This is a genomic window from Fervidobacterium changbaicum (assembly GCF_004117075.1).
Classification (GTDB): Bacteria; Thermotogota; Thermotogae; order Thermotogales; family Fervidobacteriaceae; genus Fervidobacterium; species Fervidobacterium islandicum.
In genome coordinates, this window is the sequence record NZ_CP026721.1 from 1153430 (window position 1) to 1211100 (window position 57671).

Annotated in this window: 59 protein-coding genes (2 of these 59 running past the window's edge); 21 read left to right on the forward strand and 38 right to left on the reverse strand. The window is 40.0% G+C overall.

What is annotated here, in order from left to right; genetic code table 11:
• The 9 genes in view from yqeH to CBS1_RS05470 are tightly spaced (at most 58 nt apart) and all read left to right on the forward strand, a layout consistent with a single transcriptional unit that may run on beyond the window.
• Positions 1-392 carry the 3' portion of a ribosome biogenesis GTPase YqeH gene (yqeH, locus tag CBS1_RS05430; RefSeq protein WP_090223191.1) on the forward strand. Its footprint begins 733 nt before the window's first position, so only the last 392 of its 1125 coding nucleotides appear in the window; its start codon lies beyond the left edge, outside the window; its stop codon occupies positions 390-392.
• A 31-nt stretch (positions 393-423) separates the two neighbouring features.
• Positions 424-1014, forward strand: a complete 591-nt coding sequence (locus tag CBS1_RS05435; RefSeq protein ID WP_033192149.1) for a phosphate propanoyltransferase — start codon at positions 424-426, stop codon at positions 1012-1014.
• 32 nt (positions 1015-1046) lie between these two features.
• Positions 1047-1235: a ubiquitin family protein gene (locus CBS1_RS05440; protein WP_033192150.1), complete on the forward strand. Its 189-nt coding sequence runs from the start codon at positions 1047-1049 to the stop codon at positions 1233-1235.
• Between the two features lie 58 nt (positions 1236-1293).
• Positions 1294-2442 carry an HD-GYP domain-containing protein gene (locus CBS1_RS10640; RefSeq protein ID WP_241685481.1) on the forward strand — a complete coding sequence of 383 codons (1149 nt, stop codon included), beginning with the start codon at positions 1294-1296 and terminating at the stop codon, positions 2440-2442.
• Positions 2443-2472: 30 nt separating this feature from the next.
• The gene (dnaN, locus tag CBS1_RS05450; RefSeq protein WP_033192151.1) at positions 2473-3576 is read left to right on the forward strand and encodes a DNA polymerase III subunit beta; all 1104 of its coding nucleotides are present in this window, start codon (positions 2473-2475) and stop codon (positions 3574-3576) included.
• 32 nt (positions 3577-3608) lie between these two features.
• Entirely contained in the window at positions 3609-4004 is a 396-nt protein-coding gene (locus tag CBS1_RS05455; protein ID WP_033192152.1) for a type II secretion system protein, read from the forward strand.
• Positions 4005-4030: 26 nt separating this feature from the next.
• Positions 4031-4873 (forward strand): ABC transporter ATP-binding protein, encoded by an 843-nt coding sequence (locus CBS1_RS05460; RefSeq protein WP_033192153.1) that lies wholly within the window; start codon positions 4031-4033, stop codon positions 4871-4873.
• 36 nt (positions 4874-4909) lie between these two features.
• Positions 4910-5452, forward strand: a complete 543-nt coding sequence (locus tag CBS1_RS05465) for a GNAT family N-acetyltransferase (RefSeq protein WP_033192154.1) — start codon at positions 4910-4912, stop codon at positions 5450-5452.
• Between the two features lie 38 nt (positions 5453-5490).
• Positions 5491-6171, forward strand: a complete 681-nt coding sequence (locus CBS1_RS05470) for a zinc metallopeptidase (protein ID WP_033192155.1) — start codon at positions 5491-5493, stop codon at positions 6169-6171.
• A 282-nt stretch (positions 6172-6453) separates the two neighbouring features.
• Here the strand turns inward: CBS1_RS05470 and CBS1_RS10465 are convergent, their stop codons facing one another.
• A complete protein-coding gene (locus tag CBS1_RS10465; RefSeq protein WP_033191365.1) occupies positions 6454-7383 on the reverse strand; it encodes a DDE-type integrase/transposase/recombinase in 930 nt (309 codons plus the stop codon).
• 128 nt (positions 7384-7511) lie between these two features.
• On the opposite strand from CBS1_RS10465, the gene CBS1_RS05475 reads away from it, so the two are divergent.
• The 3 genes from CBS1_RS05475 to CBS1_RS05485 all read left to right on the forward strand — a co-directional run bounded on the left by CBS1_RS05475 (position 7512) and on the right by CBS1_RS05485 (position 10708).
• Entirely contained in the window at positions 7512-8777 is a 1266-nt protein-coding gene (locus CBS1_RS05475) for an extracellular solute-binding protein (protein WP_033192156.1), read from the forward strand.
• A gap of 112 nt (positions 8778-8889) precedes the next feature.
• Positions 8890-9804 carry a carbohydrate ABC transporter permease gene (locus CBS1_RS05480; protein WP_033192157.1) on the forward strand — a complete coding sequence of 305 codons (915 nt, stop codon included), beginning with the start codon at positions 8890-8892 and terminating at the stop codon, positions 9802-9804.
• A 34-nt stretch (positions 9805-9838) separates the two neighbouring features.
• Positions 9839-10708, forward strand: a complete 870-nt coding sequence (locus tag CBS1_RS05485) for a carbohydrate ABC transporter permease (protein ID WP_090222026.1) — start codon at positions 9839-9841, stop codon at positions 10706-10708.
• Between the two features lie 23 nt (positions 10709-10731).
• On the opposite strand, the gene CBS1_RS05490 is transcribed toward CBS1_RS05485, so the two are convergent.
• From CBS1_RS05490 to CBS1_RS05500, 3 genes are read right to left on the reverse strand one after another with little or no spacing between them, the layout of a single operon-like run.
• Positions 10732-11547 (reverse strand): Rossmann-like and DUF2520 domain-containing protein, encoded by an 816-nt coding sequence (locus CBS1_RS05490; protein WP_052107212.1) that lies wholly within the window; start codon positions 11545-11547, stop codon positions 10732-10734.
• Between the two features lie 2 nt (positions 11548-11549).
• Positions 11550-12518 carry a methylmalonyl Co-A mutase-associated GTPase MeaB gene (gene meaB, locus CBS1_RS05495; protein WP_052107213.1) on the reverse strand — a complete coding sequence of 323 codons (969 nt, stop codon included), beginning with the start codon at positions 12516-12518 and terminating at the stop codon, positions 11550-11552.
• A 3-nt stretch (positions 12519-12521) separates the two neighbouring features.
• Positions 12522-12923, reverse strand: a complete 402-nt coding sequence (locus CBS1_RS05500) for a cobalamin B12-binding domain-containing protein (protein WP_033192158.1) — start codon at positions 12921-12923, stop codon at positions 12522-12524.
• 455 nt (positions 12924-13378) lie between these two features.
• Here CBS1_RS05500 and CBS1_RS05505 point away from each other — a divergent pair, with 455 nt between their 5' ends.
• The 5 genes from CBS1_RS05505 to CBS1_RS05525 all read left to right on the forward strand — a co-directional run bounded on the left by CBS1_RS05505 (position 13379) and on the right by CBS1_RS05525 (position 19245).
• Positions 13379-14137 (forward strand): hypothetical protein, encoded by a 759-nt coding sequence (locus CBS1_RS05505; RefSeq protein ID WP_090222027.1) that lies wholly within the window; start codon positions 13379-13381, stop codon positions 14135-14137.
• A gap of 29 nt (positions 14138-14166) precedes the next feature.
• Positions 14167-14952, forward strand: coding sequence for an AfsR/SARP family transcriptional regulator (locus CBS1_RS05510; RefSeq protein ID WP_090222029.1), 786 nt, complete (start codon positions 14167-14169; stop codon positions 14950-14952).
• A 36-nt stretch (positions 14953-14988) separates the two neighbouring features.
• Positions 14989-16362 carry a hypothetical protein gene (locus CBS1_RS05515; RefSeq protein ID WP_090222031.1) on the forward strand — a complete coding sequence of 458 codons (1374 nt, stop codon included), beginning with the start codon at positions 14989-14991 and terminating at the stop codon, positions 16360-16362.
• 256 nt (positions 16363-16618) lie between these two features.
• Positions 16619-17767 (forward strand): hypothetical protein, encoded by a 1149-nt coding sequence (locus CBS1_RS05520; protein WP_090222033.1) that lies wholly within the window; start codon positions 16619-16621, stop codon positions 17765-17767.
• The gene (locus CBS1_RS05525; RefSeq protein WP_090222034.1) at positions 17764-19245 is read left to right on the forward strand and encodes an STN domain-containing protein; all 1482 of its coding nucleotides are present in this window, start codon (positions 17764-17766) and stop codon (positions 19243-19245) included. Before CBS1_RS05520 ends, CBS1_RS05525 begins: the two co-directional genes overlap by 4 nt.
• A gap of 503 nt (positions 19246-19748) precedes the next feature.
• On the opposite strand, the gene CBS1_RS05530 is transcribed toward CBS1_RS05525, so the two are convergent.
• From CBS1_RS05530 to CBS1_RS05610, 17 genes are all read right to left on the reverse strand, one after another.
• Entirely contained in the window at positions 19749-20186 is a 438-nt protein-coding gene (locus tag CBS1_RS05530; protein WP_090222038.1) for a hypothetical protein, read from the reverse strand.
• 98 nt (positions 20187-20284) lie between these two features.
• A complete protein-coding gene (locus CBS1_RS05535) occupies positions 20285-20737 on the reverse strand; it encodes a hypothetical protein (protein WP_090222039.1) in 453 nt (150 codons plus the stop codon).
• Positions 20738-20908: 171 nt separating this feature from the next.
• Positions 20909-21364 (reverse strand): biotin/lipoyl-containing protein, encoded by a 456-nt coding sequence (locus CBS1_RS05540; RefSeq protein ID WP_090222041.1) that lies wholly within the window; start codon positions 21362-21364, stop codon positions 20909-20911.
• Positions 21358-21882, reverse strand: coding sequence for an OadG family protein (locus CBS1_RS05545; protein WP_090222042.1), 525 nt, complete (start codon positions 21880-21882; stop codon positions 21358-21360). The genes CBS1_RS05540 and CBS1_RS05545 overlap by 7 nt, the downstream gene beginning before the upstream one ends.
• A 53-nt stretch (positions 21883-21935) precedes the next feature.
• Positions 21936-23474 carry an acyl-CoA carboxylase subunit beta gene (locus tag CBS1_RS05550; RefSeq protein WP_407918642.1) on the reverse strand — a complete coding sequence of 513 codons (1539 nt, stop codon included), beginning with the start codon at positions 23472-23474 and terminating at the stop codon, positions 21936-21938.
• 47 nt (positions 23475-23521) lie between these two features.
• Positions 23522-23929 carry a methylmalonyl-CoA epimerase gene (gene mce / locus CBS1_RS05555; RefSeq protein ID WP_090222045.1) on the reverse strand — a complete coding sequence of 136 codons (408 nt, stop codon included), beginning with the start codon at positions 23927-23929 and terminating at the stop codon, positions 23522-23524.
• A 92-nt stretch (positions 23930-24021) separates the two neighbouring features.
• Complete coding sequence (locus tag CBS1_RS05560) at positions 24022-24345, reverse strand: Crp/Fnr family transcriptional regulator (protein ID WP_090222046.1); 324 nt, start codon at positions 24343-24345, stop codon at positions 24022-24024.
• Complete coding sequence (locus CBS1_RS05565) at positions 24332-25063, reverse strand: cyclic nucleotide-binding domain-containing protein (RefSeq protein WP_033192172.1); 732 nt, start codon at positions 25061-25063, stop codon at positions 24332-24334. Before CBS1_RS05565 ends, CBS1_RS05560 begins: the two co-directional genes overlap by 14 nt.
• A 51-nt stretch (positions 25064-25114) precedes the next feature.
• Complete coding sequence (gene secA, locus CBS1_RS05570) at positions 25115-27727, reverse strand: preprotein translocase subunit SecA (RefSeq protein ID WP_033192173.1); 2613 nt, start codon at positions 27725-27727, stop codon at positions 25115-25117.
• 123 nt (positions 27728-27850) lie between these two features.
• Positions 27851-29020, reverse strand: coding sequence for a 2-oxoacid:acceptor oxidoreductase subunit alpha (locus CBS1_RS05575; protein ID WP_033192174.1), 1170 nt, complete (start codon positions 29018-29020; stop codon positions 27851-27853).
• Complete coding sequence (locus CBS1_RS05580) at positions 29013-29246, reverse strand: 4Fe-4S dicluster domain-containing protein (protein ID WP_033192175.1); 234 nt, start codon at positions 29244-29246, stop codon at positions 29013-29015. Before CBS1_RS05580 ends, CBS1_RS05575 begins: the two co-directional genes overlap by 8 nt.
• Positions 29247-29283: 37 nt before the next feature.
• Positions 29284-30435 (reverse strand): sodium ion-translocating decarboxylase subunit beta, encoded by a 1152-nt coding sequence (locus tag CBS1_RS05585; protein ID WP_033192176.1) that lies wholly within the window; start codon positions 30433-30435, stop codon positions 29284-29286.
• A gap of 128 nt (positions 30436-30563) precedes the next feature.
• On the reverse strand, positions 30564-31727 hold the full coding sequence (gene iadA, locus CBS1_RS05590) for a beta-aspartyl-peptidase (RefSeq protein ID WP_033192177.1): 1164 nt from the start codon (positions 31725-31727) through the stop codon (positions 30564-30566).
• Between the two features lie 41 nt (positions 31728-31768).
• Positions 31769-32983, reverse strand: coding sequence for a cyclic nucleotide-binding domain-containing protein (locus CBS1_RS05595; RefSeq protein ID WP_090222047.1), 1215 nt, complete (start codon positions 32981-32983; stop codon positions 31769-31771).
• A gap of 66 nt (positions 32984-33049) precedes the next feature.
• Positions 33050-34237 carry a glycine C-acetyltransferase gene (locus CBS1_RS05600; RefSeq protein WP_033192179.1) on the reverse strand — a complete coding sequence of 396 codons (1188 nt, stop codon included), beginning with the start codon at positions 34235-34237 and terminating at the stop codon, positions 33050-33052.
• 30 nt (positions 34238-34267) lie between these two features.
• Complete coding sequence (gene tdh / locus CBS1_RS05605; RefSeq protein WP_033192713.1) at positions 34268-35305, reverse strand: L-threonine 3-dehydrogenase; 1038 nt, start codon at positions 35303-35305, stop codon at positions 34268-34270.
• Positions 35306-35565: 260 nt separating this feature from the next.
• Positions 35566-36255: a Crp/Fnr family transcriptional regulator gene (locus CBS1_RS05610; protein WP_033192180.1), complete on the reverse strand. Its 690-nt coding sequence runs from the start codon at positions 36253-36255 to the stop codon at positions 35566-35568.
• A gap of 183 nt (positions 36256-36438) precedes the next feature.
• On the opposite strand from CBS1_RS05610, the gene hcp reads away from it, so the two are divergent.
• On the forward strand, positions 36439-37734 hold the full coding sequence (gene hcp, locus CBS1_RS05615; RefSeq protein WP_033192714.1) for a hydroxylamine reductase: 1296 nt from the start codon (positions 36439-36441) through the stop codon (positions 37732-37734).
• A gap of 131 nt (positions 37735-37865) precedes the next feature.
• Here hcp and CBS1_RS05620 read toward each other — a convergent pair whose 3' ends face one another.
• Positions 37866-39923, reverse strand: coding sequence for a metallophosphoesterase (locus CBS1_RS05620; RefSeq protein WP_033192181.1), 2058 nt, complete (start codon positions 39921-39923; stop codon positions 37866-37868).
• An 84-nt stretch (positions 39924-40007) separates the two neighbouring features.
• Positions 40008-40187 carry an HTH domain-containing protein gene (locus CBS1_RS05625; RefSeq protein ID WP_033192182.1) on the reverse strand — a complete coding sequence of 60 codons (180 nt, stop codon included), beginning with the start codon at positions 40185-40187 and terminating at the stop codon, positions 40008-40010.
• A gap of 104 nt (positions 40188-40291) precedes the next feature.
• Between CBS1_RS05625 and CBS1_RS05630 the strand changes: the two genes are divergently transcribed.
• Together CBS1_RS05630 and CBS1_RS05635 are read left to right on the forward strand one after the other, a co-directional pair.
• Positions 40292-41254 (forward strand): YbgA family protein, encoded by a 963-nt coding sequence (locus CBS1_RS05630; protein WP_090222049.1) that lies wholly within the window; start codon positions 40292-40294, stop codon positions 41252-41254.
• Entirely contained in the window at positions 41254-42147 is an 894-nt protein-coding gene (locus CBS1_RS05635) for an alpha/beta hydrolase (RefSeq protein WP_090222050.1), read from the forward strand. Before CBS1_RS05630 ends, CBS1_RS05635 begins: the two co-directional genes overlap by 1 nt.
• A gap of 5 nt (positions 42148-42152) precedes the next feature.
• Here CBS1_RS05635 and CBS1_RS05640 read toward each other — a convergent pair whose 3' ends face one another.
• From CBS1_RS05640 to CBS1_RS05710, 15 genes are all read right to left on the reverse strand, one after another.
• Positions 42153-43406, reverse strand: coding sequence for a D-alanyl-D-alanine carboxypeptidase/D-alanyl-D-alanine-endopeptidase (locus tag CBS1_RS05640; protein WP_033192184.1), 1254 nt, complete (start codon positions 43404-43406; stop codon positions 42153-42155).
• Entirely contained in the window at positions 43375-44088 is a 714-nt protein-coding gene (locus CBS1_RS05645) for a biotin--[acetyl-CoA-carboxylase] ligase (RefSeq protein WP_033192185.1), read from the reverse strand. Before CBS1_RS05645 ends, CBS1_RS05640 begins: the two co-directional genes overlap by 32 nt.
• Positions 44089-44137: 49 nt before the next feature.
• Positions 44138-45562 (reverse strand): murein biosynthesis integral membrane protein MurJ, encoded by a 1425-nt coding sequence (gene murJ / locus CBS1_RS05650; RefSeq protein WP_236938693.1) that lies wholly within the window; start codon positions 45560-45562, stop codon positions 44138-44140.
• Positions 45563-45609: 47 nt separating this feature from the next.
• The gene (gene rny / locus CBS1_RS05655) at positions 45610-47163 is read right to left on the reverse strand and encodes a ribonuclease Y (protein ID WP_164969246.1); all 1554 of its coding nucleotides are present in this window, start codon (positions 47161-47163) and stop codon (positions 45610-45612) included.
• Positions 47163-47681 (reverse strand): regulatory protein RecX, encoded by a 519-nt coding sequence (locus CBS1_RS05660; protein ID WP_052107215.1) that lies wholly within the window; start codon positions 47679-47681, stop codon positions 47163-47165. Before CBS1_RS05660 ends, rny begins: the two co-directional genes overlap by 1 nt.
• Positions 47659-48729 (reverse strand): recombinase RecA, encoded by a 1071-nt coding sequence (gene recA / locus CBS1_RS05665; protein ID WP_033192188.1) that lies wholly within the window; start codon positions 48727-48729, stop codon positions 47659-47661. Before recA ends, CBS1_RS05660 begins: the two co-directional genes overlap by 23 nt.
• Positions 48719-49291 carry an RNA 2',3'-cyclic phosphodiesterase gene (thpR, locus tag CBS1_RS05670; protein WP_033192189.1) on the reverse strand — a complete coding sequence of 191 codons (573 nt, stop codon included), beginning with the start codon at positions 49289-49291 and terminating at the stop codon, positions 48719-48721. Before thpR ends, recA begins: the two co-directional genes overlap by 11 nt.
• Before the next feature lie 53 nt (positions 49292-49344).
• Positions 49345-49929 (reverse strand): CDP-diacylglycerol--glycerol-3-phosphate 3-phosphatidyltransferase, encoded by a 585-nt coding sequence (gene pgsA, locus CBS1_RS05675; protein ID WP_176759476.1) that lies wholly within the window; start codon positions 49927-49929, stop codon positions 49345-49347.
• Entirely contained in the window at positions 49926-51221 is a 1296-nt protein-coding gene (rimO, locus tag CBS1_RS05680) for a 30S ribosomal protein S12 methylthiotransferase RimO (protein ID WP_033192190.1), read from the reverse strand. The genes pgsA and rimO overlap by 4 nt, the downstream gene beginning before the upstream one ends.
• Positions 51218-51814, reverse strand: a complete 597-nt coding sequence (locus CBS1_RS05685) for a DUF4416 family protein (protein WP_033192191.1) — start codon at positions 51812-51814, stop codon at positions 51218-51220. Before CBS1_RS05685 ends, rimO begins: the two co-directional genes overlap by 4 nt.
• Positions 51802-52089 (reverse strand): hypothetical protein, encoded by a 288-nt coding sequence (locus tag CBS1_RS05690; RefSeq protein WP_090222052.1) that lies wholly within the window; start codon positions 52087-52089, stop codon positions 51802-51804. The genes CBS1_RS05685 and CBS1_RS05690 overlap by 13 nt, the downstream gene beginning before the upstream one ends.
• Positions 52090-53076: 987 nt before the next feature.
• Positions 53077-53688 carry a Na+/H+ antiporter NhaC family protein gene (locus CBS1_RS05695; protein ID WP_241685482.1) on the reverse strand — a complete coding sequence of 204 codons (612 nt, stop codon included), beginning with the start codon at positions 53686-53688 and terminating at the stop codon, positions 53077-53079.
• An 83-nt stretch (positions 53689-53771) separates the two neighbouring features.
• Positions 53772-54521 carry a Mut7-C RNAse domain-containing protein gene (locus CBS1_RS05700; protein WP_090222055.1) on the reverse strand — a complete coding sequence of 250 codons (750 nt, stop codon included), beginning with the start codon at positions 54519-54521 and terminating at the stop codon, positions 53772-53774.
• A gap of 41 nt (positions 54522-54562) precedes the next feature.
• Positions 54563-55783 (reverse strand): adenylosuccinate synthase, encoded by a 1221-nt coding sequence (locus CBS1_RS05705; RefSeq protein WP_090222057.1) that lies wholly within the window; start codon positions 55781-55783, stop codon positions 54563-54565.
• A 50-nt stretch (positions 55784-55833) separates the two neighbouring features.
• Entirely contained in the window at positions 55834-56109 is a 276-nt protein-coding gene (locus tag CBS1_RS05710) for an acylphosphatase (protein WP_033192195.1), read from the reverse strand.
• Between the two features lie 371 nt (positions 56110-56480).
• On the opposite strand from CBS1_RS05710, the gene CBS1_RS05715 reads away from it, so the two are divergent.
• A protein-coding gene (locus CBS1_RS05715; RefSeq protein ID WP_033192196.1) for an aspartate kinase crosses the window boundary here: on the forward strand, positions 56481-57671 show its 5' portion. The gene runs 198 nt beyond the window's last position; the window shows 1191 of its 1389 coding nt (coding positions 1-1191); its start codon is at positions 56481-56483; its stop codon lies beyond the right edge, outside the window.

Below are 57671 nucleotides of genomic sequence, written 5' to 3' on the forward strand. Positions count from 1 at the left end.
CGATTTTCGTTGGGGGATTGTGTCAATTAAAGGCAGTTATGAGCGGTAATCAACAAGAAACCAAGTTGAGACCCATATTCCAAATCTTCGCTCCTGAAAACGTTACGTTCCACAAGACGAAAAATCAGAACTTTTTGAGCAACTATTCAAAGCATTTTGGAAAGCTACTTCTCCCACCATGTGGTGAAATGGATGTTGAGGAAATTACTTTCAAAGAAGAAAAACTCGTGGTTGACGTAAATCAGGAACTTTCTATCTCTGGCCTTTGCTGGATAAATGTAAAGAGGGGACCGGTCGAGTTTACAGTAAGATTGCCGGAAAGTGTGAGGATTTACGTAAGAGAAGCTTTAATGAAGCCGCAAAGAAAATTTAATCAAAATTCCCAAAACTAAACCACGAGATTTCAGAGAGGAGGAGTATTATATGAAGAAGAAGGAGATACCTATCATCGCAGGAGTTAGTAACAGACACGTTCACCTTTCAAGAGAGGATGTGGATATACTCTTTGGAAAAGACTATCAGCTCACACCAATAAAGGACTTGGGACAACCGGGACAGTTTGCGTGTAAAGAAACGGTTATCATCGTTGGTCCAAAAGGTGCTATCGAAAATGTTAGAGTTCTTGGTCCTGAGAGAAAAGAAACTCAAGTGGAGATCTCTCTAACAGATGCTTTTAAACTCGGTGTTATGCCTCCGGTAAGGGACAGTGGAGACCTTGAGGGGACACCCGGTATTGTTATCGTCGGTCCAAAAGGTTCGGTTATAAAGGAAAAGGGGGTAATAATTGCTAAAAGGCATATTCACATGCATACATCAGATGCCGAAAAGTTCGGTGTGAAGGATAAGGATATCGTTAAGGTTGTTGTTGAAAAGGGAGACAGAAGGTTGATTTTTGACGATGTGCTCATCAGAGTTAGTGAAAAGTTCGCTCTCGAATTCCATGTTGATACAGATGAAGCAAACGCAGCATTGTTAAAGACAGGAGATGTCGTCTACATTGTAGAAGAACTATAATTAGAAGAAAAAACAAATTGCGAGGGGAAACCGTGAAGGTTTATTACGAATTCAAGATTTATGAATTTGATGAATCGATGCGTGGTTATGATTTATTAAAGAAGTTAGGACTGAATCCAGAAGAACATTTGATAATCGTAGATGGCGAGCTGTACACCGAAGATAGGGTTATAAAGAAGGACAAAGAAGTAAAAATTGTTAAAGTGACAAGTAGTGGTTAAGAAAATTAAAGCCTATCAGTTTCTTATATTCTAAGATTCCTGCTCGGGAGGTTGCAACGTGGAAATCTCAAACATTATAACCTTAGCTTTAGGAGTGTCGGTTGTAGCAAACGGTTTTCTGGTATCAAAACTGATGAAAAAATCCAAAGAAAATAAATATTTTTCATCGCAGCTACAGAAATTCAAGGACCTTTCATCAAAGCTAAGAGACATCGTTGTTCAGAGGGAAGAAACCTTTTACAAGAATCTGCATGAAGTCGCAGTTGGATTTTTGGAAAGGGTTAACAAGAGTTATTTTATAGTCTTCGATGGTGAATACGGAAGCACAGTATCTACATTCGGAGACTCCTCAATTAACGTAGCAAAACGTGTGAAAAAGACAGAACTTCCATTTGCAACCGAGCGAGTTTATACCATTGAAAAGGACAAACTTAGCACTCTTTTTCCAAATTTGGTCAAAGACGGTTCCGAGAAGAAAATGTTGTTGGTTTCCGATATCTTCATCGGAGGGGAGCTCAAAGCAAAGTTACTTTTCGAACGCGATGAACCATTTGCAAAAGAAGAGATGGAAACTATAAAGAGTTTAGGGCCTTTCTTTACATCTTTTATAGCAACACACAGTTATGTGTCCAACCAGGGAAAGTTTCAAAAGGACATGATTCTTACAATCATACGCATCTTAGAATACCACGATCCTTACACGAAAGGGCATTCAAAAAACGTTGCAACCTTGGCTTCGCTTATAGCTGAGAAAATGGGATTATCTGATGAAATGATTCGAAAGACCTACTGGGCAGCCCTCGTACATGATATAGGAAAGATTGTTATTCCTTCAACGATACTGAACAAAGAAGGTAAACTGACGATTGAAGAATTCGAGGTTATAAAAAAGCATCCGGTTTACGGGCATGATTTTTTATCCACCTCTTCTGATTTAAGAGAACTTGCTAAGTACGTGTATCACCATCACGAACGGTGGGATGGAAAGGGATATCCTTCCGGACTATCTGGAGAGGATATCCCCTTAATATCAAGGATCATCACGGTAGTGGATGCTTGGGATGCGATGAGAAGTGATAGGCCATACAGAAAGGGTTTACCAAAAGAGGTCGCTATGAAAGAATTGGTAGAACATTCCGGTATTCAGTTTGACCCAAATATTGTTAAAGTGTTTCTTAGCCTGATCGAAGAGCAAGGAATTGGCTAAAAGATGACAAAGGAAAGGGGGAATTGCTTGATGCTTAAATTTGTTGTGAGTAAGTCAGAAGTCCAAGAAAAGATATCTGTTGCATCATCTTCGATCGGTTCGCGAACAGTTGATCCAATTCTTCAGTGCTTGCTTTTTAAACCCGTTAACGGTCATATCAATATTCACGCAACTGATTTGCAAACCTCAGTAATATCGACCGTGAAGGTTGGAGAGTACGAAGGCAGTGAATCATTCGCTGTTGATGCCGATTTAATAGATGATATAGTAAGGAACTTACCGGAAGATGAAGTCATCTTTGAATACGCAAATGGTAAGTTATTGATAAAGAGTGGAAAAGCAAGATACAATTTGACAACCGTATCAGATGTCGAAAGATTTCCGATAATAGAAACAGATGAAGGTGGAATAAAATTCAGTATAGATACATCGATTCTTGAAGAGATGCTTGACAGGGTGAGCTTTTGTGCTTCAAGCGAAAGCGCTATGAGGGCACTGAATGGTGTATACTGGGAGGTTCATGGTGGTTTTTTGAGACTTGTTGCAAGTGATGGTTACAGACTTGCACTTGCAGAACAAAAACTGGACATAGACAACGAATTCGACTTCATTATCGCCCTCAAAAGCGTAAAAGAACTTGAAAAGTTGCTTTCAAGTACAACGGAACCAACGATAAATATTACATTCGACCATTCAATCGTTTCCTTCAACGCAGGCGATGTCACGATGATAGTAAGAACCGTTGAGGAAACATTCCCAGACTACAAACGTGTCTTGCCGAAAGCATTCAAAACCAGAGTTGTACTGAACTCGGACGACTTCTCCGAAGCGCTCAAACGTGTTATGGTGATCGCTAAAAGAGGAACTGAAAAGGTCCAGTTGAAAATATCAGATGACGTAATGGAACTTTCAAGCCAGAGCCCAGATTACGGTGATGCAGTTGAAAACATCCCCGTAACGAAAGATGGAGAAGATCTGATAGTGAACTTCAATCCAAAGTTCTTAAGTGAAGCTATAAAACACATCGACGAAAAAGAAGTTGAGTTTAATTTCGTCGATAATTTGAGTCCACTTCAGATTAACCCGAGGAATGTGGAAGGATACATGTACATAGTTCTTCCTGTAAGAGCGTAAGTACATAGAAATTTAAGAAAGAAGGAGGTAACGTGAGGCGAGGTTTTACCCTTATTGAGTTACTGATAGTCATGTCCATCATTGCAGCTCTGATGGCTGTAGCAACACCTGTTGGAGTGAACGCTGTAGCGCAGGCAAAGGCGACGAATGTAGCTGGAAATTTTCGAACACTTCAGCAGGCCGTTATACAGATGATAACGCTTGAACCTACCCCACCCAAAAGTGGTGATATACTTGAATATCTCTACACAAAAGGTTACATATCGACGAAACCCATAGGTTTCGAAGTTGGGTATGAAACTAATGAAAAAGCTTATATTATAAGGTACACGCAAAGTGATGTTGATGTAGTTAAAGTAAAGAACATCTTCAGTGCTGTTGAAATCAACTCATCGGGTGGACTTGTTTTGCGCATTCCAGCACCATAAATCCTTGTGAATTTGAGGTTGAATGTATGATCAAACTTGAAAATATAACACACAAGTTTAGAGAAAAAACTGTTTTGAAAGAGATAAATGGTTCCATCGATGATGGAGAGGTTGTTGCAGTTATAGGAGAGAATGGCAGTGGAAAAAGTACACTGCTTAATATTCTTGCTACTTTCATCAAACCAACAAGTGGCAAGGTGTTTTACAATAGTACGGACGTTTTTGAAAAGCAAGAAAATACAAAAAGATTCCGAGAACTCGTATCCTATATTTCAGAGAAAAGCACCTTTATTCCGGAACTCGACCTGAGTGAGAATCTTTTATATTTTAAAACGGTCTTCAAATCGTCTAAAGACATTCTTGAAATCGCGAAGCGAGTAAGCATCGACGATCTATTGGGGAAAAAACCTGACAAGCTTTCAAAGGGCCAAAGACAGCGGTTGGCGTTGGCAGTTAGTATGCTTAAAGATGCTAAGATCATACTGCTTGATGAACCAGCCGAAGGCTTGGATGTTGAAACAAAGCAGGTGGTGAAAGATTTAGTCAAAGAATTCAAAGAGAAAGGTTGCACAGTTTTTTACGTTACGCACGATGAGGATGAAGTTGAAGAGGTGTGCGATAAAATTATCGCCTTGAAAGACGGGAAAGTTAAGTTTTTTGGAAGCGTTGACGAACTCTGGAGGACCTATGAAAAATTTTATTCGGTAACCTTCGAAATTCCAGAGAGTCCCGGAAAGAAAGTGACTCGAATTATGAACATCGATGAACTGAAAACTGCTCAGGAAAGTTTTCGGATATTGCATATAAGAAATCTTGGATTAAGGGAGATTATAAACATCAGCGAAGGTCTAAATGGAAGGATTGGTTGATATTGCAATGACAAATTTTTGAGAGGGTGAAATGATATGAGAATGGAAGGGAAATTGGCCACACTCAGACCTATGGAAGTATCCGATGCACAGAAGTTTGTACAACTTATCAACGATGAAAAAACGAAAGAGTACTTAAGTCTTGTCTTCCCGATGAATCAATTTTTGGAAGAAGAATGGATTAAAAAGAACGCAATTTCCCATAATCAGGCGAACTTTTCAATAGAGGCAGGTGACAACCTTATAGGCTCAGCGGGTTTAATGGGGATTGATTGGGTTGCACGCAGTGCAGAGTACGGTATTGCTATTTTCGACCCGAATTATTGGAATAAGGGTATCGGAACGGAAGTCACACAGATGATGCTTAGGTACGCTTTTGAATATCTTAATCTAAACAGAGTCTGGCTGAGGGTTTTCGAAAATAATCAAAGAGCGATAAGGGTGTATGAAAAGTGTGGTTTTATTCAAGAAGGTCGAATGAGACAGGCCAGATATTTGAAAGGTCAATACTTCGACGTTATTATTATGAGTATTCTTGCTGACGAATACTGGAGAATTAAATCTGATTATCAATTATAACAAGCACAGTGTATAAAGTGTTGTTAGGAGGTGAAACCATGTATTGGTACTACGACCCAACGTTTTTGCTTTTGATACCCGCTTTACTTTTATCGTTGTGGGCTTCGATAACGGTTCAAACTCGATTTGCGCGTTATTCACAGCTAAAATCAAGGATCGGCATGACGGGAGCACAGCTTGCAAGATTCATTCTTGATTCGGCAGGTTTGTACAATGTAAGAATCGAATCCGTTCCAGGAACACTAACTGACCATTACGATCCCAGAACAAAGGTTGTGAGGCTTTCAAGTTCAACGTACTCTAGTGATTCAATCGCTGCTCTTGGCGTTGTAGCACACGAAATAGGACACGCTATTCAGGATGCAAAAAGATACGTACCATTGGTTGTGCGGAATACTATCGCTCCTGTTGCCCAGTTTTCTTCAAACCTCGCATGGGTGTTCTTCATAATCGGACTCATCACTGGAGCCTTTGGGCTGGCTCAATTTGGAATATTACTCTTCTCTATAGCTGTGCTATTCACAATAATCACGCTACCTGTTGAATTCGATGCAAGCAGGAGGGCACTACAGATTCTGGAGAAGAATCTCTTAATGCCAACCGACGAATTGAAAGGTGTCAAAGCTGTGCTCTCTGCAGCTGCGATGACTTACGTTGCTGCGATGCTCACAGCTGTCTTGCAACTTATTAGGATGATTTTGATAGCAAGAAGAGACTGAAAGATTATCAAAAAACTATTAACTCGCGCTAGTGTGAATGAGAATAATCATATCTCACGATTAAAGGGGACAGAACCATCTGTCCCCTTTGTTTTTTAACCACGTTTAGATTTGCTCAAAAGATAGTCCATACTATTCAATTTGGTCTTTATACAATTCCATAAAGTGCGTGTTCATAGGCTTTTCTATTCGATTTTTCTTTAAGATGAATTCCTTGCAGTTCTAAAAAACAATGTCTCTTTTCGGAAAGAAAAGTAGTATAATTAAATTATCTGGATCCTGTTAACTTGTAGTGATGGAAGACAATAGAACACAGATAACACGCGCAATATCATTGTTGTTCAGTTTCAAGAGATTTCTCACTACACAAAAGCTGTTCACGTACATTGGAAGATTGTCAATATTCTTAAATCCACGCTTGGCTCGTACAAAGTCTTGGAATAACGAAAACTTCGATTCACATTGATTGTTTTGCCCAAGTCTCACAACAATATGATTGATATTCTTGTATAGTATCTTCACTGCACCATATGCACCAAGTCCATCTGTAATTAGTTCGATTGTTCTTTCGTTGTTACCAAAGAACTTCTCTAACAATATCTTCACTTGACCCATATCGCGATATTTGGATACATGCCAAGCAACAATAAGATTCGAATCGTGCTCAACTAAGAACCAAACGTAGTACTTTTTGGATTTAAACAAAACGACAGTTTCATCACCATGGACTTTGAAAGCATCTACAGGAACGAGGATGGAAAAGAAACAAGACAACTTAAGGATCCACTTGTAGATAGCGACATGAGAGACTTTGATATTAAGTGAGTCTCTGATGGAACGCAAGGACACAGCTTTGAAATAAAGGACGAAGGCTTTAAGGACAATAAAGATAGGGAAACGGAAGAACTTGAAAGAGTCGAAAGGAAGAGGGACAAATTGAGGTAAGTTAGTTGGGATTTCGTCTCTGGTATGGCAAGAACGGCAACGGAACTTAACGAAGGCTTTTTTGATTTTGTGGATTTGCATAGTTTTTCCACAGACAGGGCATTTAGGATAAGGGAAAGAGAAGAGCTTGTGTTTTTTTGAATGAACAAGTCTGAAAGTGCGCTTACAGTCTTTGCAAAAGTATTGTTGGTTACCGTACTTATCATGACCGTTTTTGTAGATGTTGGTAGAGCCGCATTTGGGGCAAGAGACTACAGAATTTTGCATAGTGGAGTACCTCCTTTTTGTGAGAATTGATGGTGGGGGGTGTTCCACTAATAAGAAGATAATACGGTTTTTGGAAATTTTCAATACTTTTAGTTAACAGCATCATTATCTGACAAGGGGGTGATGGTATGTTTAGGAAAGTGCTGTTCGTACTTCTCTTGGTTTCGGTAATCATATCTTTCGGTGCCAAGATACAGATAACCATTTGGACGCATGAAGATCCTAACCGCACAAGGATAGAGGAAAAGTACATCAAAGAATTCATGAAAATGTATCCCAACGTCGAGGTAAAAAGAGTCACTTACCCATCAGATAAGATTCGAGACATCGTACTTACCGCTTTCGCTGCAGGAAAAGGTCCAACAATTTTTAACTTGGAGATCCAGTACGCTTATCCGTATATTACCAACAGAAGAGTTGTACCCGTGGACTTAAACGCAATAGGTTTGAAAAGCTACGATGAGCTGAAGAAATTGTACGTAAAGGGTACACTCGATGCAGTGACTTACGGAAATATGATTTACGGTCTACCTTTGGAGATAACAAACTGGGCACTTTTCATAAACAAGAAATATTTCAGAGAGGTCGGACTTGACCCTGAGAAAGATTATCCGAGAACTTGGGAAGATCTTATGAGAATAAGCGAAAAGCTTACTATCCGAGAAGGAAACATAATTAAAAGGCGAGGCTTCGACTTTAGGTATCCTTATTACCTAACTTTTTTCCTCCCGATGGTAGAACAGCTGGGAGGTGCTCTATTTGACAAGAAAGGAAACCCAGTGGTCATCAACGACCAAGCATGGATCAAAGTCTTAAACTTTATGAAAGAATGGGGACCAAATGGGAAGAACTTAGGTTCTCCAACATATCCTGCAGCACGAAAAGAATTCAACAAGGACAACAACACCATAGCGATGTGTGAATCTGGACTGTACCAGATTCTTAGAATCAAAGAAGAAAATCCTAAATTTTACAACAGCAACGAGTGGATGGTAGTGAATTGGCCGATCTGGAAAGATGCGGTGAAAGATGTAAGATGCAATTACTATGGGCACTACTATATGGTAAACATGCAAGCTTCTCGCCCAGAACGTGAAATGGCTTGGAAACTGATATGGTACATGCTCAGCCACCCAGAAGAATATCTCACAGAGGTTGGGTTGATTCAACCAAGGCTCTCCTTAATGCAATCAGAAGTATTCAAAAAATTCCCGTACGCTAATGTGTTTCTTGAAGACCTGGAAAAATCGCATATGATACCGCTACATGAAAAAGATCCACAAATCGAACAGTTACTTAAAGAAATGGTCGAGTCCGTGATGTTGAGTAACGTTTCACCCGAAACCGCGTTGAATACTTTCAAGAAAAAACTAGCACAACTTATGGAAGAATGAGGTTTGTTCGTTAAAAAATTGTGCGGGGGCGTAGCCCCCGCTTTTGGTGAGATAACTTGAGCTATCTGATTAAAAACATAAGAACAGCTGTTAGCCCAAGGGGGAGTTTGCATTGAAAGGAAATAAGAAGAGAAAGCTATCATTGGAGAAGAAGATTGGATTGTGGGGCATTATTTTTGTGATGCCTTCTATAGTACTGTTTTCCGTATTCAGTTTTTACCCCATTGCTTACGCCTTTGTCGTCAGCCTCTACAAGAAGGAACTTCTATCGCTTGAAGCACCTAAGTTTATCGGGCTAAGGAACTACATACGACTTTTACAATCGGAAAGTTTCTGGAATTCAGTTGTTGCAACACTGAAATTTTCAGTCGGGACGTTCATCCCGATGGTTGTTTTTAGTTTATTGCTCGCAACTTTTATTCTTGGAAGGAAAAGATTTCAAAAGCTTTTCCAAATGATGTACTATTCTCCAGCGATCATGCAGTCTGCCGTTGCTGCACTTGTATGGCTCATAATATTTGACCCAAGAAGTATAGCAAATCAATTTATGAATTTTATCCTTAGAACAAGGGGCGTGGATTATAAGTGGCTAGTAAATGAGAATATGCTGATTCTGTCGACAATAATTGTTTACTTTTGGAAGTACATTGGTTACTTTACAGTGCTATTTCTTGCAGGTTTGGCAAGCATACCCAAAGAAATTAACGAAGCAGCAAGAATCGATGGAGCCAGCAGATTCCAGAATTTTATTTATATCACTTTGCCACTTTTGAAACCTACAACAACCCTTGTATCCATAACCGCAATGATCCAGTGCCTTAGAACGTTTAGTACACAATATCTATTTGTGCAGGCTGGTGCGAGCATAAAACCTATAGAAGTTATAACACTTAACATTTACAATACTGCGATCAGGGATAGAAACATAGGTCGAGCAAGTGCTATGAGCGTTCTTTTGTTTCTTGTAATAATGATTCTAACAGTTATTCAACTGAAAATATCGAGATCTGAAGAAACTTACTACTGACCGTAGGAAATTAGCAAGAACTGGAGGTAATAGAATGCGCCGTGTTGATACTAAGAATACTTTCTCAAAGCTTCTATCTTTGGTTATCGATGTAGCAATCTGGTTTTTCTTAATTGGTTTTGCTGTATTCGTCCTAATACCTGTGGTCTTTATGTTTACCGCATCACTTATGCCTGCGAGAGATATAATGAGTATTCCATATCCGTGGATCCCGCGCACTCTACACATCCAGAACTTCTGGCAAGCAATAAAAGGGAACGACGGTAAGTTCCTCTTTCCGCGCAGCATATTAAACAGCCTTATTGTAGCTTCCCTCACAACTTTGGGAACAGTTCTTCTGTCGGCTTTGACAGCATTCGGATTGGCAAAGTACAAGTTCAGAGCAAGGAATGTAATTTTCTTGATCATATTGAGCACTATGATGATACCATTCGAAGCAATAATGATTCCGTTATATCTGCTCATTGTGAACATAGGCTGGCAGGACACGTATACTGGTTTAATTATTCCTTTAATTGCAAGTGCCTTTGGTATATTCATCATGAGGCAATTTTTTATAACATTTCCAGACGAGCTAATAGACTCAGCCAGGATAGACGGCGCAAATGAATTCATGATTTTCTGGAAAATCGCATTGCCAAATAGTAAACCAGCCATCGCCGCACTTTCTGTTCTAACTTTCAGAGCTCAATGGGATAACTTAATCTGGCCTTTATTGGTTGTTCAAAGCCCTGAGAAGAAAACAATCCCATTATATATCTCTCAATTTGCCTCGGAAAAGTATACGAACGAGGGTGCATTAATGGCAGCAGCGGTAATTGCCAGCATACCGATGATAATTATTTTCCTTTCTTTCACAAAGTACTTCATAACCGGAGCCGAGCTATTTACGGGCAGGAAATAGAATAGTATGGATAGAACGGGGCTTCATTGTTCATTAATTTCTCTTAGTATTTCAACCATAATCTCGTAAAGTGTTTTGTACTCGGGAAACTTTGCGTTGAATATTTTCCGCTCGCTTTCGACAACTTCCCAATCACCACGTTTTATAGGTCCTGTAAGTGCGTCTTTTAGTTGCTTAGACCCTATGTTTTGACTAACGCTTTCAAGTAATTTCGAAATGACTTTTCTTGATAATTCTTCTGAGAAACCGATATCCATGTAAAGTCTTTGCGATAGGTAAGCTAATGCAACGGGGAAATTACTCGCAATAACCGCTGCCAGATGATATTCTGCCTTTTTCTCTTTAGGTATTACGACGTATTTAGCACCAATGAGCTCCACCAAGCATTTCGCTATCTGTAGCCCTTTCTCAGCTCCTTCAATGCCGAAAACTACATCGTTGAATTTTTGCCATTCATTTGCGACAGCACAATTCGGATGCATAGAAGCAGGGGACCAATCCTGTGGCAGTATATCTGAAGGTAGGAAACCGCTGAAATGTATTGCTATTACATCGCTTCCGACTTTCCCCTGAAGCATTTTTGGAATATCTGCCAGGACTGAATCACCCACACCTATCAGCAACACTCCATTAAGCAGAAAGTCGTCATCGTACGTTTTGGCTTCGGCACTTATCTCTTTGGCCAAACTTTCGGCTTTTCTTTTATCCCGCGATATAACGTATCCGAATTTAACTTTCCCTGAGAGGTTTCTTGTTAGTGAAGATGAAACCCGCCCAACTCCTATCACATTTACGACGATATTGGATAGAGCCGAAATACCTTCCCCAACAAGATGCATTCTCAGGACTTCCCTTCATTTTGCGTTCGATTTAGACAAAATTGTTCAACAACATCTTTAACGAGTTCGGAAACCTGCGTTGAATCTGCTAAATCACGTTTCGATAAAATTTCCGCAATACTTTTGTTTATAATCACCTCCGCATGCTTTTTAATCCGTCTCTTAGCCCTTTCTTTTATCTCACCTGTTTCGTTTAGCTTCACTTTGTGATTCTCTATCTCTTTGTAGAGCTCTTCGATACCTTTTCCGGAAGTAGCAACAGTTAACACTATTGGTTTTGAGGATTCTGAAAACTGAAGAACCATTTCGAGGTTGACTTTGAGTATGTGCGCACCTTCCAGGTCGGATTTGTTGATTACGAAGATGTCTGCTATTTCCATAATTCCCGCTTTCATGAGCTGGATTTCATCTCCAGCAGCTGGTGATAGCACCAAAACAACAGTGTCAGCAACGTAGGCTATGTCCACTTCACTCTGCCCAGCCCCTACGGTCTCAATGATAACGTAGTCGAAACCGTAAAGTTTGTAGAGTGTGATCACTCCAAAGACCGAATCGTTTAATCCCCCGACATTCCCTCTACTACCCATGCTTCTGATGAAAACGTTGTCGTCTGTGAAGTGCCTTTTCATCCTTATGCGATCACCAAGTAAAGCGCCCCCTGTGAAGGGACTCGAAGGATCAACAGCTATTATTCCTACTTTCTTACCATTTGCTCTTAGTTTTACAACATAGGCATCGGTCAGCGTACTTTTTCCTGCACCAGGGCTACCAGTGAAACCTACGATATGAGAGCTGTTTTCTGCAAGTACGTCTTTGTACCTTTCTTCAACATTAAAAACAAGCTCTGGATTGTTTTCAATAAGTGTAATAGCCCTTGCAAGAGCCAGCTGGTCTTTTACAATTATTTTGTCACAGAGTGACAAAAGTTTTTGAATTTCGTTTTCTAAAGAACTTGCCGCTTTGTTTACCATCTATCAAGCTACCCCTTGCCCAACAACCTCTTGAACTTTCTTTACGATTTCCGATATAGGAGTCCCGGGCCCGAAAACAGCTGCAATGCCCATTTTTAATAGTTGTTCTGCATCATCGGGAGGGATGATTCCACCGACAAAGACAGGAACGTGGAAGTTGTACTGGTCCATCAACTCAAGCACTTTTTTGCATATACTCAAATGCGCACCGGATAAGATGGACAGGCCAATTACGTCCACGTCTTCTTGCATTGCTGCTTTGACTATTTCTTCGGGTGTTTGCCTCAGGCCAGTGTAAATCACTTCCATTCCAGCGTCCCTCAGACCTCTTGCAACAACCTTCGCACCTCTGTCGTGCCCATCAAGACCAGGTTTTGCTATCAAAACTCGAATTTTCTTTTCCATATCCCGACTCCCCCTTTCTTTCAAAGTTCACGTTTTTCCAAATATCTCTTGTTTCTATTTTAGCACGAAATAAGACCTTTTCAAACGTTGATATAATCGGCACAAGATGTTTTTGAAATGAAGGTGTACGAAAACTTTGCTTAGCTCCATTTTCTTCAAGATTTAACAGTGCTGCGATCGGATAATTTAAGGAGCAAACCTTCGGCGTTCTATGGTTATTTAACAGTCCTAATGCCAACACGAGTGAATTCATTACTGTATAACTGTAATGTTATGGAAAATTAATCAATGTAATGTTTGAACTTAAGAGAGCGGAAGTATAATAATAGCAACAAGTTTGAACATTGTTTGAGTTCTTCAGTAAAACTAATAATTTCATTCATAATTTTCTCTTTAATTCCACTTCATGCAACTATTTCATCAATACATCGTGTTTTTCAGGGGAGTGGTTGGATTTGATTCATTTTTTGGGAGATTTTTTTGTCGATGAAGTTCCAAATTGTAAACTTTCTAAGAGTGAACTCGTCACACTCGTTTATCTTATAACTAAGAAGAGTGCCTATTTGACAGAGATTGTTAACATCCTTGGAACAGCAAATTTGTATGATGAGTCCTATGCACGCAAGATATTAAAGAAACTTCCAGAAAAACTGGGTAATCAAGTTCGAATACTTAGTAGTGGGAGGTCAAAGGTTAAGATTGAACTTTCGACCGATGCTGACTTTGAAATCATTGAAAACACTATCGAAGCAATCCATGATGGAAGGTTAGATTACCAAAAAGGTGTTATGGAAATTGTTGAACTTTACAAAGGAGACCTTCTACCATTCTTAGACAACCCTTGGATTGTTTCGTATAGGAATCTGCTAAAATCTCTTGTTTTTCCAGTACTTTCAAAATCTTACGCTGATCCGGATACGCCAAGTCATATAAAGATTAGACTTTTAAAGATTCTCCCAGAACTTTACTCATCAACCATTAATATTGAGCTTTTCAAACTGATTTCAGAAAAATTCGAAGTCTCCTTGGCCAGTACCGTTTTTGATCTTTCAGATGGTTTGACGGCTGTGAAGTTGAGAATTAAAGAACCGGAGACCCTTCGACAAATACTGGATAATGTCAAGAAAGCTTCCTTACTTGGTGACACCGAACTTCTTCTTCTCGTCGATTCAGAGGTGGCTAAAGAATTTCTTTCAATACAAAGAACTAAATAACCAAAAAGACTATCGTACGAGGTGAGAACGTGATCTACATTAAATTTTTTGGTGATTGGAAGGTCTATAAGGATGGTAACGAGTTCAACAGTTTTAAATCGAAAAAAGCTCTGAAGTTGCTCTTTTATCTTCTGCTCTCATCAAGAAGTAAAGTTTCCATCGAAGAATTAATTAGAACTTTTTGGTCTGGATACTCCTCTGAGTACGCACGGAAAAACTTAAATACACAGCTGTACTACATAAGAAGAGATTTAGGCATTCCGTATAAATACTTGAGAAACGAAAGAGACTTTGTGTTTATTGATCACTCCTATTTTCAAAGCGATTACAGTGATTTTATTAAAGCTATTGAAAATGCTGATACCAGGAAGGCTTCGGAAGTTTACTCGGGAATATTGCTTGATGGTCTTGAAGATGATTGGATAAGAAAACATAGAATCAAATGTCAAAAACTTTACGAAGAGCTGCTGAAGATGAGTTCAGAGTCTCGAACCGAGGGCTATAAAGGTGTTTCTGAACTTATAGCAAAAGCCAAGGTCTTGATCGAGCATCAAAAGATCACACGTGAGAAATACTTTATCCCTGTTGAACTTCCAAAAATGGAATGTTGTAAAGAAATAAGGGTAAGAAAAGGGGACATAATTTTCGATTTGAGTGACAAACTTTTGATAATACTTGAGCGAGGAGTAAAGAGTTTTGATGATACAGTACGCGGTTTTGCCAAGAGGTTGGGAATAGACCTAAGTGAGATCAATATTTTAACTGAGGAGGACGTTCTAAACATTCTTAGTTCTTTCAATTCCAAAACTGCTTAGAATAAGTTCAAAGTACTAGTAAAAGGGGAGAAGTTGATGATGAGAAAACTTATCTTAGTCTTTTCATTTTACGTTGTGCTACTAATTACAAGTGGATTCTCTCTGGAAATATCTCCCAGTTTGATATACCAAATAGACACTGCAAAATATCAATTCACATACGAGTTTTATGTGAAAAATGATATTCCTATCGATTCGCGAATAACCATTGAAATAATAGACTTTATAACAGACGGCAGAAGTTATTCATTCGACGACCCTGATTACAAGTACAGTCTTAAAAAGTACGTTCGTGTTGCGGATGCGTCTCTAAATTTGTCGGTTAATGAACAGAAACCTATTAAGGTAGTGTTCGACGTTCCTCAGAATTTTCCAGGCGCGGTCGGAATTTTCGCTTTGAAGATAACGCAAGAAAGTTCTTCTAGTGGAAAGGTCCAGCTAAGATTAAATTACATAGTACCGTTTTTTGTTAGGTTTACTAACGTGCCTGTTTACCAGTCTGTGGCAATTAAAAATATATCTGTCAAAGATCTCCTGAATGAACCAGATGAAAAATATGGTGACTACGGTTCACTGATAACTCTCGAAATTGAAAATACCGGAAATATTGCGTTTATCCCGAAAGGGAACATGCAGATTTCCTCTAAGGTCTTAAGAACGATCATCACAGAGGTTCCTATTGATTCCTTTGACCTTGTTGTTTTCCCAGAAAGAAGAACTTTCTATTCTGTATACATACCATACAGTTTACCTTCTGGGAGTATTGATGTGTTGCTAACGGGCAAGTCTTACGGACAAGAGTTTAGCATTAGCGCTTCGAAAGAGCTAAACACGAGCAATTCATTGTTAATTATCCAGAGCCAACCAATGATTATCCTTTTTACGGAAGGCACAAAAAATACTACACAGAATCTCGTTCTAAAAAATCTTTCTCCTCATAAAGAGACATTGCAATCAAGTCTCTCAGAAAACATATTCTCGTTCCTACCAAAAAAAGTCACACTTTATCCGTATAGAGATGTTAGTATCAATATCAAAAGTAACATTAAGGATTTCAACTTCACTGGTGACAAGATATATTTAGTAGAATTCTCTGCAGAGTCTGGACGAAATATCTATAATGTTTCCCCAAGTTATGTTGTATTACGCGGAAAAGTTATAAATCCGTCACTAAATGCTACAGTTAGCTCTTCGCAAGCAAGTTCCGTATTAATCGTCCAAAACACTGGAGATTGTATTTTAGAATTCAATGTGGTTTATAACAACCAAATGCTCAACGAAAAACCTTTGGTAATATTCCCTAGCCAAGTCATAAATTTAGACTTTGGAAGAGTTATAAGAACAAGCATATTAAAAATAGAATATTCCGCATATGGTGAGCAGAAAAAATACATCTACGATGGTTTTTAATTTATTTTGATCGAGATTGTTAATTTGTAGCGGTATAACATATAAGCTTACTTAACATTGTTATTGTTATGCTTCAAAAGGTTTCACGCTACACAAATGTATTTTGGTAAGTTCTCCATGTTTTCGTTAACACTTAGACCGTTGAAATCCTTTGAACATCAAAAAATTTGGTGGGGATGTTTTGAACTTTAGAAAATGATATGATTTTTGGATATTTTTATTTCAAAAGTATTCTTGATTCTTTGGGGGGTAAAAAATGTACAAGAGATTGTTTGTTTTTCTGAGTTTTGTTGTTCTTCTAACCATTGTTCAAGCAATTGAAGTTTCGTTCTTTAATACTAATATAAAGGACGCACTAAACATGCTCTCTGTAGAAACGGGAGTTGTTATTATATATGAACCTTCCGTTAGCGGAGCTGTCAGTATACAGACCGAAGATGAATCGATCGAGAAAATTTTGGATCTCTTGCTCATGCCATACAGCTATTATTGGACTAAAGTGGACGATGTGTATTTCATAGGCAGTACAAATCCAAATTCAAGTGGTTTTACAAACGTTGCAAGAGTTTATCAAATTCCTCTTAAGTATAACCCTGCAGAGATGATAATGGGTGCACTTCCAAGGATTTTCCAAGATTATATGCTAAAGCCGATTAATCAAAACAGCCTACTTGTCTACGCACCTCCCCCGATAGCCTCAAAAATTGCTTCTTTTGTTTCCCAAATAGATTTACCAATTAAGACAGAGGAAATTTACGTAAAAATATTGGACATTAGCGAGAGGTTTTTAAATACGCACTTAATCGATATTGGAATACAACCTTACGTTTCTGGTGTTGCTTATGTGCCTAACATTTTTCAGATCCCTCTTTTTGGCACAAACCTCTATCTGCTTTTGAATCTCTCAAACTCTGAAGGTGGCAACTCTGAGGTAGAAGTGCTTTACGAGGGTAAAGTTAAGGCAGCGAATGGAGTTCAAAGTAAACTAACCGCTCAGCGCAATTATACTACAATGCGATACGTCGATGGAAAACTGACCAGTGTAATAAGTCAAGCAATTGTTGAAATGAATATAACCCCAAAATTTTTGTATAATAGATGCGTGTTGGATTTATCACTCAAAATAGAGGGTTTTCCGTTTACAAATGAACTGAATTTCGAAACTCGTGGTACCTCTTTGCAGACAACTTTGAATTTAGAATATTCTAAACCCTATCTTGTTGGTTCGTTCAGTTACGAAAGAACTGTCCAAAAAGAAGGTGGAATTAGTTTTCTAAAAGATCTACCCATAGTCGGATGGCTTTTCAAGAAATATTACAACGAATCTGAAAAGCGTTATATTATCTTCTTGGTATCCGTTGGTACGAACATGGAAAAAGATGTACTGGTCGGTGATTCAAGATGAAGAGAATTGCACTCTTAGCTTTTATTCTTCTAACGTGTTTCGGTGCACGCATTTTATCGATCACTCTCGACTTTTCAAATGCAGCACTCTCAGATGTTCTTAATTACCTATCTAATGAGTCGAATGTGAATTTTGTGTACTCATCAGAATTTGGTAGCAGGTCTGTTTCAGTATCCCTACAAAATGTAGATCTCGAAACTGCATTGAGAATGGTTCTGTTACCCTTGAATCTCGATTTTGAAAAAATCACCAAAGACACTTATGTGATACTCAACCTTTCGAAATACGGTTCTATGCCAAGATACGCAGCTACATATGATCCGCGCTACGTATCTCCAGAAACGTTATCAAAAATTCTTGATAAGATGAAGATAGAAAACTACGTGCTGGGTGGTAGATTAACGTATTACGTATTTAGCCATAATCAGCTTATGCAGGTAAGAAACGTTTTATCAAAACTTGATACTGAACATGATGAAAATTCACAATCAGTATTGCTCAAAATAACCTATCTTTCTACTTCTGAACTTAGAACGCTTAAGGAATTGTCAATTGAAGACCTTGGAAAGATACTGTTCACCGAAAGATATACAACCTTCTCCACCACCACACACTATGTCTTGTTTAATTACACCTTAAAACAATCGAATTCCACACCGTATTCTCTTAATGATCCTACCGTAACTACTGAGGAAACGACTTTAGGAAGATATGAACTAAATGAAGGGGATTTTAGAATAAGTCTAATTGTCTTAGGAAAAGGTAATAATGTGATTATTAATGCGTCGAATGAGTTTTCGCAAGTTGAGGTCCCAGTTTTAGAAAACGTACGGGAGGAAAACCTTTCAGGTGCCGTCCTAAAGTCCGGGAATTTCTTAGTTTTCATAGAAGCCCACAGAATTGACAGTTCCATGTGGACTGGTAAGAATGGTCTGACAACTGAAATTGAGAAAGTTAAGAAAGCAACGGATGGTAAGTCATTATTAAATTCTTTTGAAGTGTTTCTCAATGAATCCAGAGCAAAAATATCACTATCAAACGATAATAAGAGATTTTCTTTAGAGTTGGCAAACAGCACGGAAACGGGAATGAACGGTTGGAATGTTGAATCCTCAAGCATGTTTGTTAATATCCTCAGCGGAACTTACATTGGTATATCTTACAATTTTCCTAAGAACTCGTTCCGTCTTTTGTTAGAAGATGAGATTAAGATTTTTGATCAACTGTCTGTAACCCCACAAATTTCGTACGATTTTACGAATGGCTCTTTCTCAATAAAGGTGTGGGCAGATTTTACTTTATCGTTTTCACAAACGAGGCTGCTACTAAGTACAAGAATCTCAAGAGAGTCTACCGCTAACACGGTTAACTTAGGTTTCACAGCAGCTCTGGGTTTTGGAATAAACACGGGAGAATATTGGGTTGGTCTTTATGTAGAGGATGGAAAGGTAGGGTTCTATGGTTCAGTCAAGTGGTAAGTGTCCTTTAAAACGGGTAAAAAGTGAATTCTAAGGTCACGGGGAACTCTTCGGTCTGGAGGTTTCCCCAATCTATATCGAAAGCAACCGAGAGATTTCCTTCCAACTTCTTCGAGGGGACTGAGATAGTTTGACCAATGTTGATTGGTTCGGAACCAATTTTTAACTGCCTTGGTGCAACAACGGTTTGAATTGAATTTTCAGGAACGTACACGTTGACAGAAATTTTGAATCGCTTATTAGATTGTATACTTATGAATCCAACGACACCTTCGGAACTTTCCGGATCCAATGGAATGGGTTGAGATTCGTTGTATTCCCATTGAACTTTTACAGTTTGCTTGACTGTGAATGTGAGAACCTGACTCCAAGTTAATCCTCCTGGTTCAAGCAGTGCGTAAAAAATACCGGAACCGAAGGTGTTAACTGCATATACGATAAGTAAAAAAAGATAGATAATTTTCTGTTTCTCCGTGGTTGATCACTCCTCAGATCTTAATAGCTCAAAACGGCAAGAACACAAACGTCAACAGCAACGTAAAGTCATCAGGCAACTCAGTAAATGTAAAGTATATAACCAAATCTCCGTATAACCAACGATTTGGAACGGAGGTTGGATACGCAGGATTTAGGGATATCCAGTCGTTTTTTATCCTGATTCGGCTTACACTAATACCTGTTGCATCAAAAATCTGCGCAACTGCGTAAACTTTGAATTTGATGTCTGAATATATGTATATCCTTCCTATTGTTGCAAGTTTGTTTACGTCATCAAAAATAAACCTCTGGTTTTCATCGTAGAACCACTGAATGTTTATAACAGCCCCAAACGTTGATAGAGCAAAAGAAGTTACAAGAACAACTATGGCAAGTGTTAACGAAAAGTTTTCTACAATCAAGTAAAGCATACTCACAATAGTCTTAAAATTATCGTTGAACAAATTCATCACCACCTTTATTATACCACAACTTTCAAAAAACTAAGAGGGGCCTTAAGCCCCTCTCAAATATTTTAAACCTTTCACTCAAGTATTAAGTATTAGAACGGAAGGAATGTGAAATCAAATCTCACTTGAAAGTCGTTTCCCACATTCAAAACCTCGGAGTTAAACTCAACAGCAAATGCTCCTGACAAAATTTTCGTTGAGACTTGCGTTGGTGAAGTGCTTGAGCTCGACAATGTTGTTGAACCAACTTTAAGAGAGACTACTTGAACACCTGTTGGTAAGGTACTACCAACGCCATAGTAAACTTTGAACTGTTTGTTTGACCTAAATTCGATGTTCCCAACTGTAGCCGTATAGTTTGTGTCGTCAACCGCAAAAGTTTGATTTTCATTATAGTCCCATGTAACTTTAATCCACTGTCTCACAGAGAATGTCAAAGTCTGGCTCCAAGCAGTGCTTTGGTTCAATTGCAAAGTTACACTTCCAGCCGCAAGCATAAGCCCCGTAAGTAACACCATCAACGAAACTACAAAAATCCTTCTCATATCACTACCTCCCCTTTAGTGTAGTTTTGCATCTGTTTTTTAACCGACACTTGGGATTATAATAACGCTGGACGGAAAAAGAAAGGAAAAAGTGAAAAAAAACAATAAAAAACACCGATGGCCAAAAAAGCGACCATCGGTGTTTCGGTAGTGTATTTTTTTGAAAAAGATTTACTCTAGTTCCACCAATACCTGCCCTGTGTCTACTGTATCTCCTTCTTTGACGTGAATCTTTTTGACGGTGCCAGCTCTATCTGCAACTATGTCGTTTTCCATCTTCATTGCTTCAAGAATTACAACTTTTTGCCCATATTCTACCTTCTGGCCTTCGCTAACTAAAACTTTGAGGATAACGCCCGACATCGGAGAGATTATTTTCGCACTTAGACCCGATGAGCTCGCTGCCGGTTCTTGTGTTGATTGTGTTGGTCGTGGTACTTTTGTTTCTACAACCGCAGGACTTTTTTCTCCAAGGGCTTGCGATTGTGTTTGGACAGGTTGTGAAACTGTCTGGACGCTCTGAGTTATGGTGTTCTGAACACCTTGAGTTTGCTGAACAGCTCCGAGCTCTTCAACTTCAACCACGTACTCTTTTCCATTAACCCTGACAACGAATTTTCTCACCATCTATTTCCACCTCGCCATCCGTATGTTCTCCATTCTTCCCATCCACGCTGTCCTTTGATTCTTGTAGTCCTTGTTGCATTTGGAGGAACCTTGGTTACAGACCTAACAACAACGTTTGTTCCAAGTACAGCATAGATTGCGCCAAAAACGGCCGCTATTTCTTCAGATTCATCTACTTTCGTTTGTGAAGTAGGTTGAATGCTTTTTTCCGAGATATTTTGCGTAGTTTGTATAGATTGTTCTTCTCTAGTTTCACCAGGTGCTTTTACTGATGGAATTTTCATCTGCTTATTCTTGCTTACTCCAAAATATTCCATCAGTTTAAATATCGCGTAAAGTATTACAAAAACAAGGAAAACAGTCGTTATTCCAACAATTGTCACTGTGAGTTCTATTGGCAATGATGTTGTCTGTGTAGCGGTTTGAGCTGTTGTTTGAACCAATGACGCCGCCTCGTTAATTAGTTGAGTAGCTTGGAGTGTTTGAGATAATTGTGTTACCGTAGCTTCAATAGGCATTTGCTTATCACCTCGTTAGTGTTTGGAAACTTCGAATCAGAAAGTTACGAGTATTACAGCGGTATGTTTCCGTGTTTTTTCCTCGGTCTTGACTCAACTTTTGTCGCACTGTACTCAAGTGCTTTTTCGATCCACGTTCTTGTTTCTGCTGGATCAATTACGGCATCTATATAACCTCTTGATGCTGCGACATATGGATTTGCAAAGAGTTGTCTGTACTCTTCTATTTTCTGTTTTCTTGTTTCTTCTGGATTTTCGGAAGAGTCAATTTCTTTTTTGAATATGATATTGGCTGCGCCATCCGGACCCATAACAGCAATTTCTGCCGTCGGCCAGGCAGCTACAAAATCAGCCCCTAGGTGTTTACTGCCCATCGCGATATACGCCCCACCGTATGCCTTTCTCAAGATTATCGTTATTTTTGGAACCGTAGCCTCACTGTAAGCGTACAGCAATTTGGCGCCATGCCTGATTATTCCTCCGTGCTCTTGTTTTGTTCCTGGTAGATATCCCGGTGTATCAACAAATGTGATAATCGGAATGTTGAACGCATCCAAGAACCTTATAAACCTTGCCGCTTTGTCAGAGGAGTCTATATCAAGCACACCAGCAAGGTAGTTTGGTTGGTTTGCAACAATTCCAACAGACCTTCCGTTGATTCTTGCAAAGCCAACAACTATGTTCTTTGCAAAATGTTCGTGCACCTCGAAAAACGTTCCTTCGTCGACAACTTTCTTTATCACATCACGTACGTCAAAACCTTTCTTAGGATCAACAGGAACTATCGTGTGAATATCTGAACTATTTGGAACTGTCACTTCCCCTTCAAAAGGTGGTTCTTCCATATTGTTCTGCGGAATGTAAGAAATTAGTTTTTTAACCATTTCTATAGCTTGTTTATCATCTGACGCTAAGAAATGCGCGTTTCCGCTCTTGGTGTTGTGAACGAACGCACCTCCGAGGTCTTCTTTTGATATGTCTTCGCCTGTAACAGCCTTTATGACGTTTGGACCGGTGATAAACATCTGTGCCGTTTTGTCAACCATCACGACAAAATCTGTTATTGCTGGAGAATAAACCGCCCCTCCGGCGCATGGACCTGCGATAACGGTGATTTGTGGTATTACACCGGAAGCTATTGTGTTCCTGAAGAATATCTCTCCGTAGCCGTAAAGTGAATCAACACCTTCTTGTATTCGCGCACCGCCAGAATCGTTTATCCCAACAAGCGGGATGCCCATTTTAAGCGCCAAATCCATTACCTTCATTATCTTTTTTGCGTGCATTTCACCAAGTGAACCACCCATAACTGTAAAGTCCTGTGAAAATGCGGCAACAGGTCTCCCGTTTACTTTTCCAATGCCTGTCACAACACCATCAGCGGGTAGCTTCATCTTATCGAGTCCAAACATGGTATTTCTATGTTTAACAAACTTATCGATTTCCTCAAATGTTCCTTCGTCAAATAGCAACTGGAGTCTTTCGCGAGCTGTTAATTTCCCTTCTGCATGTTGCTTTTCTATTTTGTCCTGGCCACCACCTTGTTCAACTTCAGCTTCTATGGATTTGAGCTGCTGTATAAGTTCTTCCATCTCCATCTAATCCACCCCTTTTATTAATCTATTACCATGCATTGTAATCAATGTTCACCTTCCACGAGCTCAATTAAAACTCCTCCTGTTGTTTTCGGATGTAGGAACAAAACTCTTGTTCCACCAGCACCAGGCTTTGGTTCTTCAGATAGTGGTTGAAGCCCGTGAGACTTTGCCAAAACCACGGCTTCGTCGATACCGTGTACGTTAAAGGCAATGTGATGGATTCCCTCGCCCTTCTTTTCAAGGAAGCCTGAAACTTCCGAATTTTCATTCATCGGTTCAAGCAATTCGATTCGTGTATCTCCGACTTTTATAAAGTAAACTCTTAGCCCCCGTTCGGGAAGTTCCTCAATTTCTGTAACTTCTAATCCCAGAAAATCTTTGTACAGTTTTAGCTTTTCTTTTGCATCTTTAACCGCTATTCCAATATGGTCTATTCTGTTTGTATGCATACCTTAGTTCACCCCCGAAAGTAATTTTACTGCTTGTCTTCTAATTACATTCTACAGATTTTTCATAACTTCTCAAACCCTTCTAAAGCCGTTCATATCCATCCTAAGGCTTTTGCGGTTCTTCTCATAAAGCTTTTGAGTGCTTCCTTTCCAACTTCAGTTTTTACGTATATGTCTTTGAATTCGTTTTTTTCGCAGCGTATTACTTTCACATCACCAACGGCAATGCAGGTTTCTGTATAAGGTTCATCAACCAGGGCTTCAAGTCCAAACACATCTGGAAGTTCCTCGGAAAGTATTGTCTCATATGCGCCCAAGGAAACCTTTACCTTCCCAGACTTCACGATGTACACGTACGGTTCTTTCTTGTCTTTTTCAATTATCTTATCTCCATCCTTGAATTCAAGAGTTTCCACGTAACATCACCTCTAAAACTCTTGCCATTTTGGCGTACCTTCTGTATATGATGTTACCTTCTTCTCTATATATGCTCTCCAACGTCTTTATTGCCTCGTAAGAGTAGTCCAGAAGATGTGAATAGTAGAGCAAAACCTTTTTCAGCAAGGCTTTGGCAACGTATCTGTCGTTTAGAACAATATAAACCTTTGCAGCTGTTTCGATAAGAAGCTTCCCACCGATTTGTTCTTCTGGAAAGCGTTCAACGAATTTCTTCACCAAATTGACTTTAGTGAGCAATTTGTCGTCCTCAAGGCTTTCTATCAATTCTACAGCTTCGTCTTTATCTTCAGGCAATTCTCCACCAGAAAGAGTTAAGAGGGCTTCTATTTGATTAAGGTATTCATCCATGTTTTCCGTTTCAAAATTGAAGTCATCTAAGACAAGATTTTCCAAATCTATCGATGTCTCGTATATGATTTTTCTCAAGGCGATAATACTTCGGATAATTCTTTCGTATTCATTTTCTAAGTTTGTTTCGACAATTTCAGATTCTTCTAAGGCTATTACGTCATCCTCCAAAGGGATTTGAAGTAAGTACTCAACAAGTGCCACGTAGTCGCCTTTCGTCAAGTCGTGATATGTATCATGTCTTGTTTCTCGGATTGTACCTGAAATGATCTTGAACAGTGTCTTGGGTACTTCTCCTTTTCTAAAGATTACTCCCTCGACCTTCATCTTTTCACCTTCTTTGAAAAGATGTACGTGTTTTTAGTACTTTGGCATGCGCTATCCTCTCTTAATCTTTAGCTTCGGCTTCCTGTTACCTGACTTATCTTGTTTACTTTCCTCAATAAGTTTGAACTCTTCATGGATTGTGCTAACCCTTGCGAGCTCTTTTTTCGATTCTTCCTCGGCTTTGTTGTCAACTCTCCTGAGGTTGAGTAGGTAAGAAACGGCCAGCTCGTAATTGCGCATCATCATGTCTGTGAACATTTCATAAGTTTCCTTCTTGAACTCCAAAACAGGATCCTTTTGGCCGTAACTTCTTAATCTAACAGATTCCTTGACGTGTTCGACTTCTTCAAGATATTGTCTCCAATTCTCGTCTATGATCCTCAACACTATGAATTTTGCGACGTGTTCAAAATCTTCTTCTCCGAATTCTTTTTTCTTCGATTCATAGGCTTGTTTGATGCGATTTATGAGTTCTTCCTTGAGCTTTTCTCTGTCGTCGTATTTTTCTATAATTTCATCGACGTTCACATAGTCTTTTATTATGGCAAATGAGTCTTTAAGCCCTTCCTTGTTCCATTCAGGTGTTGAACAGAATTCCTCCAATCTTGATTCTACAAAGTTTTCAATCGCCTCTTCCATGAAATGGTCAACGTTGTGCTGCAATATGTAATCTCTGTAGCCGTAGATTGCTCTTCTTTGTGTATCTAAGACGCTATCAAGTTCGAGCAGGAATTTACGCACTCCAAAGTTTATACCCTCGACCTTCTTTTGAACTTGCTCTATCAATTTGGTCAACAAAGGATGGTATATCGGCTGACCCGGTTCGATTTTCACCATGTCCATGACCTTTTGTATCCTGTCACCACCGAAGATTCTCATTAAGTCATCTTCAAGCGAGAGAAAGAATATCGACTCCCCAGGGTCTCCCTGCCTACCTGACCTTCCGCGTAGTTGGTTGTCTATCCTTCTGCTCTCGTGCCTTTCTGTTCCTATAACCAACAATCCACCAAGCTCTTTAACACCAGGTCCGAGCTTGATGTCCGTTCCCCTACCAGCCATATTGGTGGCAATTGTGACCATGCCTTTTTGACCGGCTTGAGCTATAATCTGCGCTTCTTTTTCGTGGTACTTTGCATTCAAAACTTGGTGAGGAATTTTCTCTTTTTTGAGCATTTCACTGAGTCTTTCGCTTTTTTCTATGGACGTCGTTCCTACAAGAACAGGTTGCCCTTTCTCGTATCTTTTCTTTATCTCCTCAACAATTGCTTTGTATTTTTCTTCGACGGTCCTGTAAATTAAATCGTCCCTGTCTACCCTTATCATCGGCTTATGAGTCGGGATAACGACAACATCAAGCCCATATATTGCTTTGAATTCTTCTTCTTCCGTTTTAGCAGTTCCGGTCATACCTGCGAGCTTTTCGTACATCCTGAAATAATTCTGATAAGTTATCGTAGCGTATGTTATGCTCTCCTCCTTTATTGGAACGCCTTCCTTTGCCTCTATTGCCTGATGCAATCCTCCACTGTAGCGCCTTCCAGGAAGAACACGACCTGTGAATTCGTCGACAATCAAGACCTGCCCGTTGTGAACTATGTAATCAACGTCCTTTTTGAACAAATGAATCGCTTTGAGTGAGTTTATTATGTGATAGATGCTGTTAACGTTTGCTGGATCGTATAAGTTATCAACGCCAAGTAACCTTTCAAGGTAATCTATGCCTTCGTCCGTTAAAATCACCGAACGATGTTCTTCATCTACTTTAAAGTGCTTGTCTTTCTCTAAACGTTTCGCAATTTGGTAGAATTGTTTGTAAACCGCTGCATTGTTCTTCGATGGACCACTGATGATGAGCGGTGTTCTTGCCTCATCTATTAGTATGCTGTCGACCTCGTCGACTATGGCATAAAAGTGCCCAGTTTGAACTTTGTCTTCTATCGATATAACCAGGTTGTCTCTGAGGTAATCGAATCCAAATTCCGAATTCGTTCCGTATGTTACATCGCACCGGTAAGCTCCCTTTTTGCTCACCTCTATTACATCTACTTCGAACGCTTCGACGGCCTTTTTGACTTTTGCTTCGTCTGGTAAGAACTCCCCGTCGAAATCGTCAGGCCAGACGCAATAATTTTCTTCAAGACCTTTCTGAGCTAACTCTGGGTTTTTCCAAACTACTTCATATGCCTTACCAGATGTTGTTATAACTCCCACCCTTAGACCGAGGGCCAGATATATCGGTCCCATCCACATGGCATCCCTTTTGGCAAGGTAGTCGTTCACCGTAACCATGTGGATGTTTCTGTTCATTAGGGAGTTCAATACAACAGGTAAGGTTGCAACCAAAGTCTTGCCTTCTCCAGTTTTCATCTCCGCAATTTTTCCTTTGTGGAGCACTATGCCACCAATTAATTGAACATCGAAATGTCTCATTCCTACGGTTCTTCTCGCTACTTCTCTTGTAAAAGCAAAAATATCAACCAGATATTCGTCCAGTTCATCTAAGCTTTCCAACGTCCCCTTCTTTGATAAAACGTATTCTTGCATCTGCAGAAACGACATGTTCCGTACTTGTGGTTCGAGCTCGTTTATTTGCTCAACCAACTTCCTTGCCTTTCTTATTTCCATTTCGTTCTTATCAAACAACTTTTTCAAGCTTTTGAGCATTTTCCAAGTCCTCCTACTATCCTTTTTGTTTATTAATTTTCGTCGGTTCAAGAATATTTTACCACAAGAAAAGAAAAAGGTCATCCTGCCGATTAGCAAGGATGACCAGAAAGAAAACGTATATTAGAAATCTATGCCTTCGAGGAGCATGTTATTAAGTTCGTTCAGTATTTCATGAGGTGCTATGAGCTCACCGCCAACCCTGCTGAGTAATCTCAATTTCGTGCCTGGCTTTATCAGTTTTACAACTTCACTGGCGTACTGTCCTAAGTTCATCTCAGCAACCAAAACGTTTTGAACATTCGCGAGTTTCTTTCTCATCTTTTCTATAGGAATTGGCCATATTGTTATTGGCCTAAGCAAGCCTACTTTTATTCCTTCCTTCCTTGCTATAAGCACAGCTTCCTTTGCCGACCTTGCAACTGAACCATAGGCAATTATTACCGTCTCAGCATCGTCCGTCATGAATTCTTCGCACTCGGCTATTTTATCGATATGTAACTTAATCTTGTTAACAAGCCTTCTGATGAGTTTTTCAGCGGTTTCCGCCGTGGCCATTGGGAATCCTGATTCATCGTGAACCAAACCGGAGACGTGGAAGTGGGCCTTACCCATTTCTACGAGTGAAGGTGGAAGGTTCTCGGCATACTCACTTTCAGAAAATGGTACAAAAAGTTCTTCTTCCTCAAGTTCGCGGGATGAAAGCCTTTCAATTATTTCAATTTCACTATCTGGTGGTAGCATAAAGTTTTCGTACATATGGCCAAGTACTTCATCCATCAAAAGTACCACAGGTGTTCTGTACTCTTCAGCTAAGTTGAAAGCTTTAATAGTGTACCTGTAAACTTCCTCCACTGTCGAAGGATAAAGCGCTATAATCGCATGATCACCATGCGTTCCCCACCTTGCTTGCATTATATCACCTTGGGATGGTTTGGTGGGCATACCAGTTGATGGCCCTCCGCGCATAACGTTAACAAAAACCGTCGGTGTTTCCGTCATTATCGCATAACCTATAGCTTCTTGCATGAGGCTAAAACCTGGTCCACTTGTTGCTGTCATAGACTTTACTCCCGCAAGCGATGCACCTATAATCGCAGCGGCACTCGCTATTTCATCTTCCATTTGTATGAAAACCCCTCCGACTTTGGGAAGTTCTTTTGCCATCGTTTCGGCTATCTCAGAGGATGGAGTAATTGGATAACCAGCGTAAAAACGGCAGCCTGCCTTTATCGCACCATATGCGCAAGCTTCATTTCCTTGCCAAAACACCATCCTTGGATTCTTAGGCATTTTCAACACCCGCCTTTTGTTCTTCTTTGATCTCGACGATATTTATAACAAAATCAGGACACAGATTCTCACACATCAAACATCCAATGCACGTACTGTGGTCGTAAACTGCTGGTTTATTAAGCTCACCCTGAACAATTGTCTTTGTGGGACACACATGATAACAAATCCCACAAGCCTTACACCATTCGTACTTTATCTCAACTCTGTACTGCTTTTTAGCCATTTTCTTACCTCCCTAAAATCAGTTCTTCTTCGGACAATTACTTGAAAATAGCCAGGAACACACCTGCAGCAACTGCTGATCCAATGACCCCGGCAACATTCGGTGACATAGCGTGCATGAGTATGAAGTTAGTTGGATCCTCTTCTTGAGCAAGTTTTTGAGCAACCCTTGCAGAATCAGGAACTGCAGAAACTCCCGCAGCACCAATAAGTGGGTTGACCTTGTTTTTTAAGAACAAATTCATGAACTTGGCAAATAGAATACCGCTTGAAAGAGCGGAGACAAATGCGAACGCTCCCATGCCAAATACAAGTAAAGATTGTGGTGTCAAAAAGATATCGGCCCTTGCCGAAGCTCCAACAGACAAGCATAGCAAGATAGTCACAGTGTCGAGTACGTACCTGCTCGCTGCTTCAACAAGGCGCTTCACATTGCCAACTTCCCTGAGAAGATTACCAAACATCAGTGGTCCAACCAACGTTAAAGATTGTGGAACCAAAAGTGCGGTAACAAGTGTCGTGATCAGCGAAAAGATGATCTTTTCGGTTCTGGTAACCTTTCTCGGCGGGTTCATTCGGATTAACCTTTCCTTTCTGGTTGTCAGAAGCTTAGATACAGGTGGTTGGAGTATTGGAATAAGCGCGATGTAAGAATATGCAGCGATTGCTATTATCGACAAAAGCTCTGGAGAGAATTTTGTGGAAACATAAATCGACGTTGGTCCGTCTGCACCTCCGATGATACCAATGGCCGCAGCTTGCTTTAAAGTAAATCCAAAAGCCCTTGCAAGCAAGAACGTTATGAATATTCCAATCTGAGCTGCTCCACCGAGGAATATGGTAATTGGATAAGATAACATGAACGAAAAATCCGTCAACGCACCGATACCAAGAAAGATTAATGGTGGGTAAATCCCTAAGTCAAGTCCTTTCTTTATGTAATACATAAATCCACCAGGAATGAACCGACCATCTGGAAACGTCTGCGGTGGGTTCAAGATACCTGTTGCAAGTGGTGGAATGTTGGAAAGAACGATACCAAAAGCGATAGGTATCAACAACAGTGGCTCGGCATCTTTTTTAACGGCAACGTATATCAGAACACCAGCAATGGCTATCATGAAGATGTTGCCAAATGTCATTTGAGAAAACGCCATTGTTCTGATAAAAGCAAGAAACTCCTCCAGCATTTGCTCTGGCCTCCTGGTTTTTATTTTGATATCTTTCTCAATATCCAGTATACTATCTTCGCAGAGACTTTTCAACAAGAAACACGAAGAACAAAACTAAGTATATGGGAATATTTCATTGAATTGTCTCAAAATTCAAAGTTTAAGTTCTTCATTACCCCATCTTTCATCAGAAATTCACCTTTACTGATTACGCTCACGATTTCAAAACTCTGTTCGTCTACCAAAATAAAATCTGCATCCTGCCCCTTTGCTATTTTCCCCTTATTCAATTTGAAGACCCTTGCAGGATTCGTAGTTGAGATTTTGAGAACTTCCGCCAGTGGTAGACCTTTTTCCAGTACTTTGCGAATAGTGTACCAAACTGCACTGACACTCCCAACATCAAGTCCTACAAAGTTCCCATTATCATCGAACTTTGGAAGACTGCCTTGCCCATCTGAGGAGATAGTTACATTATCAAGTAACCCGTTTTCATATGCTTCGCATATTGCATCTATCGTGGTAAATTCAGCACGAACAAATTCAGCGTCTTTCGGCTGAAGCGCGGTTAGGTCGATTGTTCCACCCCGTTTAGCGAATTCAAGACCTTGTTCAAAAAGCTTCCTGCTTCTGCTCATGTGTGTAGGATACAGATGTTGGATTGGGATTTCCGTTTTTTCTATGATATCGAACAGATATTCAATTCCTCTTTTGCCAGATCCGACATGGAAATTCACGATACCAGCTTTACCGGAAATCATCCCTCCAACCCTTATATCGGCAACGATTCTTAAAATTTCCTCAAGTGTCGGTTGGGAAGACCTGTGGTCAGATATGGCGATTTCGCCAACACCGATGACCTTGTCGATCAATACAATGTCCCTCATGATGCTTCCAGTGAACGTTACTGGAGGAACACGATAAGAGCCTGTGTATATGAAAGTGTTTAACCCTTCGCTTTCAAGAGATTTTGCTTTAGCGTACAGGTTCTCAAGACTTCTGGTAATACCATCGGTCCCAAGACATCCAACAACCGTTGTCACCCCGCTTCTTATGCAGTCTGAAATTTTCAACTCTGGAGTTCTGGTTTCAAATCCCCCTTCTCCACCCCCGCCAGTTATGTGAACATGCGGATCGATAAGCCCGGGCAATAGCAAAAGTCCGTTGGCATCGTAAATTTCGTGCTCAAAAGGGAGAACTGAAGTATTCACACCTTCGCCCACGTGGATGACTTTATGGTAAAAAATGACGTCCTTTTTTCCAATATACTCAGGTGAAAATACTTTGGCGTTCTTTATAATTTTTATCATTTCCTTCCTCCTTGAGTTTGCAACCAGAGTGAATGAGCTACTTAAACACCGATCGAACCATCAATGCCTATCTTGTATCCCATTCTTTTTACTTCTTCGATTACTCGTTCAACATTTACGTCGACCAAATAAGCTATATCTCGCACACTCACTTTTGCTTTACCAAAAATTGGTTTAAAATAATTTATCGCCATAATCGTTCTTTGGATCTGATTACTCTGACTCTTTATTTCCAACAGCTGTTTCACTTGCATTATACGTCTAAGCTGTGACTCACATATCTTCAAAATAAAACCGGGATTTGTTAAAGCCGCCTTTTCTATACTCTCAGTGCTAAGTGGTATTATATCTGTTGGGGATATCGAATAAAGTGTTGCCATCCTTGTTTTCGAATTCATTATTGCGCCCTCTCCAACAAATTCACCAGGTCCTACTATACTCATCAAGACTTCCCTATCTTCAAAAAGCTTCACCGCCTTTAAATATCCCTTTAGAACAAGAAACGCCTCGGTAGCAACCTCACCCTCCAATGTTACAATCGTTTCGCTTGGAAGGTGCAATCCCGCTTTCATGTATATCTCCAGAATCTCTTGCTTCTCTCCACCTTTGTAAAAACTCGTTAAGTACAAATAAGACAGATGTTCGGAATAATCTTTTGGACTTAGGCGTCTAAAATGTACATCTGCCTTTTCAGGTTCTAAAATCATGCTCAACAATGTGTGCCATATCATTATTTCTTTTCTGAGCTCTTCGTTAATCGTTTGAGGCATGAGTTTTACAATTACATCGTATGCTTCTTTGTAGTAACCTGCTGCGTAAAGTGATTTGACTTGGAGCATATCTTGAAAAATACTGTCTGTAATTTTATAGGCCCCCGGATGCACTTTGTTAAAAAATCTCATCCTATCCGGTCCAACGTACGTTGGGATTTCTTGAGATTCTGTAAGCTCAGAATCGATTAGGAGTAACCTCGCAGCTACCGACGGAATTATGTTTTTTAAAGCTTTCCCTGTGTGCTCGAAGTTGTAAATCTCATCTGGCTTTATAGCAAAAAGCGTTACTTCGCTTACCGAAACGACTTGCTCTTGTGATGGCAGGTTGAAAAGAGCCCATTCTCCAAGTGCCCCTGTTTCAATGCGCATTGTTCTATTAAAGAGCTTAGTTTCGACTATACCATCAATTAAGTAGTACAAATACCGGGGAACTTCCATATAATCGTAGATTTTCGTTCCCGCTGGGAGTACGAAAGTCTCCATGGTTCCATCTCCTCAGATAAAAAGGTTCAAAGAAAAACCGGGCACATTGTGCCCGGCTTAATTTTATCATATAACGGCCAATTTCTTTCCGACTTTCTCAAATTTCTCAAGCGCAAAGTCAAGGTCTTCCTTCGAATGCACGGCGCTTATCATCACCCGTATCCTTGCCTTTCCTTTCGGAACGGTTGGATAACCTATCGCCTGTGCAAAGATACCTTCTTCGAAGAGTTCTTTACTGAACTGAGTTGCAACCTTCGCATCGTAAAGCATAACAGGTGTTATCGGCGTTTGGCTCACTCCAAGGTCGAAACCTAGCTTTTTCATCTCCGTTTTGAAATAATCTGCATTGTTCCAGAGCCTCTTAACCCTTTCATCGCTCTCTTGCAGTATCCTGACAGCCTCAAGACAAGCTGCCACATCAGCAGGTGTGAGTCCTGTGCTGAAAAGGAATGGTCTTGCTTTTTGCTTCAGATATCTAACAAGCGTTTCACTACCTGCGATGTAACCTCCAAGCACACCAAATGCTTTAGAAAGCGTTCCTATTTCCATATCAACTTTCCCATGGAGTCCAAAGTGATCCACGATGCCTCTTCCAGCTCTACCAAGGACACCTTCCCCGTGCGCATCGTCAACCATGACAGCGGCACCGTATTGTTCTGCAAGGTTGACTATCTCTGGAAGCGGAGCGATATCTCCATCCATACTGAAGACACCATCTGTTACTATTAGTATCCTTCTTGCTTTTTGGACATCCCTTGCTTCTTTGAGCCTTGCTTCCAATTCGTTCATATCGTTGTGTTTATAAACGTACCTTTTCGCCTTTGAAAGTCGAACACCATCGATTATGCTTGCATGATTAAGCTCATCGGAAATAATGGCATCGTTCTCATCACCAAAAATTGTTGGGATCGCTGCCTGATTTGCCACAAATCCTGACTGCAAGAAAATAGTAGCTTCAGCTCCCTTAAATTCGGCAAGTGCTTTCTCGAGTTCTTCGTGAATCTTCATCGTTCCTGCGATAGTTCGAACGGCTCCAGGTCCAACTCCCCATTCCTGAATCGCCTTTATCGCTGCTTGTTTGAGCCTTTCATCGTTAGCAAAACCAAGATAGTTGTTCGAGCAGAGGTTCAGCACTCGTTTACCATTGACAACGATCCATGCACCCTGTGGAGACTCAAGCGTGCGTATATTAATGTAAAGTCCTTCGTTCTTCAATGTTTCCATTTCGTCTTCTAAGATTTTGTAGTTAAACATAATCTCCCCCCTTTGAAAATCAGTTTTTAATTAATCCAGATTCAAAACAACTTTACCACATTGTTTGTTGAGCATGAGTTCGAAACCTTTTTCCCACTCGTTAAACGGAAGCACGTGAGTAACAACTTTTGAAAGGTCAACTTTCTTTGTTCGTAAAAGCTCATCAGCTATTCTCCATGTCTCGAACATCCTTCTACCTGTTATACCATAGACCGTAAGTCCTCTCATGGTGATTAACGCGTCAAAATTAATATCGATCTTTCCACCGAATATACCAAGAACAGATACCTCTCCGCCCATCGTGACGCATTTTAAACCGTCCTCAAACGCTTTCCTGTTACCACTCATTTCGAGCAAAACGTCGACTCCATCGCCGAGTAGTTTATAAACTTCCTTGACCAAATCTTTTTCCGCAGGATTTATCACAACATCGGCACCGTTTTCTTGCGCCATTTCTATTCTCAGTGGGTCAACTTCCGAAACGATCACAGTACTTGCACCTGCAACTTTTGCCACTTGGATCGCCATCAAACCTATCGGGCCTGCACCGGTTATAAGTACCGTCTTTCCAAGTAAGTTTGTGACGGATGCCGTATGAATTGCGTTTCCGAACGGTTCCATAACAGAGGCGTAATCCAATGGGATTTCGGGCGAGAATCTCCAAAGGACGGTTTCTGGGATGATAGCATATTCTGCGAAAATACCATTCGTATCAACACCCAAGATTTTTAGATTCTTACACACGTGCATCCTTCCAGTTTTACATTGATAGCAGTGTTCACAAGGAATATGAGTTTCCGCTGCGACCAAATCACCAACCTTCACTTGAGTTACAGCACTGCCAACTGCTACAACTTCACCTGCCATCTCGTGACCAGTGATGAGCGGTGGAATTATACGAGATTGTGACCATTCATCCCATTTGTATATGTGAACATCAGTTCCACAAATTGAAGCACGTCTAACCTTAACAAGCACATCTCGAGGTCCCAAGTCTTCTTGAGTGGGCCTTTTGACCTGCTCCATCACCAAACCAGGACCAGCTACCTTTTTCATTATCGCTCTCATTGTCCCATATGCTGTTTCTGTTCCCAAGGCAATCGCCTCCTTTTGTCAGCTTCGTTAGATTTTTTGGACAAGTTGTTCTAATGCGCTGCACAATTCAATTATACAACCAACCAAGAAACAAAGAAACTTCACCAAGCGATAATTTAACGAGCATACGAAAGAAAAAACATTGGAAAAGTTCCTTATGTGGTAAAATTCACTTATTTTCTCAATAATGTTCGCTATGTGAAATTTAAAAGAAACTCTCAAAACTCCATGTTTCAATCGAATTCTGCATAATCCCTAACATATCTTTCATTCCTTATCGCTACTCTCTTGCCTTCCATCTCAATAATTCCAAGCCTTTCCAGTTCTATAAACACCCTCGAAAGTGCAGGTCTTGTTGCACCGAATTCTCTTGCCAATTCTTCCTTCGACATATACATGGTTACTGTGGAGGAATTCTGTTCATCCATTAGTCTAACAAGATATGAGCAGACTTTTTGAACGAGATTTTTCATCGTTATTTCGTAGAACCTATCGGTGATAAACACAAAAGCATCGCTAACATATTGCAGATAATTCCTTAGGAGCTTCTCGTTTTTCATAAGCAAGGAGACGAAAAAATCCTTTTCGACAGATAAAAACACAGAAGGCTTGACTGTTTCAACATCGACGGGATACTTGGCATCTGTAGAAAAGATAACAGCCGCTGCCAAGAGCTTTGGAGCGAACATGTGGTCAATCTGTAAAACGCGTCCTTCTGGGTTAGTGAACAGCCCAAATGCCTCGCCTTCCACTAAAAAGAGCAGTTCCTCACATGAATCTCCCCTGATTCTTACTAATTCTTTTGAATCATACCTCTCAACCCGAGCATTACGAACGACCTCTTCTATACAGCTTTTCTCAACACCTTTGAATATCTCGCACGTTTGAAGAGCCTCAATGAAACGTTGATTCGAGCTACTCATCTCAATTCCCCCTTAGTGGATGAGTTTAAAGTAATTTTTTTGATTCTACATAAATTGTAACATAGGTTACGGAAAAATTCTTTGGTTTCAGTTATCATATACGCGGAAACAATAAGAAAAATTTCACAATGATTTTGAGAAACCACATACTAAAATTCTTTTTCAGGAGGTGTTACTATGGCGTTGAACATGTTTTGTTATCAGTGTTCGCAAGCGATGAAGGGAGAAGCTTGTACGATAACGGGTGTGTGTGGCAAAGAACCGACGGTCGCAAGATTGCAGGATAACCTGCAGTATATACTAAAAGGCATCTCTGCGTACTACTACCACGCACGAGAGCTGGGCTACAAAGACGAAGAAATCGCAGCATTCTTGGGTGAGGGACTGTATTCAACTCTTACAAACGTCAATTTCGATGCACAAGAGTTTGTCAACCTAGCACTCAAGGCAGGTATGATGAACTTTAAAGTCATGCAGCTTTTGAAAAAAGCCCATATTGAAACGTACGGAGAACCAACACCTGTTGAAGTAGAAACAGGAACGAAAGAAGGACACGCGATCATTGTGACAGGTCATAACCTAAAAGCCCTCGAAGAACTGCTCAAGCAAGTTGAAGGAACCGATGTCTATGTATACACTCACTCGGAAATGTTGCCAGCGCATGGTTACCCGGGACTAAGAAAGTACAAAAATCTCGCAGGAAACCTTGGCGCAGCTTGGTATGACCAAAGGGAACTGTTCGATAAGATTCCTGCAGCAATATTGGGAACAAGCAACTGTGTCTTGTTACCAAAAGAATCTTACAAAGACAGAATGTTCACAACTTCAATTGCAAGACTGCCCGGAGTAAAACACATTGAAGGCTATGATTATTCCGAAGTAATAGCCAAGGCAAAATCTCTGCCAAAACTTCCAGAACAACCTGGAAAATACAAATTAACGACCGGATACTCGGCAAGTGTGGTAAAATCACTTGCTGGCAAGATAAAAGAACTTGTCGAAGCTGGCAAGATTAAGCACTTCTTCGTTGTAGGTGGTTGCGATACACCAACCAAACGAGGTGTATACTACAGAGAATTCGTCCAAAAACTTCCAAGAGAAACCGTCGTCATTACTCTTGCATGTGGCAAGTTCAGAATTAACGACTTGCAGCTTGGAGATATCGAAGGTATACCAAGGCTCATAGATGTTGGTCAGTGCAACGACACGATAGTGGCACTTGAAATCGCCATGGCACTTTCCGAAACTTTCGGTGTACCGGTTGCAGAATTACCACTGACGCTTGTGCTCACATGGATGGAACAGAAAGCGGTTGCAATACTTTGGACGCTGCTTGCACTTGGATTGAAAGGCATATACATTGGTCCAGTGCTACCAGCTTGGGTGAATGATGATATTTTAAAGGTTCTTGTAAACAACTATGGTATAAAGCTGATAGGAGAGCCGGAGGAGGATATAAAAGCTATCTTGAAAAACTAAAAGATAACCACACTATCAGAAAACAAACGCTGGGCATCATGCGCCCAGCGTTTCTTGTTTCAAGACTCAAAACTTATCAAGTTTGAAAATTTCCTCTACTGACAATGGAATTATAAAGTTCTTGGATAAATCTATAAGTGTAAATAACGAACTACTCCATTTGCGAATGTGCACAAAACGTTATTCTCAAAAGGCAAAAGGCTCGTTAGATACCCTGTTCCAGCAAAAATCATATCGTAATTTCCCGAGTCCAAATCAACAAAAGCTACCTCCCCACGGTCCGTTCCTAAAACAAGTTGTTTTTGGTCGAGAATTATCGGATCTGCTACCATTGTTGAGGAATTCAACTTGACGTTCCAAATGATTTTTCCGGTTTTTGCCCCTATTTTGTATACTTCACCGTTCATTGTTGTGACATAAACAAAATCACCCTGACGTTTCACAGAAGAGTATCCAACACCTGGTATTTTCAAGCTCCAAATTTTTCCTTTGGTTTGAACATCCATCGCATTGACTGTCCCTTCTATGTTTGCATATATCAGCAAATTCCCAACAATTGCAGGTATTGAACTGCCAGATGTGTAGTAACTTTTTCCAACTTCAAATTGGTCAATTAATTTTCCATCCTCGCTAACTATGTAAATCTTACCGTCCCAAGATGGTTGATAGTATTTACCGTTTTCAAAAAGCGGCTGAATTTCAAGCAAGCCCTTCAAATCATGTTTTGCTATCACCGTTAAATCGGTAGCTTTCAGTATGTAAAAATACTTACCTGCGCAAACAGCAAGTGTTGAATTTCCTTTTTTAATTGCATGTATTGGTTCGGATAATTTTACCTGCTTAAGCAAATTTCCATTTACATCAAACAGATATAAATTTCCATCCAAAGCGCCTAAGACAAAATTACCAGAAATAGTCTCTATATTTGCCACAACAGAACCTATTTTTTTCTTCCAAAAGGCTTTTCCATCTTTTAAAAAAACTACGTTGCCAGAGTAGTCGGCAATAACAAAGCCACCTTCCAAAACTGCAGGCTTTGAGTAGATTGTATCTTCCAGTTGGAACGACCAACCTTTTTGTTGTTGTTCAAGTACAAAGAACTTTTGAAAAACTCCTTCTTTACCTATTAAGGAAACTCTCAGCAGTACTGAAATATCAACCTTTGGAAGGTTGTTAAGAGTAACTTCGTACGTTGAAGGTTTCTCAGAAGTATTTTGAAGTGCACGTTCGTGTATCACTTTACCGTTTGCTATTATCCTTATCCTTTCTGCGCCAACACCCTCTACTTTTATCTTAACTGTGCCATCCGCATTTTTTACGAGTGTTATAGTTCCGTTTACCAACTGTCTTTTCTGTTTTTTGAGAGGAACACTTTTGAGTATTTCAAAACCATCCGTACTTACATCATACTTCCATAAGTAAGCTTGCTCGTTATCCCAGCTTAAAACAGTCATATAACCATCTTTCGCAGCACCCACGGTCTGAAACCAAGCCCAGTTATAGAATCCCGAGTGGTCGTATTTGTGAACATGTCCAGACAACACAAGCGGAACATCATAATCTGGAAGCATCTCTAAAACCTTCCAACCATCATCGGTGTAATTATTAGGTCCACCAAATGGATGGTGAGACAGCAAAATTACCTGCTTACCTTTGGATTTAGACCTCTCCAGCTCTTGTTTCAACCATTTCAACTGAATTTCCCCGATATGACCCACGTGTTGGAAGAGCATCGTTGTACCGATACCTATGACGACAAAATCACCAACTTCGTAAGTGAATGTTTCATAGAGCCCTGCTGAATTGTTGATATCCAACCTCTTCGTCTTTCTTATCTGATAACTCCACCGCACATCGTGGTTACCCAAAATGTACCTGTACGGAATCTTTGCACGTTCCAGAATGAGCAGCGTTTCGTGCAACTTATTGAACTCTTCATCACTTCCTATTTCGGTGAGGTCACCCAAAAGAAAGACTGCCTGTGGTTTTATTTCAGCAATTTCGCCTAATAATTTCTCAACTGTTTTTGATTTGTACGGATAGTGTAAGTCTGTTAGTAAAGCAATATATCCGTTGTGGAAGGTGAATGGATATGCTTGGTTGGTTTGAGCAATGGAAAGCGATTGGAGTACTAATAAGACAGATATGAACACGAAAACCAATGAAAACCGAACGAAACGTCTTTTCACACTTTGACCTCCTACATACTTTTGATTTCTATCTCATGTCCATTTTCAAAAAACTCCCGCCAAAAAGCGGGAGTTCAATTCGTGTTATTTTTTTGCCTGGTAGTAGCACCTTTTAGGCGATTCTATCTTTCCTTCTTCTTTGAGTGCTTTTATGGCTTTGTCCACTTCTTCTTTGGAAAGCCCAGCCTTTTCGGCGATATCTCCCGGTCTCAGTGGTTTGTCTGACTCTAAAAGAACTTTGAAAACAAGTTCCTTTTTATCCATACAACTTCCCCCTTTCTTGTTCCAAAAGTAAACGAAGTTCGACAGTGTTTATAGTTATCCGTGGTATAATAATTATACCATAAATAATCGAGAGAGGTGAAAGTATGCCAAACAACATATCATATGCAAGACCGACAATAATTGTAAGCAGGTGTTTTTTTGAACACACAAGATACGACGGTGGAATTATTTCGAGCGATGTTGTAAAAAAACTCGAAAGTTATTGCGATTTTGTCCGGGTGTGTCCTGAGGTGGAAATAGGTCTGCCAATTCCAAGGGAACCCATAGATGTTTTTCTAATAAACAACGAGCTTAAACTCCTAAACAAATCTAGAACGGAAGACCTCACAGAGAAAATGCTCTCTTTTGCTAATAATTATGCCGACCATATTCCAGACAACATCGATGGAATGATCTTAAAGTCTAAATCTCCGTCTTGTGCTTTGAACGATGCAAAGTTGTATGGCGAAAATGGTAGGGTCATTTCAAAAACGCCTGGGCTCTTTGCTAAGGTGATGTTGGAGAGGTTCCCATATCTTGCCATCGAAAGTGAAATGAGACTTACAAACGATAAATTGAGGTTTGAATTCTTTACATTTATATTTACGTACGCAATGTTCAGAGGTGTCAAAACGAAAAGGGAGCTTGTTGAGTTCCATTCGAAGAATAAATTTCTGCTCTTGGCAAAGAACGAAAAGGTTATGAGAGATATGGGAAAACTGGTAGCGCAAAAGGGATTCGACGATTCAACAAAAAAAGCGTACGGACAACTTCTCGTCAAAGCCCTAAAAACACCTGTAAAGAAGTCAAAGATGATAAATACTCTGTTGCACCTGTACGGGTATTTCAAAGACAAATTGTCAGCGCAAGAAAAGGCTTACTTTATGGATTTGGTTGAGGACTACAGAAACGGCGTTGTGAATTTGCAAACAGTTCTTGCCATTCTAAAATCCTGGGCAATCAGGTATTCGATAGAGTACGTCTTAGACCAAACTCTTTTCGAACCCTACCCCAAGGAATTGGACCATTTGAAAAACGAAAGAGATGTAACAGAAAGAACAGAGTAATGACAAGGCATATAAGCATCGAGTCGAAAATCGCTTACCAACTGCTTAAGTTTATTAATTTTTCAAAAATTGTAGAAGTCAAAATGCTCAAGGATACTTTCAACAAATCTCCCGCTCTTCCGGGATATTCTTTGTGCAACAAAGTGGAAGTTCATTCTTTCCAGACCTTAGGAAGAAGTGTTTGGGAAATTACACCAAAAACTGCAAATTCAAGCACAACTATTTTGTTCCTCCACGGAGGAGCGTATATATCAAACTTAACAAAAATGCACTGGAAGTTTGTCGAAAAGCTTATCGAGTGCACATCTGCAACGGTGTACGTACCAGATTATCCCCTTGCCCCAGAATACATATGGAAAGACACGTATATGTTCTTGGACGAGTTATATACTTTGCTCCTTGAAAAACACGGTGAGAGAAATATCGTTTTTATGGGTGATTCGGCAGGTGGAGGGTTAGCGTTAGGTTTTACGCTAAAACTACGTGACGAAAGTAAAAGATTGCCAGATCACGTTGTTCTTTTCTCTGCTTGGCTGGATTTGAGTTTGAGCAATCCGGAACTGGAGCAATATGAGAAGAGGGATGTGATGCTAACCGTTAAAGGTTTAAAGGCTGCTGCGCAAAGGTATGCAGGTAACGAGGATGCTAATTTGAAAGACCCTCGTCTTAGTCCTATCTACGGTGATTTTTCAAACCTTTGTCAAATAACTGTTTTCACCGGAACTAACGATTTGTTGCATCCGGATTCGAAAAAATTAAGGGAGGTCTGTGAAGTACACAACCTCCCGCTTAATTATTTCGAGTATCCAACCATGTTCTACGATTGGGTAATTTTTACGTTCTTGCCAGAGTCAAAAGATGCACTCAAGAAAATTCGAAAAATTCTAAGATGAGTAGATTAGTAATTGTTCCAGACGTATCTTATTATCTCATCTTGGTATTGCATAGCCATGTACGTTGGAATTATAAAGTTATTAACCATGATTGTAAACGCCACTTTCCGACCTGTCTTTGTGACCATCACTCCCGCTATGTTCGAAACTTTCTGCAGAGTGCCCGTTTTGGCATAAAGTGTTATATCACCAAGTCTTTTTTCCATAGTGCCCTCTTTTCCCGAACTTGCTAACGTTGATATAAATCCATTAAAACCTCCGTGGGTTTTGTAAGCATAGACCAACACCTGGGTAATCATGTAAGGGGTTGCAAGGTTATAGGTTGATAATCCAGAGCCGTCGTTAAGCTTGAATGGATAATACTCTCCAAAGAGCTTTTTGTAAAAATCGTTCATAACTTTAAGTGAGTTATATATACTACCAAAACCGTAAACTCTCAGTCCTACAGTTCTCAGTATCTGTTCTGCATACGAGTTACTACTGTATTTGTTCGCCACCGAGATGAGATTCTTTAAAGGGGCAGACTTGATCACTATGAACTCTCTGTAGTCACTTGTTAGTTTACCTATCTTGACCGTACCTTTAACGTTGATACCATAGCTGCTGAGTATCTGTTTAATATGAAAGCCAAAGTTCAAAGCTACAGCAGTTGTATCGTATGGATTAAAATTGTTAGGATTTTCTTTAAGTATCAAGGCATCAACGCTTGGATTTTTATAATCCCATTCCCAACCGATACCCCATCTTTCATTGGAGAAGAAAGAATTGTCGATTACTATGTTACCTTCTATCTCCCTTACGCCTTCAATGACAAATTTTTTGAGGTTCGCTTTGAGCGTATCGACGCTCATCGAAGGGTCACCGTTACCTTTGATGACAATGTTGCCTCGAACTGTCGGAGATATGTTACCGCGAGGAACGTACACCGTTGTAGTGTAGCGAAAATCAGGCCCAAGCACTTCCCACGCAACGAGCGTGGAGAAGATTTTTGTCAATGAAGCGGGAACAAAGAGACTGTGTTCGTTGTACCGAACAAGTGTATTTCCATTGTCTACATCAACAAAATACACACCAACAAATCCACCCTGTGGTGCCTTCGAGGTTATGATGGAGTAAACGTCTTGAGCCAATATTACGGAAGGATAAATGATAAAAATAATGGATGTGAAAAATACCAGCGAAAGATAGAAAAAATTATTTTGAGAGTATTTCAATCTTCTTGATTCTTTACTCAACGATCTGATGTATGCTCTGAACACCTATTACTTTGCCTCCCACATCAATGTACAACGTATCATCACCGATTTTCAAAACTGTTCCTTCAACAATTTGATCGTCCACTTTTACTTTAAGCTTATCTCCTTCTTTGGGAACTAAGTATTTCTTCCAAAGTTTTGTGATATTTTCCGTTTCATTTCTGTATGTTATCAGTAGATTCCATGCGTGTTTGTTTACAGTATCAAGTAGGTAAGTGATTTTCACCTTTTTCTTGAGGATATCTTTCAAAGAAATCGCTATATCTTTTAAATCCTCAGGAATATCGTTGTTTACATTTATACCTATGCCTACGATAATAGCAATTACCCTGTCGTTGACAGAAACAGCCTCGGAAAGTATACCCGCAACCTTTTTTCCGTTGTAGTATATATCGTTCGGCCATTTTATGTACGCCTTCACTTTCAGCTTTCTCAGAACTTCCACAATTGCTATAGAGAATATCTTCGTGTAGACGTGGAGATTCAGGTGCACCTTTGGTTTAAAGAGCACTGAGTACCACAGTCCACCTTCTGGGGAATACCAAGTCCTTCCCATTCTGCCTTTGCCAGCTGTCTGTTTTATCGCAACAACTATAGCTCCGTCGTGGAAAGATTTGTAGTTCCTTTTCAAGAACTCGTTTGTACTGTCGACTTCATATAGTACTTCTATCTCCTCACCTATCATCTCACTATCCAGCTCCCCTTGAGTATTTTTTCAATCTGCTGCCAGTAACTCACGTTCTTCTCTTCAAAAAATCCTTCAACCTGTGTCTCAAAAAGATTGCTGAAAAGAGCAAGTAAACCAATGCGCCGAAGATTGTTGATGGGATCACCCATATGCGTCTTTGTGAAATACTCGAAAAGTAGTACGTTGATATACCCATCAGAAGAGAAGACAAAATAATGTATAAATCATCCTTTTCAAAAAGTTTCTTGTTCTCTTCCTTTGCAAGAAGATACAAAAACCCGATAATTCCCGCAACGCTAGTAGCTAATGCGACACCTACGGGTCCGTACTTTAAACCAACAAGAAGGTCCATCACCACGTTGGTAAGAGCCACTATTGTTGTCGCTTTCAGCGGTGTTTTCATGTCCTTCATCGCATGACGTGCGCGAGCCATTGTTGAGTACATACCGTAAAACGGCAGACCAACAACGTACGCATTTAGCACCTGCGCGGTGATTCTTGTATCTTTGGCCGTAAATCGCCCATACTCGTAGAATAATCTAAGGATCGGTTCATCAAGAACCAAAAGACCAACAGCTGCGGGAACTGTAAAAAAGAGCGTTGAAGTTATTCCACTCCTTAAGTGTTTGCTGTAGTTTTGCCTATCGTTACTGATTGTGGAGAGTATAACTGTCGCCACAGCCACTCCGAATAAACCGTATGGTAGCATGTAAAACCTTGATGCGTACTGAAGGTACGAAACGCCACCGCCAAGTCCTTTGCTGTAATAAGATACTACGTTCGTGTCAACTATACTATTAATCTGAGAAATGGACATTGCAAGGAAACTGGGCCAGAATAACCTTAGAAAATCACGTGTGTACCTAAATGTGAAACGAAGCTTGTGCCTTTTCAGTGGATATGCCAGTGCCAAAAACGCTGCCGCTTCCCCTATTAAAAAACCCCAGGTGGGTCCGTAGATACCCAAACCCGGGATGAGCATGAAGACTATTATTACAATGTTCGGAATAATCGGTGTCAGTGCTGGGTAAAAGAATTTGCCACGCGTGTTCTCGATTGAGTACGTTATAGCCCACCAGAATATGAAGAGGATCGAAGGTGCCGTTATTCTTGTTAAAGTACGGATTAGTTCCTTAGTCTGTGGTGCAGCGCCTGAGCTGAACAGATATATAACGATATCGGGAAATATCACGACCACTAAGACTATAATCGCTAAAACTACAGTAAAACTTGTTAGAACCGATGACAAGAACTCATCCTTATCCTCTGATTCACTGTAGAGCGGTACGAACGCGGAAGTCATTGCACCTTCACCAAAAACCCTTCTTAAGAAAAACGGGAACAAGATGGCTACGAAGTAAGCATCAGCTTGCCAAGATGTTCCAAACTTGGAAGCCATGAGCATGTCTCGAACAAGGCCTAAAACCCTTGATAGGAACGTTGCTATAGCGAATGCAAGACTACTTAGCATCACACTCAATTTTCAACCAACCTCCAGAAGCAAAGCTAAATTCTGGTTTACTTAGCGTAAGAGATAGAGCGCTTTTCTCTTATCACAACCACCTTCAGTACACCTGGATACTGCAGTTCGTTTTCAATCCTCATTGCAATGTCGTGCGCCAATTTTTCAATCGTTGCATCGTCTGTTTTTTCCGGCTGGACGATAACTCTGATCTCCCTACCAGCTTGGATCGCGTATGCATTTTCAACGTACTTGTAGCTCTTTGCTATCTCTTCGAGTTTCATCAACCTTTTAATGTAGCTTTCCACATCTTCTCTTCTTGCACCAGGTCTTGCAGCAGAGATAGCATCCGCTGCGGTAACTATCGCCGCCTCTGGTGTAATTGGCTCTTCTTCTCCGTGGTGTGCCATTATCATGTTGATAATTTCATCGGATTCACCGTATCTCTTTAAAATTTCCGCACCAATTACTGTATGTGAGCCTTCAACTTCATGATCAAGAGCCTTACCTATGTCATGCAACAGTCCTCCACGTTTGGCCTTATCCACATTCAAACCAAGCTCAGCGGCAAGCAAACCTGCAATTTGAGCAACCTCAATTGAGTGATTTAAGACATTCTGTCCGTAACTTGTCCTGAATTTTAACCTACCGAGTAACTTGATGACTTCTGGATGCAGTCCTCCGACACCAACCGTAATCACCGCTTCTTGACCCGCTTCTTTAATTTCTTTTTCAACTTCTGCTTTCGCCTTCTCGTACATTTCTTCTATTCTAGCAGGGTGAATTCTTCCATCTTGCACCAATCTTTCTATAGTCCTTCTTGCGATTTCTCTTCTCAATGGGTTAAACGAACTTAAAGTCACCATTTCAGGAGTATCGTCAATGATGAGATCTACACCTGTTATCTTTTCAAATGTTCTGATATTCCTACCTTCTCTTCCTATTAACCGACCTTTCATATCGTCGTTAGGTAAAGCAACGGTGCTGATAGTGACCTCACCGGTGTATTCAGGAGCGTACCTTTGTATAGCATCCGCTATAACCTTTTTTGCGTACTTTTCAGCATCTTCTTCGTACCTTGCCTTAATTTGGACAAAAACCTTTGCAATTTCATGTTCGTATTTTTCCCTGGCTTCTTGGAGCACGATCTCTCTGGCTTGCTCGTGTGTAAGCCCTGCGAGTTTGGTAAACTTATCTTGAATTTCCTTTTCTTTTGCTTCAATTTCTTTCGCTTTTGCTTCCAGCTCTATCTTTAAGTTTTCAACGAAACTTTCACGCTTATCGAGCATCTCTTCACGCTTACTTAATAATTCCTCACGCTTTAAAATCCTTTCCTCGAGTTGCTTTATTTCTTCTTCTCTTCTTTTTCTTTCTTTTTCTATCTCTTCGCGAATCTGATGCGCTTCTTCACGCGCTTCGATAATCATTCTTTTCTTTATCTCAGCTGCTTCTTTTTCAGCGTTCTTTATTATACTTTCGGCATCTTCTTTGGCAGCTTTGAGCTTCTTTTCAATCTCTTCCTGTGCCTTTTTTCTACCAACCGTGCTACCAAGGTAGAATCCCAATGCTATACCTGCTATCGCTAAGACTATGTATATCAAAATCTCCATTACCAATCACCTCCGAAACCATTTCTGTATAGTTTTTCTCGCTTTTTGTGTTCGTCTAAACCTTTAGTTAGTTTTTCAATTATCTCCTGGATGTCTACCTCTTCAAGGACTTTCTTTATAGCATCTTCTATGATATATTCATCCACATGTAGTTGCCTGAGTTCGTAACGTATTCTAAAAGGGCCCTTGTAGTGGATCACCAAGCTGTCATAAGCGTAAAGGTACGCAAATTTTTCATCATCTATGAAACCCTTTTCTTTAAGTTTTTCTATTGTTTGACTTATAACGTCTTCTGAAAATCCTTCCCTTCTAAGCCTGTTTTCTACTTCCCACTGAGACCTAGCCCTGAATTTAATAAATCTCAGCGCAACGGTAAGTGGATCATAGTTTGCTCTCTTTTTCGAGCCTCCTTTATGGGTATATTGATTTTGATTTTCTAATCCCTCGCCGTAGACATCGGATCTATCAAACTCGTCAAATTTTTCAAATTTATATTTACTTTGTCGCTTTCTCCGCATTCTTCGTTCCTTCTGTAAGTTCTGTTTCTTCAGCTACTGGTTTAGAAAAGTATTTTTCACGGATCCGTTTTTCGATCTCATCTGCTATTTCCGGATGTTCAACAAGATAGCTCACAGCATTTGTCTTTCCTTGTCCGAGCGAATGCTCTTTTCCATCAAGAGCTTCGTATGTAAACCAACTACCGCGCCTGTCTATGAGCCCTTCATTAACTGCGATGTTGAATAGTTCGTTTTCACGAACGATACCTTTTCCATAGATTATATCCACAGTCGTTGTTTTAAATGGAGGCGCGACTTTGTTCTTAACAAATTTAATCGTTATTTCGTTCCCTATGTGCTCGTTACCTTCTACTATCTTTCCGGAAGATCTGACTTCCATTCTCATCGTCGCGTAGAACTTTAATGCGACTCCTCCAGTTGTTGTTTCCGGGTTTCCGTACATAACGCCTATTTTCATACGCGTTTGGTTGATGAAAATAACTACGGTTTTGGATTTGTTGACATTACCTGCGAGCTTTCTCAGTGCCTGTGACATCAACCTTGCTTGGAGACCTATTTGTGCATCTCCCATCGCTCCTTCTATTTCAGCACGCGGTACAAGTGCAGCAACGGAGTCTATAACTATGAGGTCCACCGCGTTACTCCTAACAAGTTCGTCGACTATATCGAGTGCTTGTTCACCGTAGTCCGGTTGAGAAATCAGAAGTTCGGAAAGGTTTATTCCGAGGTTTCTTGCGTAATTCAAATCGAGCGCGTGTTCTGCATCGACAAATGCTGCAATGCCTCCTTGTTTTTGGACGGAAGCAATCGCATGTAGTGCTATCGTGGTTTTACCACTTGATTCCGGACCATATATTTCTATAATCCTTCCACGTGGGTATCCACCAACACCAGAAGCGATATCGATAGCGAGTGACCCACTGGGAACAACTTCTATGCTCTGGACGAGGTTTTCATCGCCCAGAATCATTATGGAGCCCTTACCGTACTGCTTTTCAATTTTGCTAATGGCCTTCTTAAGTACATCTTTTTTCATTTCATCTGACATTCTTCATCAAACCTCCCTCAAATTTCAGTTTATATACCCATTTGTAAATGGGACCCTGTGGTGTTAATGTAGAGCTGTAAATGGTTACCCCGTCAACTACGAGTGTTATCTTCGGCGTTTGGATATCTTCAACGAGCTTCTCCCAATCGTTCGGATATTCCTTTACCCTGCCCAACGTAACGTGTGGAACAAAGTTCCCTTGTTCATCGTATTTGATCTTGTTCTTGTTGAGTTCAGACTTCATTTCAAGGAACAACCTCTGCAAAGACTTCGTGGGTTCAAGCTTCAAAAACAGCACCCTCGGTGAATGTTTGAATTTAAAATAACCAAAACCTGACAAACTCGTGCTAAACGAAGGAAAACCTTGTAACCTTTTTTGAAGTGCGTGGGCCATTGAATCAACAGCCTTTTCATCCATCTCTCCAAGGAAAAATAATGTTAGATGAAGATTTTCTGGTTTTGTCCACGTGGCTTTGAATCCTATAGAAGCGAGTTTGTCAATGATTTCCTGTCCTACTTCTCGTATCTCCGGATTTATGTCTATAGCTATGAACGTCCTCACAGTAGACCCCTCCAAGTTTCTAAATAAGTATGTGGACCTTTTTCAAAACACACTCATCGGTTCAGATATTCTCGGTTCTGGTAGGTATAGAGCACACCAGATATTACGGTAACAAAAGCTACGAAGTATATCAAAATCGTATTTGCCTTATCAAGCAGACGTTCCAGTTGAAAAAAACTCAGCTTTTCTAAGAAAAGACTTATTGCCAAAATCATCTGAGAGACCGTTTTCATCTTTCCAAATATGTTTGCAGCTATGATGTTCCCAGCCTCCGATGCAATCATACGCACCATACTAACCAAGGTGTCACGGAAAACCAAAATAACAACTAACCAGCCTGGAAGCATTCCAACCTCTACAAAAACAACAAAAATCGATGTTATCAAAATCTTATCGCTCATTTGATCGAGCACCTTGCCAAGCTTTGTGACTTGCCCCAACTTTCTAGCGAAGTAACCGTCTATATAATCACTGAGAGCAGCGAGTAGAAAGAGCAAAAAAGCCCAAATGTAGTTATCCAGGTACATTAAAAGTACGATTGGAATTGTTGAAAGAATTCTCAACCAGCTTATCGTGTTTGGCAAATTAAAAATAACGTTGCCGTGTGCATTTTTTGAATCCTTTTGAGAAGTACTCAAACCAGTTCTCCCTCCAGGTCGTATGTATCAGCTTCTGTAATTTTCACTTTCACAAACCCTTTCTTGTTGCTGCCTTTGAAAAAGACGTTACCATCGATTTCGGGAGCATCCATGTACCCACGTCCTATAAGCACGCCACTTGCTTCTTCATCAATTAACACATTGATAACTTTTCCCACGTACCTTTGATTTCTAAGCAGCGAAATCTCCGCTTGTGCTTCCATTAGTTGGTCCAACCTTTTTTGAGCCGTTGAAAGTCGAACTTTGTGCGACAATTTGTACGATGGTGCATCTTCTTCGTCTGAGTAGATAAAGGCCCCGAGCTTGTCAAATTCAATACGCCTTATGAACTCCAGAAGTTCCTCAAAATCCTTGGCCGTTTCTCCGGGAAAACCTATAATTATCGACGTTCTAAGCACAGCTTCAGGGTACATTTCCCTAATTTTCTCAAACAATCTCTCGAGTTCTTCAGGTGTTTTCGTTCTGTTCATCAGTTTTAAAATCTTCGCACTACCGTGTTGGACTGGGATGTCGAAATACTTGAGTACTTTTTCATGAGAAAACCCAGCAAGGATTTCGTCCGTTACGTGATCTGGGTGCATGTACATAACCCTGATCCAAAATTCTCCAGGTACTTCGTTTAACCTCTTGAGTAACTCTGGAAGCATGGGCTTCCCGTACAGATCAACCCCGTATCCCGTTGTATCCTGTGCTACCAAGATAATCTCTTTCTTACCTTCTGAAACCAAGTATTCAACCTCTCTGACTATGTCTTCAATTTTTCTGCTTACAAAACCCCCCTTGAATTTTGGTATGGTACAAAACGTACATGCACGATCACAACCATCGGCTATCTTTACGTACGCGTACGGAAGGTCGTCATCAACCCTTCCCTCAAAATCGTATACCGCTATAGGATCCGTTATGTACTTTTTTGTTTTTTCTAGGTTATCTGCCAGAACCTTGGGTGGCAAAACTCCAAACCATCCGTCAACTTCCGGAATTTCCACTGGCAAATCTTTAGGGTACCTTTGAACCAGACATCCAGTAACAAAGATTTTGAAATCCTTCCCTTCTTTCTCAAGCTTCTTTTTGTGCTCAACAAACTCCAAAACCGTATCAATCGACTCTTGTTTGGCATCTAATATAAACCCACACGTATCAACAACTACTCCGTCTGCTTCATCTAAATCATCCACAATTTCGTGTCCAAGTTGTCGAATGTGGTGCTTGAACAACGAAAAATCTGCCTCATTCTTGGGACATCCCAAAACAACGATGTATAACTTCAAGAATTCCGCCCTCCTCGTTCCTTACATTCTTTACCTCGAACAGTTCGCATGATGCTTTTTAGGTATTCCTTCCTTTTCTCTAAATACAGGTCTCTAATTTTTGAAAGTTCCGCTTTGTAGACCTCTTCTTTGTAATTCGGGTAAGTAAAATCATAGTCTTTCCACTTACCGTTTATGTACATTAATGTTGGTTCTGCGTATATCCCTTGACCTATATATATCCTGTGAGGCCACATTTTGGTGGTTGCCAAAACGAACTGCATATGGTGGATATAGCCAGGGTCGAGGTTGAACCTCCTGTTCCCTTCCACTGCATGCTTAGCTTCCAATTCGTTTGTTTTAACCTTTATCGAAGCCAGCAGTGATGGATGAATCAACCTCTCAAAGCTGATTAACCTCCCTGTTATTCCGGAGCCCATTTCTTCGTTGTAATAGAGCGTATATTTCTCAAAGTCCAGCTCCGGGCTGATGTAGTCTATCGGTCCGAAAAGTGCTATCAAATCCGGTTTCACAACTTCAAACCAATAATCAAGCTGAGCAGAAAAAATAAATATAACTAAATTAACCGGTTCGACAATTTTCACTTTTCCCATATAACTTCCACCTCGAAGCACGGTATTTTAACAACCTTTACCCGATTACCGTAAAGTCGTAGGACACTTTCCCCAAAAACAACGTATCTACCAACGTCTAAAGGTCGCTGATTGTTGTAAACAGATCCGTTAAGCACATAATTCCCCCTTAAACCTTCTATCGTTACAAGGGGGGCATTCTTTATTGCTTTCACATATTTATAGGTGAATAACAACATCAAAACACTCAGCAGTGTCATACCATAGAACAAGATTCTTATAAACTTTTTAGACATATTTTCACCTTTCGATTATCAGTTACCTGACAAAAATCTTAACTATCAAACCAGATTAATTATACAATAAAATTTCGAAAAATGAACACCAAAAGTTTTGTAACCTAGCCCCATCATGTCGAATTAATTTTCTACTTAGAAAATCAAATCGACAGCTCTAGTTTGTAGCTCCACAAGATATGTAAACTGTACCGAAATATCCGTCTCTACATACCAAATATTGGCTTGCCGGATGTACAGATAAGATTGAACTTCCAACCATCAAGTGAACCGCCTTTGTTTACATCATTTATCATCACAACTTTTTTAGCCAAAACTAACAGCCCGCGCAAGAAAAAACATAGCAAATTTTCATACTACATATTGTTCGTGGTAAAAACTCGACCACAACTTATTGATTAGTGGTAAGTTTTTGGTAAGTTTCTGGTAAGTTTTTACCGCCTCTGGTAAGTTTTTTACCACTGTATCTTGTAGAAAACAAATTTAGCTATCTACTTATAGATTATTGAGAACCGTTCGCAATAAGAAACTTACCAAATTTACCAATAGTGAAAAATTTCACAGCTTTTAGGCTTACCTAATTGTACTTATCCCTTTTATCCATCGGTGTTAGAAAAACTTACCACCTTTTTAGCTGCATGAATTCTAATTTTTTTGAAAAAACTTACCAGGGTGGTAAGTTGTAACAAAAAGGTGGTAAGTTGTAATATACGTCTATAAGATTCATAAACACAACGTTTTTGTGTTAAATCCATGTAAACTTACCAAATTTACCACCCCTATAATATAATACTACTACTAAATACTTTAACGTTATATATATACCTATCGTTAAGGTATGGGGTGGTAAATATCCAAGTTAGTGTAATCACAAAAATGGACTCTTCGAAATATAAAACGTAAACAAAAACGGCCAGGATAGAATTATCTTTGGAAATTCAAAAAACTATCCCGGCCGTGTTAATAGAAGACTAACTTCAAACAGCCCTACGATCCTGCATACGTTTTCTCAGAGAACTGATATCTTCTAAGAGAATAAACATGGAGTACTCTTGCCAAGGCAATTATCAATACAAGACCGATGAAGATCAGTACAAAGGGTGATATCTTAAAAGACCCGTAGAGAATGAACATTATTAAGCTTACGAAAGCTGTGAAAACTGCATATGGCAACTGTGTGTTAACATGATCCATATGATCGCAGCTGGCAAATGTGGAAGATAGTACTGTCGTATCGGATATAGGTGAACAGTGATCACCAAAGATTGAACCTGCAAAGACTACACCAGACATTACCGTTACAGACAACCAAGCGTCTCCCGCAAGCTTGTAGGCAATAGGAATAGCTATCGGCGTTAGAATAGCCATAGTTCCCCACGAAGTACCCGTAGCAAATGAAATGAGAGCCCCGACTATGAAAATTATTCCAGGAACTAATGAAAAAGATGTTCCTTCTTTTATTGAAGATACCACAAATCCTGAAAGATCAACATCTTTGGTCACGCTGCCGATAGACCACGCAAGGACAAGAATAGTACAAGTAAGAAGCATTAGTTTAAATCCATCAACAATTGTTTTAAAAGTCTCTGAGATGTCCATGAGTTTGAAACTAATAGGATGATTTGCAATACAAAAAGCGAAAAGTAAACCGATAGAAGGTATATGATGGAAAGAATTCTTAATTACTTTCCTTTTGAAAGGTTTTCCAGGAATTTCTCTATAAAAGTGTTCATGTTTTCATAATGCGTTCCACCCCAGTACACTTTCCCGCATTTGGAACATTTTGCGAATTTATCATAATTTTCCTTAACTTTCTCAGGTAATTGATCGAGTATAACACTCTTTGAAACACTTATAAGTTCACCGTTACACTCCATGCACCTTGTGAAGGGTCTAAACCACCTTTGAAGGCCGTATCTAAGTGTTACTTCTCTCAGTTGTTCCTCAGGTTTATCAGATCTTACAACATAACCGTAGACAACTTCACTCTTTTTCAGCATACCTCTGTCGCGTGTCAGTATAATGAGATTCTCACTCACCGCTTTTTGAACGATCATCTCATCTTCCACGATGCCGTACTCTGCACTTATCCCTAACATCCTTAGAAGCCTTGCAAGTTTTCCAAGGTGGATATCCAAGATGAACTTCGGAACGCCTGCGTACTTGGGAGTTAAAACGTACTCTTTAGGTATGTCTAAATTGCACTCAGGATAAACAAAGTACGTATCGCCATTTTCAACGATCCTGTCAAAGCGAACAAAGTCTTTGCGCAGGGTTATAAAATACACCTCGGTGTGCGGAACACCGAGGCGTTCTATACAATCTTTGATTGTTTGGTTAATCCCAGCATCAATTTTTACATATCTGTCTCCAACTAAGTCAACTAAACTACCAAAGAATCTAATAGTTATTCTGACTTCGGCTTTATTCATCTTATCATTCTCACCAAAAATTCCTCTGTTATTTATCTTTGCTATCCAAGTTCCACAATATCGCTGACAAGTGCACCAGTGGATATGTAGGTTATCTTTCTTCCAGTTTCCGATTCGATGAAGTTGACGAATTTTTCAAAATTCTTATCATCTAAACTCTTCCAGCCAGGAAATTCTAAGTATTCTACATGCACTTTATTAAGCATGTCTAATTCGTAAGGCGCTTCCACACTCTTTCCCATTTTTCCTCCGATTTTGTATCTGATGCCTATTTTTATTTTTTCCATCCCAGATAGAACATCCGCTTTGGTCATTATCATTTCATAGCAATCGGAAATTTCGATAGCGTACTTGAGAAGCGGTAAATCCAACCATCCACATCTTCTTGGCCTTCCAGTTGTTGCACCGTATTCTTTTCCAGCTTTTCTCAGTTCTTCTGCTTCTTGACCGAATAGTTCGGTTGGGAAGGGACCTTCTCCGACTCTTGTGAGATATGCCTTGAAAACACCTATGCGTTTGTCAATTTTCACCGGATACCCTAATCCAGCTTCAACTCCGGTCACGTTACAGTAAGTACCCGTAACGTACGGATAACTTCCCATGTCGACATCAAGCAAAACACCTTGAGTGCCTTCAAACAGAATATTTGAATTGTTTAACTCGAGCTTAATTTCAAGAGGAGAAACAACGTAGTTTTTGAGTTTTTCGTACTCTTCAAAAACGCAATTATAATCGCTCCATTCTATCGAGTAGAGATTTTTGTAGAGCTCGCTGATGAATTGCAATTTTTCAAGGGCAACATCTTTATCTTTCAAATCAACAAGCCTTAGCCCGATTCTGTGAACCTTGTCAGCGTAGGCAGGTCCTATTCCTCTTTTCGTTGTTCCAACGGCCTTACTACCCTTCGAAAGTTCAAACTTTTCGTCAAGTAGCTTGTGAACCGGTAAAACGACGTGCGCTAAACTGGAAATCTTTATTCTTTCTGAGATATCAAAACCTATCTTCTTCAACTCATCGATTTCGTCGTTTAAGACTTTTAAATCCACAACCACTCCGTTTGCGATGTATCCTTTAGTCTTAGTTCTTACATCAAAAGATGGAACTAAGTGGTGAACTAATTTAAAGTCACCGTATTCGACGGTGTGACCCGCATTGCTACCTCCACTGTATCGAACGACGTAATCGTAATCTTTGGAAAGGTAAGTCGTAACTTTTCCCTTTCCTTCGTCCCCCCACTGAAGACCGAAGCAAACTGCTTTCATGATTTTTCATCTCCTCTTTTGGAAAATTTTAAAACTGCGAAATTCTGAGCTCAGAACTCAACATGGAAATCTTTGTATTCCTGCGGTGGTAAGTCTTGTTCGTCGTAATCAGACACATAACTCCAACCGTTTCCTTCCATTATTCTTCTGAAAAGTTCGGACAGTTGTTCTTGATTACCTCCAGCAACGATAGTCACACTACCATCCATCTCGTTTTTCACATATCCTTTAACCCCTATTGCTCGTGCAACATTTTTAACAAAGTGCCTGAATCCTACTCCCTGTACAACGCCTCGTACGTTCCACTTCTTCCACTTAACTTCCATACTTTCGACTCACCACCCTAAGTATCTTCGGTGACTTTAGACCTAAAGATAATTTTTCAAAACACGCTTTTTTTATAGCACAATTTTTCAAAAATTCAATCTTGAAATCTGGAGGTTTTCGTGTATAATTTTTGCCAAAGAAAATCATTAGTCGAGAGGAGAAATTTAATAAGAATGGGAAAAACGAGAAGAAATAACTCAATTTTTAATATTAAGCTTATAAATTCAATAAATATGATGGCTATGATGATGTGGCGTACCGACCGTCCGGTATGCCCGTAGTTTGCTGGAAAGAAAACGGGACGGTCGGGTGAGAGAATCACCCGACCGTTTTTTTATAACCAGAATTTATTCTCAAAGGAGGCGGTTCCATGAGAGAGAATGAAGGATTCGTTGTGGTTAAGTTTGGTGGTTCAAATTTCAAAAGTCCAGAAGGATATGAAGACGTGATAGCGAAGATTAATGAGATACTCAGGTCGGAAAAAGGAAAGACTTTAGTGGTAGTTGTCAGTGCTGCTTACGGTATTACAGATAAACTGATAGGTGCTGTTAATAATTTCAAAAGCATAGATATCCACAATTTCTTGAGAGAAATATACAACTTGCACGCTTCTATTTTAGAGTCTAACGACAGTACAAATCTAACAGAATTGAGTGAGTTAGAAAGCAAGGTCTTTGAACTGGAGAAAGTATTTGATGCTTTGAAATTGCTCGGAAAAGTGCCTGATTTTGCAAGGGATTTGATAGTTAGCTATGGTGAGCGGCTTAATGCGTTTGTATTGCACACCTTGTTGAGAAGAAGAGGACTGAGCTTTGAGCTGAGGCGTCCGGAAGAATGGATAATTACAGACGGAAAGTTTGGAAATGCATCGGTGCTTCTTGAGTCAACTAAGGAATTGTTTGAGAAGAGGCCTAACGAATGGAAGAGTAATCATTCCATAATTCCCGGATTTTACGGTGCGTCCAAGGAAAGAGATATAACCCTTCTGGGGCGTGGAGGTAGCGATTATACAGCCACGGTTCTGGCATATGCGTTAAATGCCGAGTACGTTGTTCTTTTCAAAGATGTCAACGGATTTCTCAGTGGTGACCCGAAGATTGTCGAAAATCCTGTGTTACTTGAGAAACTCAGCTATGATGAGATAGAAGAGCTTTCATACTTTGGAGCGAAAATAGTTCATCCAAACGCAGTTGATCCACTCAAGAACCGTTCAATACCACTTTACGTTTGCAGCTTTTCAGGAAATTTTAGTCTGGAAAATTGTACGGAGATTTCTGCAGAAAAACATCGCACAGAGAAATGTGTGAAGAGTGTTTCGTTCACCGAAGATATAGCGATTGTTCAATTCTTCGGCGCAAATTTGGGGCGTGTACCTGGTGTTTTAGGCGAGATTGCAAAGAGTATCGCTCAAGCCGGTCTGAACATTAAGTTCGTTGTCACTTCACAAACGGCGATAAACTTAATAGTTTCTAAAAAAGACCTTCCCGAAGTTCTTCGAGTCTCGGAGATGCTCAGACTTAAGGAAATAGAAGATATCTCTTATCGAACGGACAAGGCACTT

Excerpts from the sequence above, each read along its gene's own strand:
- CBS1_RS05435 (WP_033192149.1), top strand. The coding sequence starts at position 424 with ATGAAGAAGAAGGAGATACCTATCATCGCAGGAGTTAGTAACAGACAC.
- dnaN (WP_033192151.1), top strand. The coding sequence starts at position 2,473 with ATGCTTAAATTTGTTGTGAGTAAGTCAGAAGTCCAAGAAAAGATATCT.
- CBS1_RS05460 (WP_033192153.1), top strand. The coding sequence starts at position 4,031 with ATGATCAAACTTGAAAATATAACACACAAGTTTAGAGAAAAAACTGTT.
- CBS1_RS05465 (WP_033192154.1), top strand. The coding sequence starts at position 4,910 with ATGAGAATGGAAGGGAAATTGGCCACACTCAGACCTATGGAAGTATCC.
- CBS1_RS05470 (WP_033192155.1), top strand. The coding sequence starts at position 5,491 with ATGTATTGGTACTACGACCCAACGTTTTTGCTTTTGATACCCGCTTTA.
- CBS1_RS10465 (WP_033191365.1), bottom strand. The coding sequence starts at position 7,383 with ATGCAAAATTCTGTAGTCTCTTGCCCCAAATGCGGCTCTACCAACATC.
- CBS1_RS05475 (WP_033192156.1), top strand. The coding sequence starts at position 7,512 with ATGTTTAGGAAAGTGCTGTTCGTACTTCTCTTGGTTTCGGTAATCATA.
- CBS1_RS05485 (WP_090222026.1), top strand. The coding sequence starts at position 9,839 with ATGCGCCGTGTTGATACTAAGAATACTTTCTCAAAGCTTCTATCTTTG.
- CBS1_RS05490 (WP_052107212.1), bottom strand. The coding sequence starts at position 11,547 with ATGCATCTTGTTGGGGAAGGTATTTCGGCTCTATCCAATATCGTCGTA.
- meaB (WP_052107213.1), bottom strand. The coding sequence starts at position 12,518 with ATGGTAAACAAAGCGGCAAGTTCTTTAGAAAACGAAATTCAAAAACTT.
- CBS1_RS05500 (WP_033192158.1), bottom strand. The coding sequence starts at position 12,923 with ATGGAAAAGAAAATTCGAGTTTTGATAGCAAAACCTGGTCTTGATGGG.
- CBS1_RS05515 (WP_090222031.1), top strand. The coding sequence starts at position 14,989 with ATGATGAGAAAACTTATCTTAGTCTTTTCATTTTACGTTGTGCTACTA.
- CBS1_RS05520 (WP_090222033.1), top strand. The coding sequence starts at position 16,619 with ATGTACAAGAGATTGTTTGTTTTTCTGAGTTTTGTTGTTCTTCTAACC.
- CBS1_RS05525 (WP_090222034.1), top strand. The coding sequence starts at position 17,764 with ATGAAGAGAATTGCACTCTTAGCTTTTATTCTTCTAACGTGTTTCGGT.
- CBS1_RS05535 (WP_090222039.1), bottom strand. The coding sequence starts at position 20,737 with ATGAGAAGGATTTTTGTAGTTTCGTTGATGGTGTTACTTACGGGGCTT.
- CBS1_RS05540 (WP_090222041.1), bottom strand. The coding sequence starts at position 21,364 with ATGGTGAGAAAATTCGTTGTCAGGGTTAATGGAAAAGAGTACGTGGTT.
- CBS1_RS05545 (WP_090222042.1), bottom strand. The coding sequence starts at position 21,882 with ATGCCTATTGAAGCTACGGTAACACAATTATCTCAAACACTCCAAGCT.
- CBS1_RS05550 (WP_407918642.1), bottom strand. The coding sequence starts at position 23,474 with ATGGAAGAACTTATACAGCAGCTCAAATCCATAGAAGCTGAAGTTGAA.
- mce (WP_090222045.1), bottom strand. The coding sequence starts at position 23,929 with ATGCATACAAACAGAATAGACCATATTGGAATAGCGGTTAAAGATGCA.
- CBS1_RS05565 (WP_033192172.1), bottom strand. The coding sequence starts at position 25,063 with ATGAAGGTCGAGGGAGTAATCTTTAGAAAAGGAGAAGTACCCAAGACA.
- secA (WP_033192173.1), bottom strand. The coding sequence starts at position 27,727 with ATGCTCAAAAGCTTGAAAAAGTTGTTTGATAAGAACGAAATGGAAATA.
- CBS1_RS05575 (WP_033192174.1), bottom strand. The coding sequence starts at position 29,020 with ATGCCTAAGAATCCAAGGATGGTGTTTTGGCAAGGAAATGAAGCTTGC.
- CBS1_RS05580 (WP_033192175.1), bottom strand. The coding sequence starts at position 29,246 with ATGGCTAAAAAGCAGTACAGAGTTGAGATAAAGTACGAATGGTGTAAG.
- CBS1_RS05585 (WP_033192176.1), bottom strand. The coding sequence starts at position 30,435 with ATGCTGGAGGAGTTTCTTGCTTTTATCAGAACAATGGCGTTTTCTCAA.
- iadA (WP_033192177.1), bottom strand. The coding sequence starts at position 31,727 with ATGATAAAAATTATAAAGAACGCCAAAGTATTTTCACCTGAGTATATT.
- CBS1_RS05595 (WP_090222047.1), bottom strand. The coding sequence starts at position 32,983 with ATGGAGACTTTCGTACTCCCAGCGGGAACGAAAATCTACGATTATATG.
- CBS1_RS05600 (WP_033192179.1), bottom strand. The coding sequence starts at position 34,237 with ATGTTTAACTACAAAATCTTAGAAGACGAAATGGAAACATTGAAGAAC.
- tdh (WP_033192713.1), bottom strand. The coding sequence starts at position 35,305 with ATGAGAGCGATAATGAAAAAGGTAGCTGGTCCTGGTTTGGTGATGGAG.
- CBS1_RS05610 (WP_033192180.1), bottom strand. The coding sequence starts at position 36,255 with ATGAGTAGCTCGAATCAACGTTTCATTGAGGCTCTTCAAACGTGCGAG.
- CBS1_RS05625 (WP_033192182.1), bottom strand. The coding sequence starts at position 40,187 with ATGGATAAAAAGGAACTTGTTTTCAAAGTTCTTTTAGAGTCAGACAAA.
- CBS1_RS05630 (WP_090222049.1), top strand. The coding sequence starts at position 40,292 with ATGCCAAACAACATATCATATGCAAGACCGACAATAATTGTAAGCAGG.
- CBS1_RS05635 (WP_090222050.1), top strand. The coding sequence starts at position 41,254 with ATGACAAGGCATATAAGCATCGAGTCGAAAATCGCTTACCAACTGCTT.
- CBS1_RS05645 (WP_033192185.1), bottom strand. The coding sequence starts at position 44,088 with ATGATAGGTGAGGAGATAGAAGTACTATATGAAGTCGACAGTACAAAC.
- murJ (WP_236938693.1), bottom strand. The coding sequence starts at position 45,562 with ATGCTAAGTAGTCTTGCATTCGCTATAGCAACGTTCCTATCAAGGGTT.
- rny (WP_164969246.1), bottom strand. The coding sequence starts at position 47,163 with ATGGAGATTTTGATATACATAGTCTTAGCGATAGCAGGTATAGCATTG.
- CBS1_RS05660 (WP_052107215.1), bottom strand. The coding sequence starts at position 47,681 with ATGCGGAGAAAGCGACAAAGTAAATATAAATTTGAAAAATTTGACGAG.
- recA (WP_033192188.1), bottom strand. The coding sequence starts at position 48,729 with ATGTCAGATGAAATGAAAAAAGATGTACTTAAGAAGGCCATTAGCAAA.
- CBS1_RS05685 (WP_033192191.1), bottom strand. The coding sequence starts at position 51,814 with ATGGGAAAAGTGAAAATTGTCGAACCGGTTAATTTAGTTATATTTATT.
- CBS1_RS05690 (WP_090222052.1), bottom strand. The coding sequence starts at position 52,089 with ATGTCTAAAAAGTTTATAAGAATCTTGTTCTATGGTATGACACTGCTG.
- CBS1_RS05695 (WP_241685482.1), bottom strand. The coding sequence starts at position 53,688 with ATGGACATCTCAGAGACTTTTAAAACAATTGTTGATGGATTTAAACTA.
- CBS1_RS05700 (WP_090222055.1), bottom strand. The coding sequence starts at position 54,521 with ATGAATAAAGCCGAAGTCAGAATAACTATTAGATTCTTTGGTAGTTTA.
- CBS1_RS05705 (WP_090222057.1), bottom strand. The coding sequence starts at position 55,783 with ATGAAAGCAGTTTGCTTCGGTCTTCAGTGGGGGGACGAAGGAAAGGGA.
- CBS1_RS05710 (WP_033192195.1), bottom strand. The coding sequence starts at position 56,109 with ATGGAAGTTAAGTGGAAGAAGTGGAACGTACGAGGCGTTGTACAGGGA.